The following is a 43,050-nucleotide window of genomic DNA, read 5'->3' as shown; positions in this document are numbered from 1 at the left end:
ACACTGCCCATCAAACGGCGCACCAAAACCCACCAACAACTCCAAAAACTCCACCACCGACAACGCAGACAAAATCACGCTCAAACCCGAATTAGATGTCGTCCCATATTTCGATTTTGCGCTTTCGTAACTATCTTTCTGTTCTTGAAGTTCCTGCGACGCATCTTGTGTCGATTTCACATTTCTGTTGTGTGCTGTATCCAGTTCGCGAACTTTGGCCATCAGCTCTTCGTTCTGGGGATCGGCAAGAAGGGCTTGCTCCATCTCGCCTCTGAGCACCCTCGCCGTTCTCAGGCCTGTCAAATTGTTTCCCGTCGCGTCATAACCCGTGGAGATTGCGCGCCATTGCGAATAGGACTGTCTTGCGCCGTCGTAAAGGTCGCGCCGGTAAACAAGCTCTTGCAGTGCCAATGTGCTCCACGTGCCGATTGCAGCCGATCCGACGATGCTGCTGGCGTTTCCTGTCAGGCCGATAGCGGCGGCTGCGGTGTTCTCACGCGTAGGTGCGGCACCACTGGTGATGTCTCGGTACAAACCGGTTGTGTTACCGCCTAGTCCCAGTAGCCCGTTAATAATGGCAGCGGCTTCAGCAAAGATCGACACTTTCATCCTTCGTAATCGTTTCCCCGGGGTGCACACCCATTGCAATTGCGGACACGTCGGCGTCCGATCTGACGCTGACCGCTAGCAGCGGCCTCTCGGACCCGAATACGCCCAGCGGGCCCGTCCCTCGGGGGTCCGTTGGTCGTACGACATGCTGTGCTCGGTGGCGTGTTCGAAGTAGAGCACGTTGACGACGCCGTCGGGTTAGTCGCGAAAACCTGTCATGCAGGCCTGCGGCAGGATACGGGGACCCACCCAACAGAACGCGCCGCTCCCCGCGGGCGAACTAGGCCCGCCGTTAATCGGTCATACACACACGAACCATGCCTCACACCACGCGGTCCCCGGTGCCCGATTCATGCACTGGGTCGTAATCGGCGGTGGTGGCGTAGATGGGCGCGCGCTCCGCTACTTTCGCATCCGTTCCGGCTTCGGCGCTCACGACGTGCACGGCCTCCTCGACGGGGGCCAACGCCGGCGGAGCTTCGTCCGTGTGCTTGCCTTCCTCTGCCGAGCCTTCCGCCGGATCCGGCTCGGCCGGCGGCGCGCCATGCTGGCCCTGTTGGCCCATCGAGGCCATCTGCTGCACCTGGCCCATAGCTTGATTCATGAAGTTCGCGGGCTGGGCAGCGTACCCAGCAAGCCTGGCCGCCTGCCCGTAAGCTTGCGTCATTTGCCCCACGGTGGGCAGCAGGCCCAGGGCAGATATAGCGGTTGCCGGCAGACTGACCAAATCACCAACCACAATCCCATCCGCGATTGTCGCAGCTGCGGGGCTAGCAATGCGCGCGGCGGTGGGCGCTCCGTTGGAGGCGAACGCCTGCATCAGTTGGTCGCCCAGTGCCTGATCCGTCTTGGCGTACATCCCTGCCGCACTGGCAATGTTGGAACCCGTCTTAGTGATCGCGGAGCTGGCAGCCGAGATACCAGCGGTGACCGCTGACTCGATACTTGGCATGATTTCATTGATCGCTGCCGACGCCTGGTCGGTTCCAGCAACGCTGATCGGCGGCGGAGGCACCGGTAAAACAAGCTCCGCCAACTTGGTTCCCGCAGTTTCCAGCCGAGCTGGATCGACGATCAAAGGCTGACTCATTTACCAAATCCCTTACGTGCGTGCCGTATTAATCAAATGCTACACGCCGTGGCGGACCTGAAATGCGGCAATTTGCCGTGCCCCGAACCGTCACCGTCGCAGTTAGAACCTGATATTGCGCACGATGTCGTAGACACTGGTGATCCATAGCAGCATCGGCAAAATCGCAGCCACCATAGCGCCGTCGAGCAGCTCCAACGATCGCTTCAGCACCGGAGATACACGCCGTGCCCCTACGGTCGCTGCCACCACCGCCAGCGCAAACAGTCCTGCCACCAGGTACAGCGTTAGAAGCAGCCATGCACTATGCGGATACCAGAAAGTCAACCTGGCCATCACACCGATCGGGATGACGACTGCGGCTGCCAGCAGCGCCCAGGCGCAGGAACGCTCCGCGTACAGCCGCGACCGAAACCCGCACACTGCCGTAATCAGACCGACTACCACCAGGCTGTGCACAAAGAAGTGTCCACGCACCACCACAGCGATAGCACCGACCGACAGAATAAGAGTCCCGGCGGTAACAAAACCGATCAGCAGCTCTTTAGCAAGTTTGCTGCGTTCCGTGAGCCGCTTTGCCGATGCTGGTACCGAAGCGATAATCGCTTGCCAGGTCGGCGTTTCCTTGTCGTCGGATTCCTGGGCAGTGACGGGATCCAACAACTCCTCGTGCTCCACAGTTTCGCCGGGAGCAGGAATCGCCGGCAGGGCGATCCGCGCAACGGCGACCGTCAGCTTGGCCGCATTTGTCACCGTGAACAGCCCGAAGACGATCGCGCCGGCTGGCACCCAATGCTGCCAGCCAAAGCCGTAAGCGATCGCGGCCGCAGTTGCCGCTATCGCCAACACCGCGGTAAAGGAGGTAACTATCGCGCGCCGCCGCGGGCCGCCTCGGGTAGCTAGCGTCAGGAACATGACAGCCGCAGCGCCACCGGCAAGTTGTGGCGCGCCTAATGATTCGACCCCGCGCGGACGCGGAACAGCCAACGCTGCGGCGACGGCGACTAACGGAAATGTCGCCAGCAGCAGGCTCTCGCAGAGCGCGACATTTTGGTAAAACTTCTGCGCGGCAATACTGCCGGCGATCAAGAAGATTCCTGCGATCGCCAACGCCATCGGCCACCAAAGATGCTGGCCGGTGCGCCACCAAGCGATTCCCGCAATCGCTGCGACGAATGGAGTCAACGAAGGAATTGCCACCCCGATGAAGCGGTGCAATGCCGCCCGGTCGAACTCCGGCGATTCGTCGAGCACCGCGATAGCGTCGATGACATCTTCGACGAGCGGCCGGTACCGCTCGGTGCGACTGACCGACACCAGAGTCAGCAAAGAACCGTCGACCACGCCGGCATCGTCGAGCGATTGATCTGGCTTCAGGGGCGGCGATCCCGGGCGGGCGAATGCCCAGGCACCTTGCGCGGAAAAGTCGAAACCGCTCAGGATTTCCGCCGGTGTGTCTTCCAACAGCTCAGCCAAAACAGCGACAGTGTCGTCGACATAGCTTTCCATCGCTGCGGCAGCGGGCAGAACCAGATCGGTCATCCGTCGGCCCGTAAGCACCGTCACGCGGGTCGTCGTAGGCTTCGCGGGCGATACGGCGGCCTTACTCGGAGCGGCTGCGGCAGTGGGCGCACTCAACTAGTCTCGCCCCCATCGAAATCGTCGGACAGCGCTGCGGCCAATTCCTTGATCCTACGCGTAAAGGGCGCACTGAGCAGATCAGGCTCGATCTCGATTCCGGCCGCGATGTGGCTGTCCCAGGGCAAAGTGATGACTCGATCTGGTCGGACAGACTGTTCGATTCGCTGAGCGATGGCGGCAGGGAACGGTCGCTTGTCAGAATTGACGTGATTGACCGCTACGCATGCGCGGTCGAGGAGGGCCGAGTAGCCGTGGTGACGCAGCCAGTCGATCGCAACGGCTGCTTGCCTCATGCCGTCTGTCGATGCGCTAGCAACGATGACGAGCGCGGAGGAAGTTGACAGCACGCTTCGAGTGGCTGAATCAAACAGATTCGTGCCGCAGTCAGCGAGTACCAGGCTGTAATACTGCGAAACGATATCTGTCGCGCTGAGCCAGTCAGCTTCACTTAAAGCTGTCTGCGCAGTGCTGTATTGCTGCGCCGGCAGCACTTCGAGGTTGACCCCGTTTACGCTGGTATGAGCGCGAATATCGTTGTAATGCGAGGGTTTATTCAGGACGAGTTCGGCAATACTCGCCGCCGACTGTCGTCCAACTCGCTCTGCGAGGTTGCCAGAACCTGGATCGGCGTCTATTGCCAAAAGCCGGTCGCCGCGCACTTGCGCCAGCACTGATCCCAACGCAGCGGTGACGGAGGTTTTTCCGGCGCCGCCTTTGAGACCTACTACCGCAATCTGGTAAGAGCCCCGGATACGTCGGCGAATACGATTGCCCAAATCCAGTTCGTATTGCTCCTCGCGGGACAAGCCAACGTTGATGCGCGTCCAAGTGTGCAATCTGCGTCGCCAGCGTTGCTGCGACAGCATTTTCCTCTGCGGCTTATCGGCCACCGGGTTGATAACAAAATCGGGGTGGGCGCGGTCGTGAGACGAACCTGGTTCCGTAGAGGCCGGAGCCGAAACTGGTACGGCCGTGAGTCGGGGGCCGGCGAGCGAGCCTGCACTGGCATACGGATCAGTGAAGTCTTGCGTTGGTACAGGCGGCAACCCCGAGGCCGGTGCGGGGAAGCGCGGTTCGCCTAATCCCGTCGACTGTTCCGATGTCGTGTCGGACATCCGCCGCGAGAAGTCGTCGGGTAGGGGGGCGCCCAGCGGGGCGGAACGAGCAACTTCCACCTTCCGGTGCCCGTGTGGCGCCTGGCCGCGATCGCCGCTGATTGGCACGACCGGGTCGGTGTTGCGCCGCCGGGCATGACGCGCGTGCTGCGCAGCGGCAGGTGGCCGTGGTGGCGCTACGACCGGTGGCTCTTCGGTCGGCGGGTGAGGAGAGATTTCCTCGGACACCGGGCTTGTCGGAAGGGCCGGAGGGGGTTGCAGGAGATTGGCGAGGGGCACTGTTGACGGCGGCATCTCACCGTTTGGTGCGGGGAGATTCGTAGGCGAAGACCATGACGCGGCTGCGGCGCCGAGGTCGTACTCTTCATGTCCTGCAGCATCATTCGATGTGCCCCAGGGCTGAAAAAGCTTGTCGTAGTCTGCCGCCATGCGACTTCCCCATTCCATCGCAGCACCAAACACCAAATGAGGCGAAGTCTCCCGTTGGGGTCCCTCGCCTCATCCCGTGTTTGGCCGCTGAGTTAATTCAGCTGAACATCCCACTGACGCCGGACTCCGTGTGAGCCATTGCCTGACCAGCCTCGCTGATCCGCGCCGACAGCGCCTGCAACGCCTCGTTCAGCTCACCAGAGGTCTCGTCCCAACGACGCTGAACCGCCTGGTAGGCCTCCGAACCCGTACCGCCCCAAGCCGCAGCCAGCTTCGTCAACGAACCCTTACCCTCATCGAGAAGGCTCTGGGTGGTCTGAACAGCTGCCTGGATTGAACCCGCCCCGGCCTCGATGCCGGCGAAATTCCACTGCTGTGCTTCAGTCATGTCTACGCTCCGTTTCTTTCTATTACTAAAGGATTTAGAACTTCATCTGCGACGCCAGCGAACCAGCGTGCTCATCGTCAGCCGAGGAGTACTTGATCCCTGCGCTCTGGATGTTGTTGGTGATCTCACTGAGCACCTTGATCTGCGCTTCAGCCTTCTCGTGGTAACGGGCCAACGCGGTCTGCGCCGCAGTACCGGCCGCACCGCGCCACTGGCTCACCAGCTCACTACCGGTCGACTCCACCTGGCCCCGCACCTGCTGAAGCTCCCCGGAGACCCGGTCAAAGTTGCTTGCCTCCGCGCGCAGAGTCGCGGCATCAGTCTTCATCTCTGCCATGTTCAACTTCTTTCTCTGATTTTTGTTGATCGATGCCCCGCCAATACGTGACGAGTCTTCCGGCCCCTGGACCGGGAAGTCTTTAAACCGCAAGTGTTACCAATCGCGTCGGCACCTCAGGCGCTGTCGATATGAAAGCCACCGGGAATTGCGCCGTTCTACGTTTGGTTTGAGTGCGAGCCCTCTTCTGTTGATCTCTGCAATTATCCTAATCCCACCTGAGTGCTGGTCCGTGCACCAGTTTTTCGACGGCTGATGCCGGACCCCTGAGGGCGAGTCCAGGCGTGCGGGCGCACCGCGTTGTCAGGTCAAGGCCCGCTTCTCATCCGCACAGGGGAGGACGACCTGGAAGTGCATGCTCTACGCCATCGTGGTTGGACGATCTCATCGATTGCCCGCCATACCGGCTTTGACCGCAAGGCGGTCCGTGAGTATCTGGCCGGTGACGGCGAACCCGCAGTGCGGGCCCGGATCAACTTCGAGCGGTTCGTCGGCTGCGTCAGCGCCCGGCTGGGCGAGGACCTGGTCTGTGGGCGCACAGCCTGTTCGACGAACTCGAGGAGGTGGGTTTCGGTCCGTCGTAGCCTGACCGGAACATCCGCGCCCGGGATCTGCGCCCGGTCTGTGCGGCGTGCCGGACGGCGACGCGGCGGCCTAACGGGTGATCCCGCACGCCCCAGATGATGGGTGCCGCCAGGGCACGATGGACTATGCGGCGGAAACCTGCTCTGAACGTGTTCGCATCGCCTTCGGCGACGAATTCCCGGCAGCCGAAACCTACTGATTGAAACCGCCGGAAACACCGTTTACGAGTGTCGCTCCGAAAACGTCAGCGCAGGTTGTCTTGGCTGGTGATGTGGTGCGGCCGAGACATAGTCCTCATTTGCAAGGGGCAGCTGCCCTCTTGGCTAGCTGCTCGCGATCGGGGCCGCTTGCTGAAAGTTCTTGCGGACTTGACCCGTGTCCGGTACAGCCTGCTCGATGACGGTGGGTTGGGTCGGCGAGGTTGCTGCGAGGTCCTTTCGGAGGGGGTCGTCATCCCGGACCGGTTCAGGTGTGGGGCGCCGTTGGATGCCGGTGGGTGCCGCGGGATGTGCTGTTTGATGCCGCTCGGCGGCAGGGCCGGGTGCCGACGCCGACAGCGGTACCCATGGCGGCACGGTAGTGGCCGTGGGAGAAAGTTGCGCACCCTCGGCTGCGTCGCTGCTGAGCGGTGCGGCGGCGAACCGGGAGGAGGAGCCGGTTGCCGAGGGCGCAAAGGCTCCCGCCGGGTTCTGCTCGGCGGTGATGTTCGGAGAGCCTGCCACTGTGGTCTGGGCAGCGGGGGCGGCCAGGTCGGGTGCCCATTGCGGCTTCATCGCACCCAGACCGTGTGAGATTGCACTGTAATCACGGGTCACGCGCTCGACCTCGTTGGCGCAGAGCTTGGAGAAGACGCCCAACGTGGTCAGCATGCCTGCCCCGATTGCGATCCCCATGCCTGCCGCCGCAACAGCGAACCCGTTGGCCACCACCGGTGTGGCTTCAATCCGCAACGCCATTTCCACCGCAAACGCTTCAATCAGCAGGCCTTTGTCTAGGGCCATGCCCATCTGCAGCGTGGTGTTCCACTCGGCTTGGGTCTTGACCAACTCCGCTAGCTGTCCGTCTAACCCCGCCGCCACGCTGGCGCGATCCCCCAACCCCGCGGTCCGGTGGTTATAGGTGTCGGCTGCCGCGCCCTGCCACGAGTCTGTAGAAATCCCCTCGCCCAACTGTTCTTCCAACTCACCGAACAGTTGCGCACCGATCTCTAGATCACCGCCCTGCCACGGCGTCCCAACCCCGGTCAGCCACTCCATTGCTGCAACCGCCGCAACTGCCAGCAGAATCGGACTGCTGCCCGCGAGAGGTCCCATCTGGGCTTCCTCGATCTCGCGTTGTGCGTCGCGTACTTTGTCCTCAGCAGCCTTGAGCCGCTGGTTCGCGCCGACGAGGCCTTTACATGCTTCGTCGTATTCCGCCCTTCGTTCGGCGCTTATGTTTGCCCACTGTTTCCGGAGATCACGAGCCTCTACCGCCGATTGCTTATGAGTTCTCTGAAGGACAACATTCGACTCAAGGCCCCTCAGCTCCCTCTCCAGACTGGCAATTTTCTGCTGATCGGCTAGGAAGCCGCGGGGTATGGCGGTTGGCGCGAGGGATAAGCCGCCTGCACCAGCGCTAGTCCCTACCGAGGCCAGGCGTTCAGCACTGTAGGGGGTGTCGCCGTTGAAGCCGGCAAAATAGTCCACGCCCAGGCCGGAGAATTCTCGGGACAGGCTGGCGAAACTAGCCAGGACCGCTCCCGCAGAAGCAATAGCGACCATAAATGAGCTATCCGATCCAGTTAGCTACCCAGATTTACGCAGACTCAGCGTCACGGGTAGGAGACATCAAACGCTGTCCATCAGTGTATGACGGGTGGCCGCGTGCACTCGGCGCCAAATCTGCAAGCGCACCAACACCTGGAGCAACCATCGGTTCCGTCCACCAGAGTGATGTGCGAGTCCGACCTGCCTGTCAGCGGTACTGGCGCGTCGCAGCCGAGCGATCGAACATCATCCCGTGATTTGTGTGTGTGATTCGATTCGAGGGAACCCGCAGAGACGGGATCGGTCTGGCTCGTACACTCGGCAGCGCCGGTGTGGCCCTCGCCGTCGCGGCGAGTCCGATCCGATCGATTCACGTCTTGCCGCGCTTGAGGTGCTACGGATGAGCGCTGTCCGAAAAGCCGTTGCAGCGCAGTGACGGTGACAGGAAGCCATCCGCATCTTCCTTGGTGCGGTGTGATTTGACCGTCTCACGCAAGGCACAGATCAACAGGCTTCGAGCGCTCCTGCTCACGGCAACGACGTCGCGCAGGTGGTAGGGGTAGGCCAAAGCCACCGCTGCCATCGGGGCCGGTCGCCATCAGCACCACGGCTGCGATGTCGAGGTGCAGACCTCCAAGCTGCCGGCTGGTTCGTTGTGGCCCTCGGTGTTGGAACGCCGTTGCCGCATCAACGATCGGTTTCATGCGGCGATCTTGGCGCCCTACGTCCACTTGTCAGTCGGTTCCGCCAGTTCCCAAGGGGGCTCCTACGGTGGCAAATTCGAGCAAATCAACTGGGCGAAAAGATGTGCATTGGGCATGGTCGGACGGCTGTTATGTTGGTCACAACATTGCCATACCTAAGTGACCGGTCCGTCGAGTTTGGAGCAAGTGATGTTGAATCCGGCGAAGATGACGCCTGCCCTGAGGCTCTACTATGGCGGCCTTGACGTGGTCGGGCTCGCCCTGGCTGGCAACAACATACGCGAACAGATTGCGCAGGAGCGTTACGTCGACACACTGGATGTCGGTGCGGCAGCCACGTTTTACGCTGTCGATCTGGTAGAAGCCCGAATGAAGGAGGCCGTCTACAAGTGGACGGACCCTGAAACCGGCGAGGCGTCCGACCACGCATTCTATGATGAGTCGATAATTATTCTCAGTCTTGCTGTGTATACCATTCATTCGCTCAATCTGCTCAATGGCATATCCTCTGACGAAGGGGAATTGTTCGAAGACGGGGCCGCGAAGTTTCAAAAGGCAAGCGCCCTGTCCGGAGCGGCCGATTCTGTCGATAATTGGCGGGGACAGGCGTCTGTGGCCTATAGCGATCGGGATCACACGATAGCGACTTTGTCGCGAGAGATGTCTGCGATCGATTTAGCGATGAGAGACGTGCTTCGAAGAGAAGCGCGACAGATCGACTCGACGCGTCGGTTCATGGTTCACCTGGCGTACGGGCTCGCTTGCGCGATGCCGGCAGCCCTTGCGTACTACCACCAGTATCCGGGGCCGATAGGCGAGGTCCTCTCGCGAAGTTTTCAGACCGTATGCGCGGCAGCTGCACTGTCCGCCGTTGGCCCCGCCCTGCATCGAATGAATAGTCAGGCGCGAGAGAACGGGTCCGAGGTAAGTGCGATCACCAGCAGATACGAGGCGGTCCTTTCCGCGATAGAATCCCGCGTTGGCTCGCGGACGGCTAGCCAGTTAAGCCTCGTGTCAAGTTCGCGAGGCCGGGAATTCGGCGCAGGTGCAGTAGTACGCGGTAGCACTGCCGCGGATCCTTCGACCGTAAAAACAGCGTCGGAAATTTGCGGCGTCGCAGAGTCGCGGCGAGCCATGGGCGCGCCCCTGTCGCGCGACAGCGGTCATAGTCCAGACGGCCGGCGTGTAGCAGCACCGACTCTAACTGCGCCCCCCAATGCATGTCTGCCGATTCTTGTCGGTGCTGACCCCGAAATTCGGCAAAAGAATTGCTCAGGCGCGGCAACAGGACAGATCGCTCGCGGCCAAAAGCATGCGCAGCCGGCCAGCTGTGAGGAACTCGACTCCGTGTCGGCCGCCGGCACTGCCAGCACGCAAGGAACGCGTGTCGACGATCCAACGAGTGCGTACGCGGGCGTTCACCCTGCTGCAGCGGATGTGCCAATAAAAGCGCAGTCGACTTCCGCCGTTGCGTAACGGTACGACACTTCGAAATTAGAGACGTTGCGGCTTTACATGCACAACCGAATGGAACGTTGAGACCAATGGATAACTTGGAAGTTGCGCCGACCTACATGGAAAATCTGGCGGCTAATCAGGACGCAAGGGCAGAATTGTTAGAGGCGGCGACTAATGCCGTTCCTATTCATCAGCGGGCTCGTTATGACTATGCCGTGAGCAATTATCCGCATTACGTTCAGCTCTACATTACGCACGGCCTCATCTGTTCGCCGACATATCATGCGGCCGAAAAAGCTGAAATTACCCGCAACTCAGTGGGCATGAAATTGGCCGACGCCGCCGCTCAGCTCTCCAGCAAATTGCGCCTAGCCGCTGCGTCGTATTCGTTCACTGACCAAGAGATGGGCGAGACGTTCAGCGATGTGGTCTGTTCAGACTGATGGGCGAAGCAACGCAGCAGCTACCGGTGGGCAAGCACGAAAAGAGGCGAGACCCCCGTCGGGGCTCTCGCCTCTTTTCGTGTTTGGCCGCTGAGTTAATTCAGCTGAACATCCCACTGACGCCGGACTCCGTGTGAGCCATTGCCTGACCAGCCTCGCTGATCCGCGCCGACAGCGCCTGCAACGCCTCGTTCAGCTCACCAGAGGTCTCGTCCCAACGACGCTGAACCGCCTGGTAGGCCTCCGAACCCGTACCGCCCCAAGCCGCAGCCAGCTTCGTCAACGAACCCTTACCCTCATCGAGAAGGCTCTGGGTGGTCTGAACAGCTGCCTGGATTGAACCCGCCCCGGCCTCGATGCCGGCGAAATTCCACTGCTGTGCTTCAGTCATGTCTACGCTCCGTTTCTTTCTATTACTAAAGGATTTAGAACTTCATCTGCGACGCCAGCGAACCAGCGTGCTCATCGTCAGCCGAGGAGTACTTGATCCCTGCGCTCTGGATGTTGTTGGTGATCTCACTGAGCACCTTGATCTGCGCTTCAGCCTTCTCGTGGTAACGGGCCAACGCGGTCTGCGCCGCAGTACCGGCCGCACCGCGCCACTGGCTCACCAGCTCACTACCGGTCGACTCCACCTGGCCCCGCACCTGCTGAAGCTCCCCGGAGACCCGGTCAAAGTTGCTTGCCTCCGCGCGCAGAGTCGCGGCATCAGTCTTCATCTCTGCCATGTTCGACTACTTTCTCTGATTTTCGCTGATCATGTTCTCGCCAGTACGTGGCGAGCTTCCGGCCCCGGCGGCCGCGAAGTTTATTGCAGGTGCTGCAGGGATTGCTCACCAGTCGTCGTGGTCATCCACACCGTCGTGAGCGGATTCGGTTTCGTCATCGATTCCGGCAAGAGGCGCGGGAGCAGCCATTGCAGGCTTGGAACCGGCGGAGGTTTGTGCCCCGTGGCCCATAGCACCGATAGGTGCTGCGCCGCCTAGCGCCGACGACCCGGCGCCAGCCGCCGGCGCGACCGCCTGGGAAGAATGGTCGAGCAACTGCGTCAGCAGCGCTGTGCGTGAACTTAATCCGCCGGCGCCGGGCAGCGCCTCTGCGTGCATGAGACCCAAGCCCACGCTTGGGCCCGACCCACCCGCCAATGGATGATTCGAAAGCGGACTCGCCCCGAGTAGACCGATCTGAGCGGCTGCCTCCCCGCCCAGATCACCGGGGAGACCGTCACCTGGGTTACTCGCCCCACCACTCTGGCTGGCAAGCGAAGTAATTTGCTGCAACGGTTGCATCAGCTGCTGCATTGGCCCGCTCATCTGCCCTACTTGACTTATCAACTGGCCCGCTTCCTCGAGCGGCACCTCGAGAACGGGCGTGACCGTCGTCTCGGCAGCCTCCGCCATCCCGCCTAGAGCACTCAGCGCTTGAGGGCCGGCTTGTGAAGCAATTTGCGGCAGCGTTCCAACAGTTTCCGTCATGATCTCGCCTACCGCAGGTTGGAGAATGGGTTTCATCGGCGGAAGCGGTTCAAAAGTTGTATTGGCAATAGTCTCGGCCTGGTAAACATCCATGACGGCGGCTGCCTGGTTCCACATGCGGACGAAATAGTCAACCTCGTTGAAGCCGATCGGAACGAGATTGATACCCAAGAAGTTTGTGGCGGAAAGAACCGCGTGCGTGATGTGATTGACAGCGATCTCCGGCAGCGAAGGCGTGATTCCCACTGCCTTCATGTAGGAAGCAGCCTGAGCCGTAGCCTGCACGCCGCGCTGCTGCGCGTGTGCGGCTGAAACCTGCAGCCAAGCAATCATCGGTGTCGCGGCGGCTATCGCGCGGTCGCTTCCAGCCCCAGTCCACGAACCAGCAAGGGCGGCTAGGCTCGCGGCTAGTGCCTCGGCCTGAGTGTCGAGGGCCTTACCCAACGCTTCCCAACCCGCTGCAGCCTGCAGCATGGGCGCTGGGCCTGCCCCAGCCATCAGCCGGGCTGTGTTCAGCTCGGGAGGCATTGCATGCCAAAACACGGTTGCCGACCTCCTTGATTGCGATTTACGTAAGCTTTTGCCGTCGAACAGTCGCGCCAATTATTGAGGAAGGTTTCGCTACCAGAAGTGGTCTCCACCAAATACACAGCCCAGTTCCGGTCGAGTCAGGCGCCGTAGGCTAATACATCTAAGGACCTACGTAGCCTTCTCAAATCGCTTGCGTTCCCTCGTCGTTTGGACGATGAGTTAATCGTAAACCCGTCAGGGAGGTGCTGCTTACACTTCTTTTGGCGGTTCGATGTAGGCGGCTTGGATAACCTCCTTCCCGTCCGGGGCGACCAAAAAGGCCTGGCCAGGGGGCCGGCGTTTAACCTTGAATTCACTGGATGGGAAGTCGGACTTGTCGCCGGAAAGAAACATGGTCGGAGATCCAGCCCCGTATGCGGCGCCGACGAACTTATCCATGGTGGCCTTATATGCCTGGCTCATCTGGCACGTGACGATGATGTGTAGTCCGATATCAGCGGCCGCAGGCAATAAGGGCGCGAGCGGCGCCATCGGCGGCATACCACCAGCGGCACCGACGATCATGTGCCAATCATCGACGAGTAGCACCACATCGAAGCCGCTCCACCACGATCGCGATCTCAGCTGTGATGTGGTCAAGTCAGACGTCGGCAATCGGTTTTTGAGATTGGTGGCCAGCGCCTTGATCGCCTCGTCAAGCGACGTGCTATTCCGGTTGATCGCTCCGGCATCGAGCAAGTGGCTCTCGGGTACCGCATCCAGCAATCCCGATCGATAGTCGGCCAACATGAAACGCACTTGCGACGGACTGTTGCGCGCGCAAATGGCTTGGGCGACCGCATGCGCGATGGTCGTCTTGCCGGACTTAGCGGCCCCGAAGATCAAGAGGTGCGGTGTGGTGTACATGTCGGCGCAGGCCACGGACAGATCGGTCTCGCGAACTCCGATCGGAATCGTCCACCGGGTCCGGTAGTCGGATTCCGGTCCTGGCGGGAGCGGGTCAAGTTCGTGCAGGTGAACGCGCTCGGGCAGCACTCGGACCCGCGGCGCTTGGTCGGTATGAACTGCCGCGATCTGCGCTACCGCGCCACCAATGGCGGAGACCAGGTCGGCGGCGCTGTGCACACCGTCGAACCTGGGCACTCCGATCATTAGGTGGTGCTTTTCGATCGACATCGCGCGTCCGGCGCGATTGGCTGGAATTTCGCGGGTGACTCGGTCGATCTGAGTGTCGTTGACATCACCGAGTCGGAATTCGATCTTTGTGCCGAGATAGTCACGGATCCGCGACTTTAGTTCCGTCCAGCGCGGCGTCGTGATGATGGTGTGCACTCCGAAGGCCAGCCCCTGTGCGGCCAGATTCTGAACTGGCGACTCCAGGTCCGGAAACTCGCTTACGAAAGCTGGCCAGCCGTCAACGATTAGGAACACATCTCCGAATGGATCGCCCGCAACGGGATGGTTGGGGTCCTCGCGCATCTGGCGGTAAGCGGCGATGGAGCCCACGCGATGCTCTTTGAAGGTGTTTTCGCGCTGACGCACTACCGCCTGCATCTCCGCGACCATCCGGTTGACCCGATCGGGCTCCGATCTAGTCGCCACACCTCCGACGTGTGGCAGATCTTCCAGATAGATTAATCCGCCACCGCCCAGGTCTATACAGTAGAACTGAACCTGCCGCGGCGAATGAGTAGCTGCCGCAGACATCACAAGGGTCTGTAGCAGAGTCGACTTCCCGGTCTGTGGCGCGCCACCTATACCAATGTTGCCGCCGGCGCCTGAGAGATCGACACCCCATACCTCCTGGCAGTGCCGGCGCGGTTCATCCATGACTCCCATCGCGAAACGCAGATAGCTGCGATTATCGCGGGCTATCAGGTCGCCCAGGGGCGTCGGATCGGTCAGCGGTGGCAGCCACATTTTGTAAGCCCGCGACTCGCTGGTCGAGAGTTGTCCCAGCACTACCTCGCGTAGGGCCCGAATTTCCGGTTGCGCCGTCATCACGACATCACAGGTTCGACAGTGGGCGACGCGGTGAAGGGACGGATTCGCATAGCGGGGCCCCGAACTTGCGGAGCGGCGCTTCCGTCGCCGTTACTTTCGGCCAGCGTCGCAGGGATGAACGGGCCACCGGTGTAGACGGTGCTGAATTTGACTGGGTCTTCCATACCGACCCGCAGAAACCCCACTCCGCTTTCCTTATTGGTGATGTATTGCGCTTCGGGGGTGCCGATCACCGCCTTAGATTCATGCGAGCTAGTGGTGCGCAGCGCAATCCGATAAGTGAGGTTAGGCTCCAATTTGTCAATCCGAACGCCTGTCTGGAGCGACTGGGTAGCCAGCAGCAGATGTACGCGCAGTGACCGTCCCACGCGGCAGATCCGGTCGAACAAGCCGATGAAGTCGGGGTGGCTTTGTAGCAACTCGGCAAACTCGTCGACAACGACGAACAGGGTTGGCAATGGCGCAAGCTCGGCGCCTCGCTCGCGGTGCTTCTCATACTCAGCCACGCCGGAAAGCGCCCCAGCGGCACCGACCTGTATCCCGGCCTGGCGCAAAACCGACTGCCGGCGGTCGAGTTCGCCGGTCAGCACCTCGCCCATCCGGCTGACGAGTTCGGCCTCCTCAGCCATGTTGGTTACAACGGCGGCGGTATGAGGAAGGTTTTCCATCCCCAAAAAGGTCGAACCGCCTTTGAAGTCGGTAAGCAGCAGGTTGACCTGGTCCGGATGGTGCATTGCAACCAGCGACATGATGAGAGTGCGCAGGAATTCAGATTTTCCTGATCCGGTGGTTCCAATGAGCATGCCGTGCGGCCCTGCCCCAAATTCTGCACCCTCTTTGATGTCGAGGTGCATCACGTCGCCAGTCTTGAGCTCGTGACCAAAAGGGATCCTGAGTCGGTCACGGTCAGTGTCGGTGTACATGCGCCAGCGAGCAGGCACAACCTCCTCGATGCCCTTCGCGCCAACCAGTTGATGCCACTCTGTAGCAACCTTTTTCTGGACACGCGTGGTCCTGTCGAGAATAGTGCCGGTGATCGACCACCCTGCCAATTTCCGCACAATACGGGTCGCTTGTTGTGGCGAAAGATGATCGGTGGTCGCAGTCAGCCGCCGAAACGATTGGCCTGGCAAGCGGTCGTCAGCCGTCCCATCCTCAGCCACCCGAATCCGGTAGTTTGAGCCGCGGTGGTTGCCCAGGGTGATCACCGTGACACCGGCTCTGCCGTCGGGGGGGAAACCCGCCTTCCCGCACGTCAGATCTACCACCACCACGTAGGGCCCGGATGGAACCGAATCGGGTGTATGCGGCCCGCGTGCAGCCAGGTCGCCCAGACTGTCCGGGCCTGTATAGACCATTCGGACACGCCCTGCCTCGTCGGTGTCGGTTGGGTGCTGCACGTGTGGAAGCCATTTCAACCAAGACCAGTCCGAGTCATCGGGGTCTTCGGTGATCACCCGAATTTGCAATAGGTCGGGCGGATGGAATACCGCGAGGTGACAGATGATCGCGGTCAGTAGGCCAGCGGCGCCTGAGGGGTCTCCACCGATGGCAATCGTGGGAAACGTGCGCAGTTGGAGCAGCTTCGGGCAGTCGCGGATGAGTCCGTGCGTGCGGAGAAACTTGACCACCCACATGTGGCTGACCGGCTCCAGGTATGGCTGAGGTGCCGCGCTCGGACCCGCTAAATCACCGCCGACCGTCGGTTTCATGAGTCTGTCAACCGCGGGCTGGTCGCCGATCCCGAGTCGCGTGGCCGCGTAGAAGTCGGCATTGGCCGGCCGGGACCACTGTCTGGAACTACCGACCATCGAGAGCAGATCGTCGGGATGGGGTGCGTGAAAACTGAAGAACGCCACCTGCGCGCTGGCCGAAGACGTAACCCGCGCGCGCAGTCCGGCCAGGTAACGCAGATACTCCTTGCGGTCGGCGTTAATTTCCGGCACTTTTTTCCCGCCGGAGCCGCCACCAGCCATCATGCCCATAGACATGACAATCATCATTAGCGGCATCATCAGCATGTACGGCGATAGCTGCCTGGTGCCGCTCACGATCATGATGGCGACCATGCCGAGCATGCAAACTCCGGAGACGTACGGAAGAGCCTTCTGAATCGCCGACGGTGGGACTTCCACGCCGAGGTCCTCGGGTGGCGTGACACCGATCTCGCCCGGGGCCAAGCGGGGACCACGGATGACGGTGGGGGTGAACTTTTTGGTGGTCATCAATTGCCTCCCGCTGAAACTTTTCGGGGATTGGGGTCGGGGGGAAGCGTGTCGTGCTCGAGCAGCGCGGCCTCTTTCGACAGCACCGGACCATCGACCAGTAGTCGGATGATTTCCCAGGGGGCAAGTTTTGGTGACGCCAAACCCAGCACCGCCGCTGTCTGTGCGTCCGGTAGCCCGTATCGCACACCCTGCGGGTCGACGTAGTACAGAGATTCGCCGTGCCGCGGATCTGGGGATTGCAGCTGCACGTAGTCACCACCAGCTGTGAAAACGGTTGCTGTTCCATCGATTTGTTTGACACCCGTGCTCATCGCTGAGGGTGGTATCGGCAAATGCCGACCCGTCAAAACCCTGACCTTTGGCGCTTGGTCGCCGGCCCTACGTTCCCAAGCCCAGCACAGCGTCGGTTCGTCAACGGGCGACACGAGTTTCATCGGTTGGTCAGGCAGAGGGGACGCGTAATCGCGTTCGGGAATCCTGATGACCAAACTGGATTCCACAGCAGGAGGTTCTACCAGGCCGAATGATTGGGTTGCGCGTAGCGCCATCGCGGTGTTGGCGTTTACGCGCGCGATGCCATCGGGGAGCACGACGTTGTACTGAGGCCCCGAGAGGCCGTGGACTAACAAAACCGACCCAACCACGAGCTCCTGCGGTAGCCCAACCGAGTTGGGGGCGCCCGCCTCTGGTATCGGTGGCAGGCCCCAGGAACCGGCGTCGGGCAACGCATTGAACATGGCTCCGGAGATGGGCGTTGGCTTGGCGGCCGCTGGGATGCCCAGGGCCGAGGTGAGCGCGCGGTCTGCCAGATCGGTGGAGTGACGGCCCGTCGCAGTGACGAACCAGTCCTTGCCCTGATAGGTCACCAGCCGCGCTTCGTTCGGGCGCATCTGATCAATTGCAGAATCGGTGATCAACGGCATAGCCAACACGTCCGTCTGCACGGCCGGTGCCACTGCGTTGGTCTTGGTGACGGTGTCACACAAAGTCCACATGGATGAAGTGCCCGACCTGACGGGAGTGGCATATGGAGCGCCCGGGATGCCGATGGACTGCCCGCGCGGGAAACTGCTCAAATCGCTTGACTTCACCACCGTGGGGTCCGCCTGGGTGCCCAATACCAGCCGCGCCGACGTCAGGTTGTAGACCGGGTGCAACCGCCCGGACACCCGCACGTAGAGCTGGTTAGTGGCTCGGTCGACGAAGAGGTTGCTAGCACCGAGCTTCCCCTGAGGCTTGAAGTAGGCCATCGCAAGCGCACCTACCACCAGCAACACAGACACCGCGACACCGATTGCGACCGAGCGCGTGTAGAACTGCAGCGGATCGTCGAACATCCGGGTGTCGCGCCGCACAATTGCGTGCTCGACTCTGCGAAGCAAAAAGCGCCATCCGCTCACCTGAACTTTGGTAGTAAGGCGCAACCCCATTGCCTACTCGCTCACATTGAGGCGTCTGTGTACCGCAGCGATCGCCTCGGCCATGTCGTCCCCGTTGATCTCGCGGAGTCGATCCTCATCGAGCCCCTCGAAATCGGCGATCCGGGTCAGGCGGATATCGCGGTACTGTTCGCCAGCTTCAACCAACTGGCGGGCGTAGCGCCCGTTGCCCGCTATGTCGAGCGCTGCCTTGCCACGCATGGTCTGCTCACTCAACAACCTGGCCGCCTGAACCAAATTTTCGGACGCATCTCCATTCAATGTCGAATCATTGGCAGTGGCAATGACTTTCGCGATGTCCAGGATCTCCTCCGGAGAGTACGAGTCGAATTCGATCCGAGTGGCAAAACGTGACCGCAGCCCCTCGTTGGTTTCCAGAAGCCGGTCGATGTCGGAGCTATAGCCCGCGATGATCACGACAAGCCGGTCGCGGTCGTTTTCCATACGTGCGAGCAGGGTGTCGAGTGCCTCGGTTCCGAATGGGTCGGCCCGTCCGTCGCGCTGCTGGACCAGCGCATAAGCCTCGTCGATAAATAACACTCCTCCGAGGGCGCGATCGATTGTCTTGGTGGTCTTGACCGCGGACTGCCCCTCGTACTCGGCGACGAGATCCTTGCGCGACGTCTCAATGAGTTTTGGTTCCGCTATGACACCCAGGCCGGCCAGGATATTGGCTACCACCCGTGCGATCGTGGTCTTACCGGTGCCGGGCGGCCCAGTGAAGATCATGTGCTTGCTCGGCTGGGCAACCTTCATGCCGCGGGCGGCACGCACTCTCGCCATCTGAGTTGCGGCCCGATACCGCTCAATCTGGTCTTTTACCCGGGTGAGGCCAATCTGCCGCGCCAGCTCGGCTTCCGCCTCGGCGAGCAACTTTTCCCTGCCTGAAGTGTCGGCAACCACGCTGGACGCATTCCAGGGGTCGGTGCGGGATGCGATTTCTTCGTCGCTGGTGACCACTAAGCGGTACGACGGGTCTCGAAGCGCTGCAGCAACTTTGGGCTCAGGATGAGTGGTCTGCAGCCATTCCAGCAGCGCCACTGCAGCCTCTTCGTTTCCCTGGCTGCGGCGTGTCAGCGCCAGATTCCATGCGATGGCCCGAGCGCATGCCTCGGCTCCCGGCGAATCGTTGGCTTCGGTGAGCCGCCGCTCGGCCTCGGTGAACAAGCCGAGATTCGCCGCAGCGACTCCATGGGCGACGCCAGCGGCGGCGGCTAGGAACTTGTCCGGCCACGCACCAGCACCCCTGACTTCGTCAATCACGTCAGTCCAGCGTTCCGCCGCGCCGTACACGACGGCCTTGACCCACGACAGCAGATGCTCGGCTCCGGCGGCCGGAACGTCCTCAATAGCCTCCATCGCGTCCGCGTAATTGCCATGCGACGCTTCGCTTACCGCGAAGCCCATCGTTATCGCGAGGGGCGAGTTGACGGGGTAGCTGATGTCGCCATACTGGCCGCCGATCGGGACCCGGGCGCCTACGGCGTTCATCGACATCTGGGCAGATCCCGCGAGTTGTCCGAATTGCCGTCGCGAGTACCAGGCCCGAAACAAGGTCGCCCGGTCGGTGTCGCCACAGCGGATGCGTCCGATCCAAGCGTCACAAACCGATTCATCGTAATTCGTTATCTCCGTGAACAACTCCAGAGACCGCGATTCGGATACCGGCAGCATCCCAACCGCGCTTTCGAACAGACCGGCGAGGCGATCAGTCATGGTTGGTCGCGTATCGAGTGGCGAAGACCTCCGCTTGTGCTGCAGCTGCCTGCTCTGGAGACAGCAGGCCGAGATTGCCCTCTAAAAATTCACGCACGGCTCCGGTGTCATCAACTCCCATACTCTGCATGGATTCGGTCAGGGAATCGTTTCCTACCAGCTGGGTGTACTGGCCGGCCAACCCTTTCTGCCGCGCCAGATCGGCGATAACGAGTATCTCGTTGGCAAGCTCTGCTTCGCTCATGCTCGTTACTTTTGGAGATAGGTCGACCTGTTGAATCCTGCCGTCAATGAGGGCAGACACCGACACTGTTTCGGGGGGGTTCGTCACCGTGAAGAGCTCGAGGGCACCTTCTTCGGCCTGCTCATCTGCATCTGCTGTCTGTGCATAGATGGCTTCGTCGAGCTCGGTGTCAACCCCATCGGATCCTTCGGATTCAACAGGCGCGTACGTGCCCAACGCGTCAACGAACGACTCGGATTCGTTGTCGTCCTCGACGGTGAAGTCTAAGGCGGCTGATTCCGAAGAACCATCCTCGTACGAGTCGCCCTCCTTGGTGGCGTAAAAGTCCAATGCGCCGAGATCGTCACGGTCGTCATCGTCATTCAGGCGCTCAGGCATGGCGTCCTTTCATTTCTGCATTGTTCGTCTGGATCTCTTCATCGGTGGGATTCAACGCCGTAGGCGGATTCGGTGGGATCGAACCAAGCGCCCGCTGGTAGAAATTCTAATAGGCCGTCTAGAGCGCGCTGCAGGTTTTCCTGGGTGCCGGGAAGGAAGCTTCCGTACAACTCGCCGCCGACGCGGCGAGGGAGCGACACCAGCCTGCCTTGCGGTGAGTCGAGCACCCCTGCGGCAACATCGGTGCGCGTGTAAGTGCCGCCGGGATGGCGTTGGTTTGCGGTGAGTTCGGCCCAGCCGGTTGGCTCTTGCACGACTTCGGTGTACGTGCGGGCCGAAGCGGCGGAAACGCCGTATTCGGCTAACTGCGCCGCGGTCTTACACCCCGCCAGCTCGGCCGCCAAACCGGTCAGCGGTTCGACATTCGCGGGTTGCGCGGCGCCTAGCACGGCGGTCACCATGCCGGCGAGACCCACCTGCGGCGCCACCAGCTGCAGCACAATTAAGTCACCATCGCGCGCGGCGATTACATGGCGCTCGCCCTGGCGGCACACAGCGAACCGCACCATCTGGCCACCGATGTCGCGCCGCCACCACCTACCCTCCACCGTTCGGTCGGGGCGACTCAGGGTTTCGAGCATCATCGCGACCGTCGGATGGGGTTGGCCATGGACGTTTAACACGCCCTGCGCGGTCAGGTCACGCCGCACCTGATCCCACACACGATCGCGGACTTCTTCTTGCGGGATGTTGTAGCGAATTGCTAGAGACGATGGAAAGTCCACCAGCTGCAACTGGTCTGCGACGACCAACATGCCGTCGACGGTGACCTCCACGCCCACAACGTCATCGACGAGGCGTGTGAAGTTAGAAAATAAGGGTCCTGACATTGTCAATGAACCAGCACCTGTTCGCTGCGGATCCTGGTCCCCTCGCAGACTTCGGCTAACCCGGGAGCACCGATGACCACGCCACGGGTAACCGTGTTCGCAGCATCAGACCACCAACCCGGCTCTGCGGCCATGATCCACACGTCGGCCCGCTCTGTTGTCAGTTGGTTAGGGTGTCGTAGTTCCACAGTCAATTGTGCCACAGCAGGGTCCCGTCAGCTGAATCTTGTTCTACCCATACACTTTTGCGCGCATCCCACCCCAGACCACGCCTAGTCGACGCACCGTCGCGGGAGTCTCCGACTGCAGCTTCACCGCGGCCGTCTCCCATGGCCGCGGGTGAGGCAGAACACAGTTTCTTCCTTCTACTATCGTATCCAGAAACTATATCCTAGTGCTACATTCAATCTAACGGAGAAACCGCGCGGCTCGCAGCCTTCCGCCTAACGCCGCTGAACTAGCAGACAAGGAGAGTGCCATGCAGCCCATGACTTTCGACCCACCGGCTTTCGCCATCGGTTCACGAGTAGTTGACGGCGCTCTTGGAGGGCTGCAGGCTAGCGCGACGGCGGCGACCACGTTCATGTCGACGATGCCCGCGGGAGCCGACGAGGTCTCGCTGCAAGCAGTACTCGCTTTCTCAACCGAGGCCTCTCAGTTTCTCGCATTCAACCAGGTGGCGCAGGAGGAACTGACGCGGACGGGCCAAGCTTTTACCGAGATCGTCCGCATATATTCGGAGGGAGACGCCGCTGCGGCCGGCGCCCTGAACGCTGTCGACGCGCAGTTGGCGGTCGCCTAACCCGCCGCGGCGTCGCGTTATTGCCATCAGACGGCCTGCACGGGCCACGAAGGTCCGGGTTCCATCGCCGTCGCAGGCACTGCGGGAGAGCCCCTCGGTAGGCGGCGCGACGCTTCCCAGCGGCTTGGTGCTCGTTCCTAGTTGCAGTGAGATCGGCTGGAATCTCGTGGCTGGGGACCTCGGGCGGGCAGGCCTGGGTCCCGCCGTGGATCAGCCACCGGACATCCGTGAACCACTACGGATCGCAACACCGGCGCTATCAGGCCGCCGTAAAAACTGTCAACTGATCTCGCCTCAGGCGCTAAAGTAATAACTGTCGTCCGAAGTGGCGTTTCATTATTCCATCAATCGACCTTAAGAATAGCTAGTTAAATTACGGAGAGGCGGCCCCCATGGTTGCAATGGCAGTTGGCGCCGGAGTAATCGGAAGCTTGGTGAGCTTAGGTCGAGAATTTGCGGGTCTAGGATTGGACGCGTCTGGCGACGGCAGCCGCGAGTACAGCAGTCAATATATCGCCGCTATGAGTAGCAGCATAGGTGGTTCTGCGGTCGCCGGCGGACTTGCGGCAAGCCTGCTCCCCCTTAAACCTAGGGACATATTAAAAGCGCGGCTTGACAACGACATCGTCTCGCACCGGAAGGGGCTCGAAGAGATAAGCCCGACAATTGACAGCAGGCTAAAAAGAGACGAAATAAGGGACCAGGCCACCACTCGCCAGACTTTGAAAGATAAGATCGCGGCGACTGAGGCCCTCAAACAGGGGGCGCAGGATTACACCCCGGCCGAATCCAGCGCGATCCTATTCTTGCTTGCGATCGTCGAGTCCTTAGAGCCTGCCCTTGGCATCGAAATGCCCTGCGAGGGCGACGACCTAAACGTAGGGTCTGACCGATTTTCCGCGCTGTGCCGGCAGCTAGACTCAGCCTTTCCCAACGACGGATGGGAAGGCAGTGCTTCTCAGGCATATCGATCCCATAACGCGGTCCTCCGCAACAGCGCACGGGCGATGACAGAACTAGATCACGCGCTCGCAGACATTGTCAAAGACCAGGCCGATTGGAATACCCTCATACGTTTGGGATGGGGACTGCTGAAAGGCCTGCTTGTCGAAGCATTTGCCTGCGAATTGGTAATTTACTTCACACCGGACCCACTCGGCGCGCGAAAATTCTCAATCGTGGTTTGCACGATTGGCATCGGCATCGTTCTGAGCATGATTGGCACCCTCTGCTACTTCTCACACGCAAATGCGAAAAAAGCGAGTGCTTTACACGTTGAGTACGAAGAAATGGCGACAATTTCCAGCGCTAAAAACCTTTTGTCGCAGGGTGAGCGGGTAGGTGTAGTGGGATCTACGGTTTCTCACGTGGCCTTAACGTTTAACACAGCGCCGGAAACGCCGGAGCCGAACCGGCCGGCCAGTCGTCGTCTTAGCGCTGATGGTGCGTCGGACTGGGGCACCCCCGAACAGCATTCATCCATCGAGCCAACTTCGGCTCAAGTGGGTGGATCACCACCGCCTTTCCAGCCCAGGCAGACCTCGCCGCAAATCGCTACGACGATCGACCCGGGCCGAGCGTGTGCACTCCCCGCGGACCACGAAACCCCCACATCGAGCGGCACCAAGCGCGCAGGGACCAGTTCGCCGTCACATCGCAACGAATCGGCAATCCCCGATGCGGTTAACGCCACGCACGATTCGGCCGCGACGGCCATCCCGCACCGCCTTGTCGCCGCGCGCGCATATCTCGCACCGGGACATGACTCCCACCTGTGATCTGAAGGTCTAGTGCTGACCCGGTGGTGGCCAGCCAGCAACAGCGATTAGGTGCACGGAATCCCCGACCCGGGCGATCCACGGCCGCGGCCCGGCGCAGCCGTCGTCGCATCGACAACGAGTATCGAATGATCCGCCGTCCAGTTCAAGTCAGCTGTTGCCCACCGGGTTCTTGTGTTCTCGACGGGGGCGCACCGTCGGCGAAATCGGTGCCGATGGCCAGCTTCGGGCGATGTTACGCTTTGGCGAAGCATGTAACGGGTGCGGTGTCCTGCCGAAGGACGTTGATCTCCCTAGCTTTTGATGGGATGCACGTCGACCCCGTCACGACCGCCGAGGCGGGGCGTATCCGCGAGCTTGAAAGGTAAGTTGCCCGAACCTCGGGGAAATCGACCACAGCGCAGGGATTTTCGCGGCCCTGAACGCAGGTTTCGCCCCATTTGTTGCCAGCCTCGACATCTGTAGCGACAACGCGCTTAGTACCGAAGGAGAGAAGTGTCTGGAAAGGAACCCCGATTGACGGATGCTGAAGCAGTCGCGACGGCCGCGGACCACCGAGCTGATCCGCCAGGGGCTGAAGTTTTGTCTGCGACGGTCAATCCGGCGTCGTTGCGCGTGGGACGGCCTACCGCGAGTCGCAAAGGCAACGGCAAAAGTCCGGTTTCCACGGTGCGGCTGCCGCAGCTTGTTCGCGATGAGTTGAAGGCTCGTGCGGATGCTGCCGGTTGGTCACCTTCGGAACTGATGCGGCGAGCGGTGATTGAGTATTTCGAGAATCATCCAGTTGCGTCGCTCTGAGCGCGTGCGCGTTTTGACGTCGCTTGCTTACCACCCGAGTGCCGCACCAAACAGGTATTGGGTCTGCTGCACGAATAGATGACATCTTGACCTGACCTACCTGTTGGGTTCCACGTTCCGTGACCAGCTGATGGCAGTGAGGGTGTTGCTGGTGGTCAGTTCGTGTTCGACGGGGTGCGGTAGCTCAGCGCGGAGTGGCGGCGTCGGCGGTTGTGGAAGATTTCGAGGTTGTCGAAGATCGCGTTGGCCAGCTCGACGCGGGTCTTCCTCTTCTGGCGATCGAGCAGCTCGATCTGCATCGAAAGACCAGAAGCTCTGGAGAGCCGCTCAGCAGTACAGTCACCCTTCGCGAGTGCGGTGTTGGGTGATGTCGTTGCCCCACAGACTATTTGGTGGGTCAAGTCATCTGGGTTGGCTTACCACGTTGGGACCGGCGGGCAGGAAACCAGCCTAACGCAAGTCGCGACTAGGCTCACAGTTCGCAGAACCCGGACTCCATTTCACCGACCGTGTGGGCAGTGTCAGATGTTGGGCTGCACCGAGTCCGCACTCCGGGGTTCGGCATCAGCCCTGGCCGAGTCAACGGGCGCCCGCTCACCCTTCGCTACCCGCGGATCCTGCTGAGCATCGCCGACGCCATCGAGAACATCCGCGTCGGGACTCGCACCCGCGCCCCGCCAACGAGCGCCACTCTGCGCTCCCGCCGCACCATCGCGGCCCCGGTCGGCGACGGCACCCCGCTGCCGGCTCACCGTTGCCTGATCCGCAGAGGCCGCCCGCGAAGCAGTCCGCCCCGACACGTGTCCCACGTCCTGCGCGACTGGGCCAACCTGCGTCGTCGAGCCCCAAGCGGCCAGTATCGGTCCCTGCAGAGCGGCACCTGAGGATTGGCCACCCTCCTGCACGGCGCCGAGGGCAAGCGAGCGCTGCTCGGCACGACCGCCAGCCTCCACCGCATCCGACGAACCACCAGGCACCGCCGCCGAATCCGACACCGCCGCCGCCGCGCTCTGCTGTGCCACCGAAGCGGATGCCACCAGCACCGCCGCCCCTGAGTGATACTTGCCGGCAAGGTCGTCGACTCTATTCGCGCGGGTCTGGGAGTGGTCACCGAGGAACAACACCAAGCCGATTGCCGCGGCAATACCCGACGACGCCGCCGCACGAGCAAAACTATTCGCCGCTGCGACGCCCGCCGAAATAGTCAGAGCTGCTGCTATGAGAGCCGCGGCGGCAAGCAGATCCTTGTCTACACCAAAACCCAATCGGACGTGAGTGACCGTGTCGGCGTGATCCTGCACCTGCGCAGCCAACTTCTCGTCCAGATCAGCCATCTGTGCCGCGAGATCACGCAACACCGTATTCGACTTGTCATAGGACTGTGACGCCAACCCCTGCCAGCGGTCGTCGGGAAACGCTGAACCCAGTCCGCCGTACAAAGCGGTGAATTCATCAGCACCTACTCTGAACTCATCCCCGGAATAGGGTATCGTAACCCCACAAAACTGCTCGAGCATTTCAACGACTGTGATAGCCCACAAAATGATATTGAGCGGCCCCGACAACCCCATCGCCTTCAGGTCCGCAATTGCGTCTTCTTTCTGATGGGGTAAAAGATTCTTGCCATACTTCTTGATTCCGGCTTTCCGCCCGTACCGCGCTCCTGCAAGGATTGTTGCAGTAGTCCCCGATCCACCGATATTGGTCATGCTGGCCGCGGCATACTCGCCAGCAAATCTTGGGTCGGACCCACCGCTTACTTGTGGGGCTATACAGCCCAGGGCGAATAAAATCCGGCCCGCGTCGGCAAGAAGCGGCATGGTGACATCCTCACGCCAATAGTACGTGGTCTGGTGGCAATAGCAGGTGTAGAGATTCAGGCTAACACCGCTGCAGAAGAGCATTCCGCACCAAATCATGTGCGGTGGCGCTCATCAAGCGACCAACCTTTGACCGGAGGTCAAGCCGGTGGCGGGGCGCTCGCCCGTTCTCGCTGCCCTCGCCCGTGTCGGCTTCGACGGCATTTGCCTGCCCTACCCACGACTCACCCCGGGGCGCTGCGGGCCCGGGCGCCGAGGCAGCAAATCCACCTTTAGCGCTCAAGGGAGTCAGTGCGCCCGTCGGTGTGAGCGCCTCGGGTGCGGTGGCCCGCAATGTCCAGGCACCGTCTGGTGCGGCCAGCATGGAAGGTGCACCCGTTGCGGGGAATGGGGGCGGCGCCGGGGACACCAGGCTGGTAATGATCCACGAGTCCACGCGATTGGCGGCGCCGGTGGGGGTGGGTACTGGTGGGGGACGGTGACCAGGGCCCGCCGCCGCGGCGGCGGCTACCCGGAGTGCGTCGGTGGACGACTCCGCCGTGATGCCGTGCGAACGCGCCAGATGCGTGGCCAGGTACAGATAGGTCCCTCCGCACTCGTGGCACAGCAGCCGGCCGTCGTCGGTGACTGTGAGCTCACCGTAGCGGCCGTGGCCGTCTGGGTCGCCGATCCTCATGTCCAGCCCCCCTTTCAGATACAAAACGGATGACCCCGAACGGGCGGTTGGGCTGAGCACGCCCCAAAGCTCAGTCCGAGCAGAATCGTCGACACCACATCGTCGGCTCTTGGCATGGACTCGTCGGAAATCGGCATTAGAAGCTCAAGGTGTTTAGCACTCGATATTAGTGCACGGTGGGCAGTTCCGGCGATGTTACGGTGAGTGTTCGGCCGTGTGCGCCCACAATCCGTGATCTCGAATGGGGTTTTCTGATGTCGTTGCTTGCTGATGCTGGCCGCGTGTTGTTCGCGTTGGGCAACGTGGGTTCACAGTTCGGCCACCTGGGCTCGGACCCAAAATTCTCCGATGCATACATCGCGGCATGTGGCACCAACACAGGAATCTTCGCTACCGCACCGGTAGGTTACTTGGCCCGCCGCTATGCGGAGAAGTCCGCGCGTGACATTGCGCACACCTTTATTGATGAGCCAGTGTTTCAGAGGGACTTTTTTGCCGGCACTCCTAAAGCCGAGTTTGTGGACGAGATAAAAGAATTCAGGCGAAACTCAGTTGAAATTATCCTGTGGACCATTAGCGTCGTCGACGCGTGCAGCACTGCGTGGGGTTTCCTGATTCCTGCTGAGGGTGACGAGTTCACGGCCGGCGCTGCACAGTTCACCGCGTTGTCCGCTGAATTGGGTTCAGCGGTTCCAGATGACCGTTGGCAGGGCGCAGGGGCGCATGCATATGAGTTGTCGGACAGGGCTCTTCAGAAGCAGGCGGAAGCCATAGCTGCACTTGACGTGAAGCTGGCGGCCCTGATGCAAGCTCAGGCCCAGGAGGTCACCCAGAAGCGTCTGGCCCTCGGAATACTCAAGGATGTGCTGGTCGCGGCGATTCCTATTGCCGCAGCCCTCGAATGCGCCGCCAACATTGCTCCGGGCCGCTGGTTCGCAGTTACCGCGTCTCTTCTCAGTGCGGGTGCGGTGATGTCGCTTGCGTGGGTTTCCGTTAATGCGTCGACCAGCACAGGGCATGACGCCGACAAACTCACAGAGGAGTACGGCACATCTGCACGGGTGGTGACACCGGTTTCGGGTGGTGTTGGAGCGGTAGCGCAGTCGGTGGTTGCGGGCTCGGGTGATGTGCGCGGCGGTGCGGTGGATGGGGCTGTGGCCAGCGGCAAGGCTGGAATGGTGCAACCGTCGGTGGTGGATGGGGTGAGCGCGAGCGGTGACGGGTCTGGTCAGGACATCATTACTGGGGGCTCGGCGGTGGCCCAGCCGGCCGGGGTGCAGGCAGGGATCGTCGGGCAGCGAGGTGCCGGACACGGAAGCCGCGTCCCAGCGGCACCCGATGGTCGGCGGAGGGTAGCGGGATCGGAAGCCCAGCAGGCGCGGCTCATGGATGTCGACGGCGCCTACGAGGACGCGGTGTTAGCGGGTGGGCAGCGCGCCCCCATCGGAGCAGTCACCAAGCAGACGCGGACCTCCCCTGAGTACGGGGCGGCGCAGCGCCCACCGCTGGTCGCAGCGGTGTAGCAGGGGCTCATCTCCGGGGCCAACCTTGTCTGCGACAGAGGCCAGAGTTCCGGCGCAGCCACCCTCATTCTCCTGCTCCGACAACCGGTTTCGGCGATGCAAGCACGGTCGGCCCGGCCTGGCCTGCGCCGCGCAGGTACAGCTCCCACGCTTTCAGCGGAGGTAGCCCGCGATCGCCGTCGTCGTCGCGTACGAGCCGCAAAGAGACGGTCACTGTTGTGCCGCTGCCGCTGAATGGTCCTGCATCGCGTCGGCGGCCGCCAACAATTCGGCCGCCTTGCGTCGCAGCTCGTCGGCGGTCACCCCATCCGGCCGCAGCGTCGGCTCTGAGGTGCGTTCTGTGGGCTGCAGCGTCGCGACACCGAACGGGTCGAGCAACTGAATCCCCTTGGCGCGCTGCTCATCCGCGACAACGTCATCGATGGCGGTCGACGCGAGATTCTGGTGACGCATCAGAGTCTGGGTGGTCCGGAGGTCGCACTGACACAGGTGCGGGCTGAGCCGAGACCACGACTGATCCAGTGGGGACACGCTGCGCACCGGCCAACCCGGCGCTCTGATCGGCACCGTCGCCCTCGTCGGTTCGCGCAGCGTGGTCTTCCAGATCTATGCCCCGCCCCCGCACGGCACACTGTGCCGGCGCCGGACCCCGACGCCCCCCGGCGACATCCAGCTGCCCGAGGGTACCCGCCTGCACCACAACCGGTGCGGCCGCAGCTGTGTCACCGACCGTAACCTCGCGTGCTGATTCTCCCCTGCCGCACTCGGCATCGAGCGCCGCACGCCGCTGCTCGACATCATCCGCGCCGCTTCTCGTACCCGCGTCCGTCTTGCAGCTGCGAAAAGCAGTCAAATCTTGAACCGGAGACTTCGCCACACCAACGCTCGCAGAAGACGACACCGACCCCGACAACACGAACGCGCTCGCCTCCGAGCCGTATTTCTTGGTTAGCTCCTCGATTCTTTCCGCGTGGATAGTCGAGACGAGAACCGAGGTCGTCAGAACGATTGTGGTCGACACAATTCCGAGCGCCGCCGCGGCATGTGCGAAGATCTTTGCAGCGCTGTCGGTTGCAGCCGCGCTTAAAGCGGCGGCTATAGGCACTGCTGCGACCAGCAGATCCTTGGCAATCCCTACCGTGAGGCGCGCGTGTGTGATCAGTTCGGCTTGCTCTTTCACCCCGGCCGCTAATTTCGCGTCATGCTCAGCCAGTGCCTGCGCAGCCTTCAGCAGCGCCACATTCGATTGGTCGTACGACTGCGCCGCAGGACCGTGCCAGCGATCGTCGAGCGCGGCCGAAGCCAATTGGCCATGCAGTGCGTGGAATTGCTCCGCGCCGGCCGTAAATTCATCCCCTTCGACGGGAATCAAGAACCCTGCAGCTTGGCTCATAATGTCCACAATGGAGATAGCACGCAGGATTATTGTGACGGGCCTAGCTAACTCTGCCCTCGTATTATTTATTGCGACCTGATGAACGTCCACCAACACCCCTGCCCCGCCTTGATCATCGAGGTACTGTTGTTGCAAATTTTTTATCACGCTTTCTCGCAAGCGGTAAGCACCATAAATGCCCGGTACAGCGCCCATGATACCGATATTAGTTGCACTTACTGCCACATACTCACCGGAAACCTTTTGCGAGGAGCCGAAACTGGCAAACTGCGGCCCTAAGCTACCCAATGAAAACAATACCCTGCCCGCGTCAGTCAGCAACGACATCAGTACACCCTCACTTCAACAATCGCCAAACGCGTACACACGACAATCCCCTAACACCGTTATAAGTACATTTATTCATAAACGGACCCTCTCACCGCGGGCCGGACGTTGCCATACATGGCCAGCGGATAGGCGCCAGTCCCAGATGTAGCGACGCCGGGTGCCTTCGGCGAAATCCGGTAGAGACTGAGTACTTAACAATACGGTTCATGTTTCGCCGCACGACGCAGCCCACTACATTGTGGCCTCACGTCGGCCACTCTAGCCAGAATCGCGGCCGCGAATTCGCCACTAAAATAGCGAACCATAGCTTCCAACGAATTGCGCGCCCAAACTTGCCCTATCCGAAAAACACCCTAACAGCATCAGCCGTAATCGACATCTGCACCTCCTCGAATGGGTTAGACAGACACCACCCCCGATAGGTAACGGGCGCAGCGTTCGATATTCGAGGCTAACACCGCCGAGAGTGGGCTGCGCGCACCAAAATTGTGGGCGGCGACACCTTGGAACCAGCCATGGAAGGCCGTAGCCGCACCGAACTGGACGCGGAGCTCCTGCGATCTTTCCAACGGGCAAAGGGCTATGCCGAAGCGACGTCGTGAGCACTCTTTCACGACCGCGACAGCCTGACCAAGCATTCCCGGCTGGGACCCGCCGTGGGATGACGAGGTGCTGTCGAGCAGCTTAGGCACGGCTTCTTCTCGCGCCATCCCATACTGAGGAAAGCTAGCGCCGCGTGAGTTCGGTGTGCCCGTAACCGCCTGCGTCCGAGTGAAATTGGTGCTCATGGGCGGCACTAGCCGTTGATAAGCTTCATGTCAGTGAGTGCCGCAGACTCGAGAAACTGACGCAGGAGAGTGAAGCAATGTCAATCTTTGCCGAGGCGGCCGCCATCATCGGCGGCATGCTAGGGCTTGGTGGAAACACCGGCGGCCTGTACCTAGACATCAGCGGTGGTGTGCCCCCGGTCAACGAAAATACCGCCGCTACGGCACTGAGCCTGACGGGAAATGGCGCCGCCATCAACAGCGGCAACGCTGCGCTGTGGATGGCCAACTCTCCGACCCGAAACCATTATCTGGCTTCTGCGTGGCAAAAACGCGCGGACGCAGCGGAAAAAACCGCCCAGGAGTTTATCAATGCCCAGCGCCCTCAACCGCTGCGCACCGATATCGCAGAAAAAGCACGGCAAGCGTGGATAAATACGAACTCAGAGCTGATATCCGCAAACAATAATCTGACTGGGCTCGATACGACAAAGAAAATCGAGGACGCCAATCCGGGTCTGTCTGAGCATCGCAACTGGAGTGTGATTCTGATCGCTCTATCGGTGGTGCAATATTTGGAGTTGACGGCGGGCTTTGGGGCGCCGTTCGCGGGGCAGTCGTTAGAGGCTGGTGCGGCGGCGTTCATGGGAGCCGGCCACGCGTTAGCGGCTGGGCCAGCGGGTCAGCAGTGGCAGGGTGTGGCTTCGGAAAATTATGGCGAGCACCCTAAACAGCAGCGTGAGCAAGCAGAGACGATGGTGCAAGCGGACCGGTTGCTGGCGGAGATTGCACACAATCAGGCACAGTGGGTGGATCACGCCCGGGTGGTGCTGGGCGCTGATGCCACATTGTTGGGGATGGCACTGGCTGTCGAGGCGGCCCTGTACCTATCGCCGGCGGCCGGCCCCATCTTTGCGACGAAGTTCGCCACCTGCGCGGCGTGGCTTGGGGCCTCGGCCGCGGTCGGCATTATCGCGACGGCGCTAGGTCTGTCGATCAAGAACGCACTTAAAGCCAACGCGCTGGCCGGCCAGTACAACCAGGTGGGCTCGGGTGCGGTCGCAGCGGGCCACCTGGACGCCGCAACGGCAGGCGTTTGCGGCGAGACGACGATCACGCCGGTCGCGGCGATCCAGCCCAGCAGTGCAGACCCGAAAATCGGTATGCCGGCGGGCGCCGCCGCGGAGTTGGCCTCCGATCGCCACGGCAGTACAACCCTCGCAACCGACACCCCCGCAACCGCCGATCCCACCGCCCCGTCGCTATCGTCCGCACCGGTGCCACTAGTCTCGTTTGCCGAACAGTCTGCCCAACCAAAGCTGACGCAACTAATCGGCCTGGCCAGCGCAACGTCCACACCGCCCGGCCACGCCAACTCAGCCCAGCTAGCGCACCGACCGACACCCGTTCCTGGTCGCACCGCCCGTCGACGCCAGGAACCTATCCTTGACACCGTCACCGACGCCGTGGCACTAGCTGCACCCGCAACCACTAGCCAGCCTGCCGGTACCTCGCCAACTGTGCCCACAACTTGGTGCGGACCCACCCGGGCCAGCAAGAGATATCTCGCAGAGCCGGCGACACAGACGCCGAACTGAACCTATCTGGCTGGTTCTTGTGCGCCCGCAATTGGCCAGGTTTGAGACGAGGAGTTTTCTAGTGTCGTTCGTTGATGCGAGCCGGGTGTTATTCGCGTTGGGTAATGTGGGTTCGCAGTTCGGTTACCTAGGTTCAGACCCCAAGTTTTCGGGGTCATACATCGCGGCATGTACCACCAACACCGGAGTCCTGGGCGCTGTACCGGTCAGCTACGTAGTCCACCGCCCTGTGTTCGACAGCCTGATCAGGTCAGAGTTCCGCGAACATTCATTAAGATATACGGGCGGCGTTCCCGACGAAGATCTCATCCGTGAGATCGAAACGCGGGCCTTCGGTCCAGTGAACATCATCTTGTGGACCATCAGTGTCGTTGACGCGCTCAGCACTCTGTGGGGTTTCCTGATTCCAGCAGAGGGCGACGAGTTCACTACGGGTGCCGAACAGTTCACCGCGCTTTCCGATGAATTGAGTTTGGCGGCGCCGGATGACCGTTGGCAGGGCACGGCGGCGCAATCGTGTAAATCAGCCAACGCCGCGCTGCAGAAGATGGCGCTAGCCATTGGTGAACTAGACGTGAAGCTGGCAGCGGTGGTGAAAGATCACGCCAAGTTTGTCACCTACGTGCGTCTGGCCCTTGGGGTGCTAAAGGATTTGCTGGTCGCAGCCATCCCCATAGCCGCAGCCTTGGAAATGAGCGGCTATAGCAACGGCTATATTTTTGCGATTATGGCGGCTACTGCGGCGGGATTTGCAATCGTATTAGGGACAATCTTGACGGTTGTTTATTCACAGAATGCAGCTTTGTCGGCGGATCAACTTGGCGATCAGTACCGCGAGTCGGCGGGATTGGTGGCGGCGGGTTCGTCGGCACCAGCCAGTGTTGGCGCGGTAGCGGGGTCTGCGGTTGCGGGCTCAGGCGGTGTGCGCGACCAAGCGGTTAATGAAGCCGAGGGTGGCGGCCAGGCCCGTGTGTTTGAGCCGCAGGCAGTGGATGTGGCCAGCGCGAGCGATGATGATCGGTCCGGACTGGACATAATCATCGGTGGCTCAGCGGGGACCCAAGCGATTGGGATGCCCACGGGTGGGAGCTGGCAACGAGACGCCGGACACCGAAGACGCGTCGCAGCCCCGGCGGGCCTCGAGCAGGAGCGGGTAGCGGAATCAGAAGCCGCCGGCCAGGTGCAGCCCACCGACGTCGACGCTCACGAGAGCGTAGCGTCGGCGGGTGAGCAACGTAGCCCTACTAAGGCAGTCATGACTCCGCCGCAACCCGTACTCGAGTCCGTGCCGCGCAGCGCCTCAAAGTGATCGCTGCCGCCGCGCTGCGGCAGACATACTCAACTGATCGCCAACTGCCGCTGCTGCTCAGCACACCAGATCCTCTCGGCCGGGCGACGTACCGCCTCGGCCTGGCGTCATCGACGTAAACTAGCTGTGCCTCGCGGGTTTTCGATTCCGCTGTCCGCCGCCGCCCAGCGCCTGCCGGCGTGCCAATGTAGTGAGCGCGACAGTTGGTGGCCCTGACCCGAATGTCACTGCTGGCGGCTGGGCAGCGGCCCCGTCAGCCGGAGTGCGCGCGGATGGGATCTGGCAGCGACACGGCGAACCCAAATAGCTCGTCGCGCAACGATATCGACTTGCCGGCACTGCGTGCTCAGCGGTTCACCAACACCCACCCCGACGTACTGCGCGACCTACTCTCGTCGTCCATCCACACCCTGCTCGACGCCGAGGCCGATGCTGTGCGCAGAGCCGGTTACGGTGAGCCCAGCACCGAGCGGACAAGCCAGCGCAACACATACCGCCATCGTCAATTCGACTCCCGCGCAGGCACATTGGATCTTGCCATTCCCAAGTTGCGCCGAACAACACGACGAGTGAGCCGAATCCCAGCGCTACCTCGGCCTAGACGTCTTGAGCAAATCACACGCGACCAACGACACCCCAACCGCCAAGGAGGTGACCCCTGCGGCCCTGACCGCCTGGACCATCAACTCGTGGAATTGCACGACGACCTCGTACACCACGTCCCCGGACTTGACCCAAAGGCGTAGAAATCTAGATCGTCTGTCACCTGCCTGCGTGAACCGGACCAGTTGCAGGTGGTGGTGAAGCACTTCTAGGTATCGAGCTCACCCGGGCCGGTATCGATGGACTCGGGGTGAGTTGCGGCAGGTTCGACGGGCGCCCGCTGGCCCCGCGCCACTCTCGGACCCTGCTGAGCACCGTCGGCGCCGTCAGGGGCACGCGTGCCGGTCTCCGCGTTCGCGCCCTGCCCATCCGCGATGATTTTGGCGGGCGCGGAATCGTGCGAGCCGTGGTCGGTGGATGCAGCCTGCTGCCGGCCGAGTCTCGCTCGATCGGCAGAGTCCGCCCGCGCAGCGAGCCACCCGGACCCCGTTTCATGGACGGCGGGATTCGCCTGCGGCGTCGAGCCTGGGTCCGCCAGCACCGATCCCTGCGCGGTGACACTTGAGGATCGGCCAGGCTCGGCCGTTGCGTCCCCATGCCCCGACCGCTGCCCCACACCCCCGCCTACGCCGACCGCATTCAAAGCACCGCCGGACGCTTCGACAGAACCCAACCCCGCAGACCCCGCCACCGCAGAAACGACCGGCTGAACCGCCGACTCCGGCGCGAGCGCCAACGCAGCCGCACTTGAGGTGTACTTGCCAGAAATTTCCGCGACGCCATCAGCGTGAAACTTTGAGACGATGCCTAGCCCACCAAGCATGCCGGTGGCGGCGTTAAGACCAAGCCCGGCGGCCGAATAAGCGAAAGATTCTGCCGCGGCAGCGCCCGCCGACACGGTGAGGACGGCCGCAATGCCGGTTGCCGCGGAAAGAAGGTCCTTATCGACCCCGAAGCCCAAGCGGACGTGAGTGACCATGTCAGCCTGATCCTGCACCTGAGCTGCCAACTGCTCGTCCAGATCAGCCATTCTCTGCGCGAGGTCGCGCAGATACACATTCGACTCGGTATAGGACTGCGCCGCTTCACCCTGCCAGCGGCTGTCCGGAAAAGCCAAACCCAACCCACCGTACAAAGCGGTGAACTCATCAGAACCTGCTCTGAACTGGTCCCCGGAGTCGGGAATCGTGAATCCACACAATTGCCCCAAGCAATCGACAACCGTTATAGCCCACAGCAGAATGTTCATTGGCGCCTGTCGCGCTTTGATATCGTCCTGCTCGTACCTTGCTTCTTTCTTCAAGAATATCCAGTCGTCTTCAGCTTCTCTCATTCTCAGCACGAGCATCCGCGCCACTCGTCCTGATGCAAGCCATGCTGCACCAGACATTGATCCGGCAATGTTGGTCACACTGGCCGCGGCATACTCGCCAGAAAATCTCGGGTCGGACCCGCCGCCGAATTGCGGGGTCAGACTGGCCAACGCAAATAAAATCCGGCCGGCATCAGCCAATAACGACATGGCGACATCCTTACGCCGATAGACACGCTCGCCTATGCGGTGCGCTCCCGCACAGCTCTGTGTGTCGCTGGCCCGACCGGCGCGCGCGATCCACTTTGAGGCGCACCCGCAACCGCATCCGCACCGTCGCCGATCATGTCATCAGGGAGCTCCGCGACCAAACCTTCCGCCAGCTGCGACCGCTTTTCGGTGGCTGGGGCCCCTGGACCGCTCCGCTGACTCGCCACAACACTCCGGACGTACCCCACCGCGCGATCAACACCCTCAGCCCGATCGACTGAATGACCAGATAGTGCCGCGAGTCGGGCCAACGTAGGCTTCGCTGAAGCTGAACCATCGTGCGCACGCCCCGGCTCTACATAGCCGCCGGCCACCGCTTTGCCCTCACCACCGCCAGCACCCCCAGGTGCGCCGTCACCGACGACACTGGCCGACGTCACCGTCGAATCCCCCATACTCACCAGCGGACCCAACCCACCCGACAAGACCACACCCGCAGCCACCGACGCATAATCAGCACCCAACTTGTCCGCCTTAACGCCATTGCGGCGCGAAATCTCAGCAGCCAAAAACGTCGACATCGTCACCGCAACAGCGATCCCCGTCCCAGCGGCCACAACAGCAAACGCATACGCGGCCGCAGGAGAAGCCGCCACCGTCCTCATCGCCACCTCACACAGATACGCCTGCACCAGCAAACCCTTCAGCAACGCAAAACCCAACCGCACATGGGTATTCCACTCCGCCTGATCCCTCACCACCGCCGCCAACTCACCATCCAACCCCGCCAACCGGCCTGCGCACCCCTGCAACAGCTCATCCTCTGCGCAATACGCCTCCGCTGCCGCGCCACCCCACCGGCTCCGATCAGCAACCGCCGACCCCAATTCAACACCCAAACCACCGAACAACTCCGCACCCCCGGTAAAACGATCCCCCGCAGACGGCGCCCCAAAACCCAACGTCAACTCCAACGCATCCACAACAGAAAGAGCCCACAAAATAGGACTATTAGCCGCCGGGTTGACACGTTCGGCGCGCTCGATGTCCTGTCGCCAATTCTCGTTGGCCATATATCCCTGCGATTTCGCCAACTCCACCTTTTGAACGGCCGATTTTGCCCGCTGTTTGAGCTGAGCGCTGATTTCCAGCATGGCGGCCGAAGCCGCGACGGTCGCCCCGGCGGCGCCCACGCTGGTCCATCTCGCCCCGCGATATTCGCTGCTGAATTCAGGGCCGTCGCCACCGGCATGATCTAGACCGGCACCGACAAAGTCCCGACCCAAGCTGACCATGCTCGCAACAATCGCTGCCGCAGCGCCAAACGCAGGCATATCCGAACCCCTCCCGAAGTTCTGGCGTACCACACGAATGCGCGCGCCACGTGCGTCCAAGCCTAACCTTGAGCGTGAGGGCTCAGATGCAGAGATTTCCGACGCCACGGCAGCGGTTCCGTGGACGACCTGCCGGTTTGGCGTCCACATCGGGGCTGGTGCCGTGCTGCAAGCCGCACTGTCTCTGTCTCTGTCAGCGCCACCATCCAGCTACATTGACTGCCGGACTCAACTCAACTGCCTGATCAGACTTTCGATCGCCTCGATTGCATCGGCGGGTACCGCCTCGTCTGCCTCGACCCGCCGAATCACTTCTTCAGACACACCAGCCGCTCGGGCAGTCTCCGGCGGGGAAAGATTCGCGCGACGTCGAGTAGCGTAAAGACGCTGAGCCAGCGGGGCATCGGGGGCGGTTGCCCCCAACATGGTCAGCTCGTCGTAGTGATGACGGACCATGCCCAGCGCCTTAATTAATTCCGGGGTGATCCGACTGATCCGGGTCGCCCGCACGGCGATGGCGTCAAGCTGCCGCAGATCGTGAAGGATCGACGTTGCCCGCTGGGTGAACAGCGGATCGTCCACGGGCGGCAGCGCAGCAATAGCCAGGGTGCAGCCATCCACGGCGGCAAAAATCGCCTGGGCAATTAAGGAGGCTGTCCCGTCTGGGGGCGGCGCCGCTTCCGGCGCTTCGCCGGAATCGAGTGGCAGCCCTTGCCGGATGCGGGCTATGGCACCAGCGGGCCACTGCAGCAACTGCTCGAGTTTCGCCTGGGTTCGCTCTCTTGGCCAGCTGCGACCCTTTTCAAAGGCGATGAGGGCGCCTGCGTTGATGATTCCATCGGCGGCCATGCTGCGCTGACTGATTCCCAGTTCACGACGGCGGGCGGCCACCGCCGCCCCCGCGCGGGCCACGTCAGGGTCGGACGTGCCGCTCTGCGAATTGTCCGCGCAGACCGCCGACTCATCTCGCTGGTGCCCACCTGTTGGTCCGGCTGAACTGACGAGCTCAAATGTCAACGCGCTACCCGCAATTGGGTCGCCGAATCGGACGATCGTCTTGTCGGTGACGGTCACGGAGCTTCGTCGTTGACCATCGACGAACATCCCGCGCGGGCTGTCGTCAACGATCTGCCAATGCCCATCGATTGCTTCGGCGCGTAGGTTGCGGTCCGAAATTTGGAGATCGGCAATTTGAACGTCCGAATGAGCATCTCTGCCGATAGTCACCACACCACGATCAGGATTGATCGCATGCGACGTGTCACCGTAGTGCACCACCAGCAGGTCCGGCTGGGCGGGCGACTCCGGGATGGACATCAGTCGTAGTTCCTCGCTCGAAACCAGCCGGGCGGACCTTCCGCCGCTCCGATTCTAAACCTGCATCCCGGCCTCGCCGGGTTCGAGTTCTCGGGTGCCGGCGTCCTTAGCAACCGCCTTGGATTCAACGACCTGGGCGCGGCTCGGGCATGCGCCCGCTAGACACCCCGAATCGTAACGGGACAACCTTGCAATGCGCTGAGAGCAAACTCCGCCTGCCGCCGCGCGGAGGGGGCTCGCGATGAACCCCACCTCATGAAGCCAGAACCTGGCAGTGAATACGCACAAATACGCAACTGTCACATTGGCGCTGGCCGGATCTGGCTTCACGGACGCCGCACCCAAAGGATTGATCGCCGCGCTGCCACCCCGCTCGTCGGCATTTCAACGGAGCTTCCTGCGGGCCCGCTCTGCCCTTTTCCTGCGCCGCTACCCCCGTAGTGTTCCTGAAAATGCCTCGGCGGGAGCCGCCTTGCGAGACCCACTCGACTAGCCGAAGCCGTCGGGAGAGGGTCGGCGTTGTCTGCTGTTGAGTACGTTGATGGTGCCGCAGCGGTACTCGAACGAATTGCTTTATATCGCAACGATTTTGGACCTCCGCGCGGTGACTGGCGTTCAATTCGGCAACAACAGCGAACGTTGTCGACAGGCATTTCGTGTACTGGCCGAGGCCCACCTCATCACCCTTCGCATGCGAAACAATTTGCCGAAGTGGTTGATTCGGTCCAGCAGGCGGCGTCATATCCTCTCGCAGCCGGTTGCCTCTCGCCGCTAGCTGAAACTATTTGATACCGCTGCGCTGATCGAGGGCCGCTGGCGGTGAGGTTGGTGCGTCGGCCAACGAATAGCTTCCACCACGCAGCAGACCCCGCGCATGACACCGGTGGATTATCGCGTCTCCGTTGACAGTTGCCGGAGAACCGAGTGGGCTGCAGTGATGCGTGCGGCGTTCGGGATGTTCTTGTTGGCAAGCATGACGATTCCGATCCGCTCGGCAGGTACGAATGCGGCATAGGCGCCGAAACCGTCGGTAGAGCCGGTTTTATTGAACAGCGTCGGACCCGACGGAGGTTGTCCACTGAGACTCCGCCTGGTTCGGCTGCGTGGCAACGAGATTGGAGTTGCCTGCCAGTAGCTGATCAAGGGCGACCGGGTAGGGGTACTGTTCCCAACCAAGCCCCTGGACCATGTTGGCGACCTTGAAGTATCCGATGTGTGTACCGTCGATGGCATCGCGCATTCGAGCGTCAAGGCTCTCTGGCGCAATGTTGACTCCCACGAAGGAAAGCATGTCGGCTGCAGACGATTTCACGCCGTAAGCCTCGGCGTCAAAGACGCCGGGGTTCACATGGATTGGCTGGTTCGCGGCGTTGTACCCCCACGCGTAACTGTCCGACTGGTCCTGTGGCACACGAATATAGCTGTGCGAAAGTCCCAATGCCGGAAAGAGCTGGTCCTGCACCAGGCCAGTGAAATCATCATCCATCGCGAGGGCGGTGAGGTGGCCGAGCAGCCCGATGCTGGGGTTGGAGTAGCGCCGCTGTTCGCCGGGAGCGGCATCGGGCGTCCACTGTCGAAAATATGCCTGCATCTGGGCGGCGTCTTGGACGTCGGGCGGAAACTGCAGAGGCAGCCCGCCCGCCGAGTACGTCCCAAGATTCAGCAAACTGACCGTATCGATGGAGCTGCCCGCTAGTTGCGGCATGTATGTGCCGGGGTGATCCTGCAGCGAGATCCGGCCCAGCACCTGCGCGTAGGCAGCCAGTGTGGCGGTGAATGTTTTACTCACCGAACCAATTTCGAAAATAGTGTCTGGTGTTACCTTGATGCCGCTCTGCCTGGAAGCGACTCCATAACTGAAGTGGTGCCGCTGACCTTTGACAGTCACCGCCACGGCCATGCCTGGTATGTCGTACTGGGTCATGAGCGGTCGAAACGCCCGGTCTACAACGGTGGCCAAATCGTCGAGACTGCCGGGAACAGCAGTCGCACCGGCCGAGGTGCAAGAAAGCGCGATGACCGTAAGCAACTGGGCGATCGCTTTGGCGCTTCTCCGCAAACTAACGTCCCTTCTCCTGCAATTGACCCGTCTCTCGCGAGCACATCCTATTCGGACACTGCGGGTGCTCCGGCTGTTGTTGGTGGCGATGATGCGTGGTGAATTACCCCGACGCGGGTGCAAACCTGGTGATCGACGGTGGATCCGAGGTGGCCCAGCTTCACCGTCCACACGATCGTGTCGGCAACAACAGCAACAGAAAACGACGTCCGGTTCGACCACCGGGCTCCCCGGAAAGCGGGACGATCAACGGTGTGGGAATCTTCATCATGTGCCGACCGGAGCCCCCGCCTCAGCTCACCGACACAAGCCCATCAACCCGGAAATTCCCTCCCACAGCCACACTCATTTCCGGAAGAGCCGTTAGCACGCCGCGTGATGTTTCAGCCTCGTTTTGCCGCATCCCGGTGTCCGGTTGCCTCGGTAGAATGGCTGCAGCGAGGGCGCCGGTTGAGGGCATGGCGCGCCCGCGTCGGTCAGCTGACGCGCGTAGACCCGTGAGACGTAGGTTGTGGATGGAGGGCCGGCGAAATGGATCCTATTTCGGAAGCCATCAACATTTTGGCCGCGTTGGGCGGTTTGTGTAAGGAGTTTGTCGGGGTTGGCGGCATAGGACCGAGCGATGAATACACTGCACCGCTGGCAACTAATGCATCGGTGGATAGCGCCGCAGCCCTGTCAATACTCGGGAAGAAAGCCGCGCTCGCGAACCTTCCCATACCCCAATACCAGGATTTTTATGTGCCGGTGGAGAGTCCGCGGCCGGTAATTGCAGACTTACATGCGATTTCCAGATCATTCGACCCTGATTCAGAGCATGCCAATTTGACCTATGGCAATTCGGCCCAGAGCGCTGCAGACAAAAAGCACTTCGATAAAACTACTCGGAAGATTGTCAACCTCGAGAAGAAAGCACTTGCTGCCGAGACCGAACGTGTAAAGACTTTGAACAGTGAGAACGCTGCGAACTGGAACTCGCAAAGCGAGAAAGCTGATAAGGATGCTCGGGCGGCATTAAAGAATGCGCAGGATGAAGCGGCTGATCGGGCTCGCGGTGGAAGCATTATTATGTGGACGATCACTGTCATTGAAGCGTTGGAGCTCACGATCGGGTTCGGGCCTCCTTGCGAAGGTGACGGCTTCGATGCCGGTTCGGAGCGCTTCAGCGCCGTCGGTGATCAGTTGGCTTTAGCCGCCCCCGGTGATCAGTGGCAGGGTGCGGCGTCGCGGACCTACGACAACACGAATGCCGAGATGCACGATCGCGCCGCGACGCTGGCCACTCTGGACGGCACGCTGGCGGCCATTGTGGCAAACCAGGCCCAGTGGGTCACCCGCCTGCACCTTGGCCTGGGAATCGACAAAGGGTTACTGATGGCGGCCCTGGTCGTGGAGGAAGCCTTGAACTGGCTGGTTCCCCAGCCAGCAGGTACCGCCTTGGCGCGAGGCTTCGAAATCATGGCAGCCTCATTGGGCAGCATCGCCGCTGCACTGATGTATGGCATCGTGATGACCAACTCCCACGACAACGCCCAGGCAGCCAATGCGTTAATACCGGGCTACCAACAGAGGCCCTTGAACACCGACACCAACCCGACGGTGACGACCGCTGCCCCCAGTGGCGGCTCCACCGTGTCGTCCGTCGCCACCATCACCAGCAGCACACCCAGCCTCGCTAGCGGGGGCGCCGACCCGGCAACGACACCCCGCACCGCCGATGCCGCGGCTCACGCCGGCCAACCCCGCACAGCTGCCGCGTCGACACCGACGCCAAACAGCTTGTTCGCGCCGCTGATGCCCCGCCAGACACCCGTGCGAGCATGGCCCAGCCCCGCCGCCACCCGCACTGCCACAGCACCCAAAGCCAAGGCCGCCCCACCCGCCGACACCGACACCGACGAAAGCGCCAACGCGTACGCCGCCCAGCGCGCACCGATCACGCCACCAGCGGACAACAGCCCCACAG

31 protein-coding genes and 4 pseudogenes are annotated in these 43,050 nt (G+C 61.5%); 10 read left to right on the top strand and 25 right to left on the bottom strand.

Annotated features, from left to right (window positions below; genetic code table 11):
• The 6 genes from ACZY1I_RS24800 to ACZY1I_RS24775 all read right to left on the bottom strand — a co-directional run.
• Window positions 1-609 (bottom strand): hypothetical protein (locus ACZY1I_RS24800; protein WP_463758555.1); only part of this gene is annotated, 609 nt, incomplete at its 3' end.
• A gap of 322 nt (window positions 610-931) precedes the next feature.
• A complete protein-coding gene (locus tag ACZY1I_RS24795; RefSeq protein WP_463758553.1) occupies window positions 932-1,699 on the bottom strand; it encodes a hypothetical protein in 768 nt (255 codons plus the stop codon).
• Between the two features lie 102 nt (window positions 1,700-1,801).
• On the bottom strand, window positions 1,802-3,337 hold the full coding sequence (gene eccD, locus ACZY1I_RS24790) for a type VII secretion integral membrane protein EccD (protein ID WP_463758551.1): 1,536 nt from the start codon (window positions 3,335-3,337) through the stop codon (window positions 1,802-1,804).
• Window positions 3,334-4,230 (bottom strand): MinD/ParA family ATP-binding protein, encoded by an 897-nt coding sequence (locus tag ACZY1I_RS24785; RefSeq protein WP_463758549.1) that lies wholly within the window; start codon window positions 4,228-4,230, stop codon window positions 3,334-3,336. Before ACZY1I_RS24785 ends, eccD begins: the two co-directional genes overlap by 4 nt.
• Window positions 4,231-4,981: 751 nt before the next feature.
• Window positions 4,982-5,272: a WXG100 family type VII secretion target gene (locus ACZY1I_RS24780; RefSeq protein ID WP_463758539.1), complete on the bottom strand. Its 291-nt coding sequence runs from the start codon at window positions 5,270-5,272 to the stop codon at window positions 4,982-4,984.
• Between the two features lie 34 nt (window positions 5,273-5,306).
• On the bottom strand, window positions 5,307-5,609 hold the full coding sequence (locus ACZY1I_RS24775) for a WXG100 family type VII secretion target (RefSeq protein WP_463758536.1): 303 nt from the start codon (window positions 5,607-5,609) through the stop codon (window positions 5,307-5,309).
• A 324-nt stretch (window positions 5,610-5,933) separates the two neighbouring features.
• On the opposite strand from ACZY1I_RS24775, the pseudogene ACZY1I_RS24770 reads away from it, so the two are divergent.
• A pseudogene (locus ACZY1I_RS24770) lies at window positions 5,934-6,294 on the top strand (IS21 family transposase); the annotation flags it as partial.
• Window positions 6,295-6,517: 223 nt separating this feature from the next.
• Here ACZY1I_RS24770 and ACZY1I_RS24765 read toward each other — a convergent pair.
• Window positions 6,518-7,507, bottom strand: a complete 990-nt coding sequence (locus tag ACZY1I_RS24765; protein ID WP_463758546.1) for an EspA/EspE family type VII secretion system effector — start codon at window positions 7,505-7,507, stop codon at window positions 6,518-6,520.
• A 1,298-nt stretch (window positions 7,508-8,805) separates the two neighbouring features.
• Here ACZY1I_RS24765 and ACZY1I_RS24760 point away from each other — a divergent pair.
• Both ACZY1I_RS24760 and ACZY1I_RS24755 read left to right on the top strand, forming a co-directional pair.
• Window positions 8,806-10,122: an EspA/EspE family type VII secretion system effector gene (locus ACZY1I_RS24760; RefSeq protein WP_463758544.1), complete on the top strand. Its 1,317-nt coding sequence runs from the start codon at window positions 8,806-8,808 to the stop codon at window positions 10,120-10,122.
• A gap of 68 nt (window positions 10,123-10,190) precedes the next feature.
• Window positions 10,191-10,547 carry a type VII secretion target gene (locus tag ACZY1I_RS24755; RefSeq protein ID WP_463758542.1) on the top strand — a complete coding sequence of 119 codons (357 nt, stop codon included), beginning with the start codon at window positions 10,191-10,193 and terminating at the stop codon, window positions 10,545-10,547.
• 100 nt (window positions 10,548-10,647) lie between these two features.
• Here the strand turns inward: ACZY1I_RS24755 and ACZY1I_RS24750 are convergent, their stop codons facing one another.
• From ACZY1I_RS24750 to ACZY1I_RS24710, 9 genes are all read right to left on the bottom strand, one after another.
• Window positions 10,648-10,938, bottom strand: coding sequence for a WXG100 family type VII secretion target (locus ACZY1I_RS24750; protein ID WP_463758539.1), 291 nt, complete (start codon window positions 10,936-10,938; stop codon window positions 10,648-10,650).
• A gap of 34 nt (window positions 10,939-10,972) precedes the next feature.
• On the bottom strand, window positions 10,973-11,275 hold the full coding sequence (locus ACZY1I_RS24745) for a WXG100 family type VII secretion target (protein ID WP_463758536.1): 303 nt from the start codon (window positions 11,273-11,275) through the stop codon (window positions 10,973-10,975).
• A gap of 105 nt (window positions 11,276-11,380) precedes the next feature.
• Window positions 11,381-12,550, bottom strand: coding sequence for a PPE family protein (locus ACZY1I_RS24740; protein ID WP_463758584.1), 1,170 nt, complete (start codon window positions 12,548-12,550; stop codon window positions 11,381-11,383).
• A gap of 252 nt (window positions 12,551-12,802) precedes the next feature.
• Window positions 12,803-14,554, bottom strand: coding sequence for a type VII secretion protein EccCb (gene eccCb / locus ACZY1I_RS24735; RefSeq protein ID WP_463758533.1), 1,752 nt, complete (start codon window positions 14,552-14,554; stop codon window positions 12,803-12,805).
• On the bottom strand, window positions 14,554-16,782 hold the full coding sequence (eccCa, locus tag ACZY1I_RS24730) for a type VII secretion protein EccCa (RefSeq protein WP_463758530.1): 2,229 nt from the start codon (window positions 16,780-16,782) through the stop codon (window positions 14,554-14,556). The genes eccCb and eccCa overlap by 1 nt, the downstream gene beginning before the upstream one ends.
• On the bottom strand, window positions 16,782-18,215 hold the full coding sequence (gene eccB, locus ACZY1I_RS24725; protein ID WP_463758526.1) for a type VII secretion protein EccB: 1,434 nt from the start codon (window positions 18,213-18,215) through the stop codon (window positions 16,782-16,784). The genes eccCa and eccB overlap by 1 nt, the downstream gene beginning before the upstream one ends.
• Before the next feature lie 3 nt (window positions 18,216-18,218).
• Window positions 18,219-19,940, bottom strand: coding sequence for a type VII secretion AAA-ATPase EccA (eccA, locus tag ACZY1I_RS24720; RefSeq protein ID WP_463758524.1), 1,722 nt, complete (start codon window positions 19,938-19,940; stop codon window positions 18,219-18,221).
• A complete protein-coding gene (locus ACZY1I_RS24715) occupies window positions 19,933-20,562 on the bottom strand; it encodes a hypothetical protein (RefSeq protein WP_463758521.1) in 630 nt (209 codons plus the stop codon). Before ACZY1I_RS24715 ends, eccA begins: the two co-directional genes overlap by 8 nt.
• A 38-nt stretch (window positions 20,563-20,600) precedes the next feature.
• Entirely contained in the window at window positions 20,601-21,452 is an 852-nt protein-coding gene (locus ACZY1I_RS24710; protein ID WP_463758519.1) for an ESX secretion-associated protein EspG, read from the bottom strand.
• Between the two features lie 478 nt (window positions 21,453-21,930).
• Here ACZY1I_RS24710 and ACZY1I_RS24705 point away from each other — a divergent pair, with 478 nt between their 5' ends.
• Together ACZY1I_RS24705 and ACZY1I_RS24700 are read left to right on the top strand one after the other, a co-directional pair.
• Window positions 21,931-22,254, top strand: a complete 324-nt coding sequence (locus ACZY1I_RS24705) for a PE family protein (protein WP_463758514.1) — start codon at window positions 21,931-21,933, stop codon at window positions 22,252-22,254.
• 521 nt (window positions 22,255-22,775) lie between these two features.
• On the top strand, window positions 22,776-24,032 hold the full coding sequence (locus tag ACZY1I_RS24700; protein ID WP_463758510.1) for an EspA/EspE family type VII secretion system effector: 1,257 nt from the start codon (window positions 22,776-22,778) through the stop codon (window positions 24,030-24,032).
• A 953-nt stretch (window positions 24,033-24,985) separates the two neighbouring features.
• Here ACZY1I_RS24700 and ACZY1I_RS24695 read toward each other — a convergent pair.
• The 3 genes and pseudogenes from ACZY1I_RS24695 to ACZY1I_RS24685 form a co-directional block, all read right to left on the bottom strand.
• Window positions 24,986-25,157, bottom strand: a pseudogene (locus tag ACZY1I_RS24695) (IS3-like element ISAar24 family transposase); the annotation flags it as partial.
• A gap of 194 nt (window positions 25,158-25,351) precedes the next feature.
• Complete coding sequence (locus ACZY1I_RS24690; RefSeq protein WP_463758507.1) at window positions 25,352-26,347, bottom strand: EspA/EspE family type VII secretion system effector; 996 nt, start codon at window positions 26,345-26,347, stop codon at window positions 25,352-25,354.
• Between the two features lie 364 nt (window positions 26,348-26,711).
• Window positions 26,712-27,326, bottom strand: a complete 615-nt coding sequence (locus ACZY1I_RS24685) for a hypothetical protein (RefSeq protein WP_463758504.1) — start codon at window positions 27,324-27,326, stop codon at window positions 26,712-26,714.
• A 254-nt stretch (window positions 27,327-27,580) separates the two neighbouring features.
• Here ACZY1I_RS24685 and ACZY1I_RS24680 point away from each other — a divergent pair, with 254 nt between their 5' ends.
• Window positions 27,581-28,849, top strand: a complete 1,269-nt coding sequence (locus ACZY1I_RS24680; protein ID WP_463758501.1) for an EspA/EspE family type VII secretion system effector — start codon at window positions 27,581-27,583, stop codon at window positions 28,847-28,849.
• 210 nt (window positions 28,850-29,059) lie between these two features.
• Here the strand turns inward: ACZY1I_RS24680 and ACZY1I_RS24675 are convergent, their stop codons facing one another.
• Together ACZY1I_RS24675 and ACZY1I_RS24670 are read right to left on the bottom strand one after the other, a co-directional pair.
• Complete coding sequence (locus ACZY1I_RS24675) at window positions 29,060-29,302, bottom strand: hypothetical protein (protein WP_463758499.1); 243 nt, start codon at window positions 29,300-29,302, stop codon at window positions 29,060-29,062.
• A complete protein-coding gene (locus tag ACZY1I_RS24670; RefSeq protein ID WP_463758496.1) occupies window positions 29,265-30,572 on the bottom strand; it encodes an EspA/EspE family type VII secretion system effector in 1,308 nt (435 codons plus the stop codon). The genes ACZY1I_RS24675 and ACZY1I_RS24670 overlap by 38 nt, the downstream gene beginning before the upstream one ends.
• An 868-nt stretch (window positions 30,573-31,440) precedes the next feature.
• Between ACZY1I_RS24670 and ACZY1I_RS24665 the strand changes: the two genes are divergently transcribed.
• The 3 genes and pseudogenes from ACZY1I_RS24665 to ACZY1I_RS24655 form a co-directional block, all read left to right on the top strand.
• A complete protein-coding gene (locus ACZY1I_RS24665) occupies window positions 31,441-32,940 on the top strand; it encodes an EspA/EspE family type VII secretion system effector (protein ID WP_463758494.1) in 1,500 nt (499 codons plus the stop codon).
• A gap of 229 nt (window positions 32,941-33,169) precedes the next feature.
• Window positions 33,170-34,249 (top strand): EspA/EspE family type VII secretion system effector, encoded by a 1,080-nt coding sequence (locus ACZY1I_RS24660; RefSeq protein ID WP_463758492.1) that lies wholly within the window; start codon window positions 33,170-33,172, stop codon window positions 34,247-34,249.
• A 272-nt stretch (window positions 34,250-34,521) separates the two neighbouring features.
• Window positions 34,522-34,806, top strand: a pseudogene (locus ACZY1I_RS24655) (transposase); the annotation flags it as partial.
• 254 nt (window positions 34,807-35,060) lie between these two features.
• Here ACZY1I_RS24655 and ACZY1I_RS24650 read toward each other — a convergent pair.
• The 4 genes and pseudogenes from ACZY1I_RS24650 to ampC form a co-directional block, all read right to left on the bottom strand.
• A complete protein-coding gene (locus ACZY1I_RS24650; protein ID WP_463758582.1) occupies window positions 35,061-36,101 on the bottom strand; it encodes an EspA/EspE family type VII secretion system effector in 1,041 nt (346 codons plus the stop codon).
• A gap of 305 nt (window positions 36,102-36,406) precedes the next feature.
• Window positions 36,407-37,669 carry an EspA/EspE family type VII secretion system effector gene (locus tag ACZY1I_RS24645; RefSeq protein WP_463758489.1) on the bottom strand — a complete coding sequence of 421 codons (1,263 nt, stop codon included), beginning with the start codon at window positions 37,667-37,669 and terminating at the stop codon, window positions 36,407-36,409.
• A gap of 267 nt (window positions 37,670-37,936) precedes the next feature.
• The gene (gene espM / locus ACZY1I_RS24640) at window positions 37,937-39,025 is read right to left on the bottom strand and encodes an ESX-1 type VII secretion system transcriptional regulator EspM (RefSeq protein WP_463758487.1); all 1,089 of its coding nucleotides are present in this window, start codon (window positions 39,023-39,025) and stop codon (window positions 37,937-37,939) included.
• Window positions 39,026-39,913: 888 nt separating this feature from the next.
• Window positions 39,914-41,084 (bottom strand): annotated as a pseudogene (gene ampC / locus ACZY1I_RS24635) (class C beta-lactamase).
• 531 nt (window positions 41,085-41,615) lie between these two features.
• Between ampC and ACZY1I_RS24630 the strand changes: the two are divergent.
• On the top strand, window positions 41,616-43,050 hold a 1,435-nt coding region (locus ACZY1I_RS24630), incomplete at its 3' end, for an EspA/EspE family type VII secretion system effector (RefSeq protein WP_463758485.1).

The organism is Mycobacterium sp. IDUB_37 (assembly GCF_055419245.1).
Note: the sequence above shows the minus strand (reverse complement) of the source record. Positions and strands in the feature narration are given on the sequence as shown.

What these genes read in the sequence shown, in the direction of transcription:
- ACZY1I_RS24775 (WP_463758536.1), bottom strand. Translation starts at nt 5,609, where the DNA reads ATGGCAGAGATGAAGACTGATGCCGCGACTCTGCGCGCGGAGGCAAGC.
- ACZY1I_RS24670 (WP_463758496.1), bottom strand. Translation starts at nt 30,572, where the DNA reads ATGTCGTTGCTGACTGACGCGGGCAGGGTATTGTTTTCATTGGGTAGC.
- ACZY1I_RS24675 (WP_463758499.1), bottom strand. Translation starts at nt 29,302, where the DNA reads ATGCGTCACCAGAATCTCGCGTCGACCGCCATCGATGACGTTGTCGCG.
- ACZY1I_RS24795 (WP_463758553.1), bottom strand. Translation starts at nt 1,699, where the DNA reads ATGAGTCAGCCTTTGATCGTCGATCCAGCTCGGCTGGAAACTGCGGGA.
- espM (WP_463758487.1), bottom strand. Translation starts at nt 39,025, where the DNA reads ATGTCCATCCCGGAGTCGCCCGCCCAGCCGGACCTGCTGGTGGTGCAC.
- ACZY1I_RS24685 (WP_463758504.1), bottom strand. Translation starts at nt 27,326, where the DNA reads ATGAGGATCGGCGACCCAGACGGCCACGGCCGCTACGGTGAGCTCACA.
- ACZY1I_RS24710 (WP_463758519.1), bottom strand. Translation starts at nt 21,452, where the DNA reads ATGTCAGGACCCTTATTTTCTAACTTCACACGCCTCGTCGATGACGTT.
- ACZY1I_RS24650 (WP_463758582.1), bottom strand. Translation starts at nt 36,101, where the DNA reads ATGAACATTCTGCTGTGGGCTATAACGGTTGTCGATTGCTTGGGGCAA.
- ACZY1I_RS24680 (WP_463758501.1), top strand. Translation starts at nt 27,581, where the DNA reads ATGTCGTTGCTTGCTGATGCTGGCCGCGTGTTGTTCGCGTTGGGCAAC.
- eccA (WP_463758524.1), bottom strand. Translation starts at nt 19,940, where the DNA reads ATGACTGATCGCCTCGCCGGTCTGTTCGAAAGCGCGGTTGGGATGCTG.
- ACZY1I_RS24705 (WP_463758514.1), top strand. Translation starts at nt 21,931, where the DNA reads ATGCAGCCCATGACTTTCGACCCACCGGCTTTCGCCATCGGTTCACGA.
- ACZY1I_RS24745 (WP_463758536.1), bottom strand. Translation starts at nt 11,275, where the DNA reads ATGGCAGAGATGAAGACTGATGCCGCGACTCTGCGCGCGGAGGCAAGC.
- ACZY1I_RS24755 (WP_463758542.1), top strand. Translation starts at nt 10,191, where the DNA reads ATGGATAACTTGGAAGTTGCGCCGACCTACATGGAAAATCTGGCGGCT.
- ACZY1I_RS24690 (WP_463758507.1), bottom strand. Translation starts at nt 26,347, where the DNA reads ATGCTCGAGCAGTTTTGTGGGGTTACGATACCCTATTCCGGGGATGAG.
- ACZY1I_RS24645 (WP_463758489.1), bottom strand. Translation starts at nt 37,669, where the DNA reads ATGGTCAGCTTGGGTCGGGACTTTGTCGGTGCCGGTCTAGATCATGCC.
- eccB (WP_463758526.1), bottom strand. Translation starts at nt 18,215, where the DNA reads ATGGGGTTGCGCCTTACTACCAAAGTTCAGGTGAGCGGATGGCGCTTT.
- ACZY1I_RS24665 (WP_463758494.1), top strand. Translation starts at nt 31,441, where the DNA reads ATGTCAATCTTTGCCGAGGCGGCCGCCATCATCGGCGGCATGCTAGGG.
- eccCa (WP_463758530.1), bottom strand. Translation starts at nt 16,782, where the DNA reads ATGACCACCAAAAAGTTCACCCCCACCGTCATCCGTGGTCCCCGCTTG.
- ACZY1I_RS24740 (WP_463758584.1), bottom strand. Translation starts at nt 12,550, where the DNA reads ATGCCTCCCGAGCTGAACACAGCCCGGCTGATGGCTGGGGCAGGCCCA.
- ACZY1I_RS24780 (WP_463758539.1), bottom strand. Translation starts at nt 5,272, where the DNA reads ATGACTGAAGCACAGCAGTGGAATTTCGCCGGCATCGAGGCCGGGGCG.
- ACZY1I_RS24750 (WP_463758539.1), bottom strand. Translation starts at nt 10,938, where the DNA reads ATGACTGAAGCACAGCAGTGGAATTTCGCCGGCATCGAGGCCGGGGCG.
- ACZY1I_RS24700 (WP_463758510.1), top strand. Translation starts at nt 22,776, where the DNA reads ATGAGTAGCAGCATAGGTGGTTCTGCGGTCGCCGGCGGACTTGCGGCA.
- ACZY1I_RS24765 (WP_463758546.1), bottom strand. Translation starts at nt 7,507, where the DNA reads ATGGGACCTCTCGCGGGCAGCAGTCCGATTCTGCTGGCAGTTGCGGCG.
- eccCb (WP_463758533.1), bottom strand. Translation starts at nt 14,554, where the DNA reads ATGACGGCGCAACCGGAAATTCGGGCCCTACGCGAGGTAGTGCTGGGA.
- ACZY1I_RS24715 (WP_463758521.1), bottom strand. Translation starts at nt 20,562, where the DNA reads ATGCCTGAGCGCCTGAATGACGATGACGACCGTGACGATCTCGGCGCA.